The sequence below is a fragment of the Sphingomonas eleionomae genome (assembly GCF_049889035.1).
In the GTDB taxonomy this organism is placed as follows: domain Bacteria; phylum Pseudomonadota; class Alphaproteobacteria; order Sphingomonadales; family Sphingomonadaceae; genus Sphingomonas.
Genome location: NZ_JBLTWP010000004.1, coordinates 222,079 through 275,188 on the forward strand (window position 1 = coordinate 222,079; position 53,110 = coordinate 275,188).

Sequence of the window (53,110 nt, forward strand, 5' to 3'; positions counted from 1 at the left end):
TGTCGCAATGGGAGGGGCTGGCCCGCCGTGTTGCCGATGCCGGCATCCCCTTCGGTATCGAACCCCATGTCCGTTTCCGCGGCCAGCCGGGAGAGCAGGCGACCATGTTTTTCCGCGACCCCAGTGGCAATGCGCTTGAGTTCAAGGCATTTGCCGATGATTCGATGTTGTTCGCCCGATGAGCGCGCCGATCGAGGTCGATCTGCCGCACCAGCTCGGCCGCACGGGTGCGCGCGAGCGGATCGGCAAGGGGATCAACAAGCTGGCCGAATGGATCCCCGGCGGCAGCATCCATGATCCGCAATGGGATGGCGACCGGCTGGCCTTTGCGGTGATTGCGCTGGGCCAGCGGGTCGAGGCGATTGTCGATGTCGCCGACGATCATGTCCACCTGACGCTCGACCTGCCGCCGATGCTGGCGCTGGCGGCCGGGCGCATCCGCGACAAGCTGGAACGCGACGGCCCGAAACTGTTGACCTGATGCAACCATCGGCGCGATGCTGCGCTTCATGGCGATGAAGCGGCATCGACTGATAAAAAGCCGGACGGTGCGTATGGTGGCCGGGGTGATCGGCGTGGCCGTCCTGATGGGCATATTGGCCGGTTCGTGGATCGCCAGCGACCTGCGAGACATTGCCCGCCCGCCGCGTTTTGCATCCCAGCCCGCGCTGGCGGATCTCGGCACCGCTGAAGCAGAGGAGGCGCGGTATCGCCGCGCCGTGGCGGACGGCACGCTGATTGACCGGCGGCAGACGCAGGGCTGGACCGGCCTGCGCCCCGTCGTCCGCGAACCGGCGATGCAGCCCGCCTTTACCCGCGCCGATTACGAGGCCGAACCGGCCCGCTGAGCCTGAACCAGCAACCAGCTGCGGATGGCGCTGGCCAGATTGGGGGGAACGTCCGCCACGATCCGGGCCGCATCGATGGCCGCGATCAGCGCGGACAGCGGCAGGGCGCGGGCGGTTGCCTCTGCCTCCAGCGCGGCCCAGAATACCGGTTCCAGACTGATCGAGGTTTCGTGCCCGGCAATGGTGACGCTGCGCTTCACAGGCCCGGCAAAGCCCCCGGCTGGCGGCGCAACGCCGATGCTCATTCGCTGTCGAACAGGCTGGCCAGCTGTTCCACCATCGTGCCCGCCAACTGATCCGCATCCATGATCGTGACCGCGCGGGCATACCAGCGGGTGACGTCATGGCCGATGCCGATCGCCACCAGTTCCACAGGAGAGCGCCCCTCGATCCATCCGATCACCTGTCGCAGATGCCGGTCGAGATAGGAGCCGCTGTTCACCGACAGGGTGGAATCATCCACGGGCGCGCCATCGGAGATTACCATCAGGATCTTGCGATCCTCCGCCCGCGCGATCAGCCGGCCGTGCGCCCAGAGCAGCGCCTCGCCATCGATATTTTCCTTGAGCAGCCCTTCGCGCATCATCAGACCGAGCGATTTCTTGGCCCGGCGCCACGGCTCGTCCGCCTGTTTATAGACGATGTGGCGCAGATCGTTCAGGCGACCCGGCTGAGGCGGGCGACCGGCGGCCAGCCATGCCTCACGGCTCTGTCCGCCCTTCCACGCGCGCGTGGTGAAGCCCAGGATTTCGACTTTTACCCCGACGCGTTCCAGCGTGCGGGCCAGGATGTCCGCGCTGATCGCGGCAATGCTGATCGGGCGGCCGCGCATCGACCCCGAATTGTCGATCAGCAGGGTGACGACCGTATCCTTGAAATCGGTGTCCCGCTCCACCTTGTAACTGAGCGATTGCATCGGATTGACGATCACGCGGGCAAGGCGCGCGGCGTCGAGCAGCCCTTCTTCCTGATCGAAATCCCAGCTGCGCGCCTGTTGCGCCATCAGGCGGCGTTGCAGGCGGTTCGCCAGTTTCGTCACCGCACCCTGCAGGTGCGCCAGCTGCTGGTCCAGATAGGCGCGCAGCCGGGTCAGCTCTTCCTCGTCGCACAGTTCGGCTGCGGTCACGACCTCGTCATGCGCGGTCGAAAATGCCTTGTATTCGAATTGCGGGGGCAGGTCGGCCAGTGGGCGGTTCGGGCGCACGGGCAGGATGCCGTCCTGTCCCTCGTCCCCCGGCTCGCCGTCCATGTCGTCGAGCCCATCCTGCTCCTGCTGCTGGGTCTCGCCGTCCTGGCTGTCGTCCTGAGCCTGTTCGCCGCGCGCCTCGAACTCGCCCTGGCCGTCGGCGCCGCTTTCGCTGTCCTGTTCGGCGTCGTCAGTATCGTCCTCGCCGTCCTGCGTCCCTTCATCATCCGACCCGCCGGCTTCCTCGTCATCCGGGGTGATCTCGCCCTCGATCAGGTCGAGATCCTCAAGCAATCGGGTGGTCAGCGTCTGGAATGCCTGCTGATTGTCGAGCGCAAGGGCGAGCGCGTCCAGATCGGCCCCGGCGCGATCCTCGATCCAGTCGGACACAAGCGCCATCTGCACCGACAGGCTGGCCGGCGGTGCCTTTCCGGTCAGGCGTTCGCGGATCATCAGCTGGACGGCGGTGGACAGCGGCACCTCGTCCCGGTTGCGCGCCCGCGCGATCGGATCGGAGCGCAGCCGCATCATCAGCGCGTGATCCAGATTGTCCGCAATGCCCGCATAGCCTCGTGCGCCCAGCGCCTCGATCCGGGCGGTTTCGGCGGCGTCGAACACGGCGCGGGCGACGGGATCAGCGGGCGCACCGCGCCGGTGCAGGCCGGTGTCGTGCAGTTTCAGCCGTAGCGAAAAGCTGTCGGCAAAGCCGCGCGCCTCGGCCACCTGATCCGCAGGCAGGGTGCGCGAGGGCATGGGAACGCGCAGCGTCCGCCCGGACTGGGCCGGCGCGTCGGGGGTAAAGGCCAGTTCGACCTCCGCATCGTCGGACAATGCGCGGCAGGCACCGCCCAAAACGTGCTTGAACCGGTCGAGGGGTGAGTCACTGGCCATTCCTGCCTTGTTGTGTCTCACCCGCGCCGATGCAAGGGGCATCGCCCCGACGATGATGCTTGGCATCCTGTCATCGGACAGCTATCCCGGAATTTCGAAAAACAGGTATGGAAAGGATGCGGCCATGGATGTGACGTCACTGTTCCGGCTGGATGGCCGGGTCGCGCTGGTGACGGGCGGATCGCGCGGCATCGGGCGGATGATCGCAGCCGGGTTCGTCGCATCGGGCGCGCGCGTCTATGTTTCGTCCCGCAAGGCAGAGGCGTGCGAGGAGACGGCGGCGGAGCTGGGGCCGGATTGCATCGCGCTGCCCGGTGACGTTTCGACGGTCGAGGGTTGCCGCAGGCTGGCGGCGATGCTGGCAGAGCGTGAGGGCGGGCTGGACATTCTGGTCAACAATGCCGGTGCCGCCTGGGGCGAGCCGTTCGAACAGTTCCCCGAAAAGGGTTGGGACAAGGTGATGGACCTCAATGTCAAATCGCCCTTTTTCCTGACCCAGGCGCTGCAACCGCTGCTCAAGGCGTCGGGCAGCGCGGCGCGCCCGGCAAAGGTGATCAACATCACTTCCATCGACGGGATCCGGCTCAACCCTTGGGAAACCTACAGCTATCAGGCGTCGAAGGCGGCGCTGATCCAGTTGACCAAGCGGATGGCCGCGCGGCTGATCCGCGACGGCATCAACGTCACCTCCATCGCCCCCGGCGCCTTTGCCAGCGACATGAACAAGGCGGCGCGCGATCATGCGGATGCGGTAGCCCGGGTGATCCCGGCGGGCCGGATCGGCATTGCGGAGGATATGGCGGCGACGGCCATCTATCTGGCGGGACGGGGCGGCGACTATGTGGTGGGCGAAACCATCGCGGTCGATGGCGGGCTGGTCCATGCCAGCCTTGGCGGCAGTCTGGACGGCTGACGCGGCTAGACCACGCCCAGCGTCCAGCCTTCGGTCGCGGCAATGCGCGGGGTCAGTCCCGCCGGATGCCACAGGTCAGGATCGCCGGCCAGCGCACGCAGCCACGCTGCCGTCATCAGCACATCCGTCTGATGATCGCTGAGCGCGTCGTCGCCCGTCCAGTGCCGTGACCCGAACACCGCCAGCGCGTCATTCAAGGCTTGGGTATGGCGCAGCTTTGACAGCCCCTTGCGCAGGCCGGCGGCACGGGCGGCAATGCTGGTATAGATTTCGGTGACGGCCGGGCCGCTATCGGGCAGCGGATCGATCGGCCAGACGGGAATGTCGCTGCCCAGATGGTGGAGCAGGCGCATCCCGGCAAAGCTTGCCTTGGCAACCTGAGCCGCGCCGATGGCATCATAGACCGTCGATGGCTTGCCCCCGCCGCTGGCGCGATAGCGTTGTTCGCACTGGCGGAAATGCATGAAGCGCGCCTTGGCCCCGTCCGCTGCGCCAAGATAGAAATGCGCACCCCGATGCCGTTCCAGGAAACTGGCCGCGCCCAGATCGGCGTCATCGCATTGCCGGTCCAGCCATGCCCAGAAGGGGCGGGCGGTGGCGGGCGCGTCCAGCCCCGGCAGATAGGCGCCGCGTTCGATCAGTGGCGGCGCGAAGCTGAAGTCGAACCCGATCAGCGTGTCGGTGCCGGCCTGCGCCTGTACCCAGCGGAGCACTTCCATCCGCGACCAGGCGCCGCCGGGCGGATCGATCAGTGTCGGGGCTGCATCGCCCGCCTCTGCCACCGCGATGGCGATGCCCCGGTGCCGGTGCCCCTTTGCCCCGGACCAGTCGATCGCGGCAAAACGGGTGAAGCGCCGCGCCCTCATTCCCCGCGCACTGCGCCGCGCCGTTCGTCCCACCAGGCCATGCGTTCGGCGATGCGCTTTTCGGTGCCGCGATCCGTGGGGATGTAGAACCGCTGCGGCTGCATTTCGGCCGGCCAGTAATTGTCCCCGGAAAAGCCGCCTTCGGCATCGTGATCGTAGCGATAGCCCTTGCCATAGCCGATGTCCTTCATCAGCCGGGTCGGCGCGTTCAGGATGTTTTGCGGGGGCATCAGGCTGCCCGTTTCCTTTGCGCTGCGCCACGCTGCCTTTTGCGCGACATAGGCGGCGTTCGATTTGGGCGCGGTGGCGCAATAAAGGCACGCCTGCACGATCGCCAGTTCGCCCTCCGGCGAGCCGAGAAAGTCATAGGCGTCCTTGGCCGCCAGGCACTGCACCAGCGCCTGCGGATCGGCGAGGCCGATATCCTCGCTGGCAAAGCGGGTCAGACGGCGCAGGACATAGAGCGGCTCTTCCCCCGCGGTCAGCATCCGGGCGAGATAATAGAGCGCAGCTTGCGGGTCCGATCCGCGCAGCGATTTGTGCAGCGCGGAGATGAGGTTGTAATGCCCCTCCCGATCCTTGTCATACACCGCTACGCGGCGCTGCAGGAACTGGCCTAGCCCGGCCGGGTCGAGCGGCGCATCGAAGTGGACGGAGAACAATGTTTCCGCCTGATTGAGCAGGAAGCGGCCATCGCCATCGGCGCTGGCGATCAGCGCGGCGCGGGCATCGGCGTCGAGCGGCAGGGGGCGTTCCATGATCGCCTCTGCCCGGTCCAGCAACAGGCCGAGCGCGGCGGCATCCAGCCGGTGCAGGATCAACACCTGCGCCCGGGAAAGCAGCGCCGCGTTCAGTTCGAACGACGGGTTTTCGGTCGTCGCGCCGACCAAAGTAACGGTGCCATCCTCGACATAGGGCAAGAAACCGTCCTGTTGCGCGCGGTTGAACCGGTGGATTTCGTCCACGAACAGGAGCGTGCGCTGACCCAGCCGGGCATGGTCGCGCGCCTCGGCAAACACGCGTTTCAGGTCGGCGACGCCCGAGAACACCGCCGAGATAGCAGCATAGCGAAGGCCGACCGACCCGGCGAGCAGCCGGGCGATGGTCGTCTTGCCCGTGCCCGGCGGCCCCCACAGGATCATGCTGGACAGCTTGCCCGCCGCGACCATCCGGCCGATCGCGCCCTCGGGGCCGGTCAGGTGATCCTGACCCACCACCTCGTCCAGCGCGCGGGGGCGCAGCCGGTCGGCCAGCGGCGCATCGGGGGCGGGCGTGTCTGCCGCGGGCTGGTCAGGATCGGCGAAAAGATCGGCCATGGGAGAACAGATAGGGACTGTGCCGCCGCTTGCCCATCCTGTCATCGGCGGGATGGGGTTGATGCTTCGACAAGTTCAGCATGAGCGGGTGAGGGCGTGTCAGCCTGTCCCCGCTCATCCCGAGCCTGTCGAAGGATGCCGCCAATTCATCCATCCGCGAGCAGCGTGAGATAGGCGTCGAGCACCGCCTGGTTCGCGGTGTCCCAGACAAAGCGCTGGGCGGCGCGGTGCCCGGCCTGACCCGACGAGCGGCGCAGCGCGGGATCCTCCACCAGTTTCTGGATCGCGTCGGCATAGGCGCGCACATCGGTGGGCGGGACCAGGAATCCGGTTACCCCTTCCTCGACCAGATCGACCGCACCCGTTGCCCGCGCGGCGACGACGGGGACGCCCGCCGCCATCGCCTCTGTCGTCACATTGCCAAAGGTTTCGGTGACGGACGGCATGAAGAACACGTCCATGCCCGCCACCGCGCGGCCCAGATCGTCGCCCGATTGGAATCCTGTGAACACCGCCTCCGGCACCCGTTCGGCAAACCAGGGGCGGGCCGGCCCTTCGCCGATCACCAGCACCTTGTGCGGTACGCCGCGCGCCTTCAGCTCCGCGATCACATCGGCAAAGATGCCCAGCCCCTTTTCAAGGACCAGCCGGCCCAGAAAGCTGACTGCCACCTCATCGTCGCCGATGCCGAGCGAGCGGCGCCAGGCCAGATCGCGGCGGCCCGGATTGAACCGGTCGTGATTGATCCCCCGCGACCAGATGCCGATGGGCGTCGTGACGCCCCAGTCGCGCAGAACGTCGCCCATGCTGGGGCTGGGCACCATGACCCGGTCGACCCGGTTGTAAAAGCGCGTGGACAGGTTGATCGCCAGCGGCTCCAGAAAGCCGATGCCGTAATATTGGGCATAGGTTTCGAAGCGGGTGTGGAGCGAGGCAAGTGTCGGTATCCTGCGCCGCCGCGCCCAGGTGACGGCGCGATGCCCGCTGACATCCGGGGCGGACACATGGACGATGTTCGGGGCATAGGCCTTGAGGTCCGCCCGCACCGACAGGGGCAGGCCCATGCCCAGCCGATATTCGTCCCGCCCGCCGGGCAGCGCCAGGGCGGGGATATCGACCAGTTCGCCCGTCGCCGGAAAGGCCGGTTCGGGCACGGTGGGCGAATAGACGCGCAGCGTGACGCCGCGTTCCAGCAGATATCCGGCAAGCAGGTTCAGCGCCTGGTTCGCGCCATCGCGGACGTAATTATAGTTGCCGCTGAACAGGGCGATCCGCAGGTCGGTTGGCTTCATGGCGCGGGGCGATACCGCAACTCGTCGCACATGGGAACGCTTTGGCCGGTCGGTGCGTCCTTTGCGCAGGACAGCGATGGAGCGACAGGATGGCAAACAGCTTCAAAAAGGGTCAGGCCGTGTCCTGGTCGTGGGGCAAGGGCACCGCCGAGGGCAAGGTGGCGGAACGGTTCGAGCGGCGCGTCCAGCGCACGATCAAGGGGAGCAGGATCGTCAAGAACGGGACCAAGGATAATCCCGCCTATCTGGTCGAACAGGCCGATGGCGGCAGCGCGCTGAAGCGCGGGAGCGAGCTGACCGCCGGATGATTCGGCGGCGAAAGGTTGCGAAGGTGATGCCACGTCCCCTGCGGAATCGCATTCCGGATGGGGACTTGCAGCGGCGATCGTGCGGACAGGGGCAGGGCGATGGGTGGGGCGGACCATCCCGCCAGCCCAGCAGCGCAATCCGCCTGCAGGACACCAGCGGCCAAAAGATATTCCCTTTTTGTTCCGCCAATGCTAACCCGCTCGTCATGGCCCGGCCAAAGAAACGATATGTCTGTCAGCAATGCGGTTCGGTCACGTCGCAGTGGCAGGGGCAGTGCGGCGATTGCGGCGAGTGGAACAGCCTGGTCGAAGAGGCGGGCGCGGTCGTCACGCCGTTTCAGGCCAAACACAACCTGCAATCCGGCGGCCGCGCGATCGTCCTGTCCGGGCTGGACAGCGATGTTGCGCTGCCCGACCGGATGGCGACGGGCATTGCCGAGCTGGACCGGGCGCTGGGCGGCGGGTTTGTGGAGGGGTCGGCAACGCTGATCGGCGGCGATCCCGGCATCGGCAAATCGACCCTGTTGCTGCAGGCGGCGGCCAGTCTTGCGCTGGCGGGCAAGCAGGTCGCCTATGTCTCTGGCGAGGAGGCGGCGGATCAGGTGCGGCTGCGCGCCCGGCGGCTGGGGCTGGGCAAGGCGCCGGTGCAGCTGGCCAGCGCGACATCGGTGCGCGACATCCTGACCACGTTCGGGGACAGGGGAGAGGCGCCCGACCTGCTGATCATCGATTCCATCCAGACGATGCACAGCGACCTGATCGAAGGAGCGCCGGGCACCGTCAGCCAGGTGCGCGCCGCGTCGCAGGAACTGATCCGCTTTGCCAAGGAACGCGGCACCGCCGTGGTGCTGGTCGGCCATGTCACCAAGGACGGATCGATCGCGGGCCCCCGCGTGCTGGAGCATATGGTCGACACCGTCCTCAGTTTCGAGGGCGAGCGCAGCCATCAGTTCCGCATCCTGCGCGCGGTGAAGAACCGGTTCGGCGGCACGGACGAGATCGGCGTGTTTGCCATGGCGGGCGAAGGGCTGACCGAGGTGGCCAATCCGTCCACCCTGTTCCTGACCGACCGGGCCGAAAGCGTGACCGGATCGGTGGTGTTCCCCGCACTGGAGGGGACGCGGCCCGTGCTGGTCGAGGTGCAGGCGCTGGTCGTGCGACTGGCCAGCGGGGCGACGCCGCGCCGGGCCGTGGTCGGATGGGACAGCGGGCGGCTGGCCATGATCCTGGCCGTGCTGGAGGCGCGGTGCGGCCTGAGTTTCTCGACGTGCGAAGTCTATCTGAACATTGCGGGCGGATACCGGGTTCAGGACCCGGCGGCGGACCTGGCGGTGGCCGCCGCACTGATCTCTGCACTGGCCGAACGGCCATTGCCGTCGGACGGGATTGCGTTCGGCGAAATCGCGCTGTCGGGCGAGGTGCGGCCCGTGGCCCATGCGGGCCTGCGGATGAAGGAAGCGGCGAAGCTGGGCTTCAACCGCGCACTTGGCCCCGGAGCGCAGCCGGCCGACAAAAGCCCGATGCGCCTGTCGGGCTTTGCCACGCTAAAGGCGTTCGTCGACCATCTGCTGGCGCGGGGCGGGTAGGCAGCCCGGCATCGCTCATGCCGGGTGTATCGCGGCATCGGCGCGAGAAGTTGGGCGGGGCGGCGTCCTTCGACAGGCTCAGGACGAGCGGGGTGTCATGCGCAGGTCATGCGCAAGCCAGCACCGGTTGCTGGCACGTTGCCTGCGGATCAGCCGCTCGCCGAAGGGGCTGACGGGATGTGCAGAACCGTCCTCCCCCTGGCGGGGGAGGATCAAGGGAGGACGCATTCAACTTTGCTCCCATGTCTCGACTTCGCTTCGGGCAAGGGGCTAGGGGTGGCGTGCCGCCCAAGGGCGGATATCGAGGGATTTGGAATGGAACTGACCGCGCTGGACATCATCGTGCTGCTGACCGTTGGCGGATCGGCGGTGATGGGCCTGTGGCGCGGGTTCGTGACCGAAGTGTTGTCGCTGATGGCGTTCCTGTTCGTGATCGTCGCGCTGCGCTTTGGCCATACTCCGCTGACCGCGGCGCTGGCCGATCCGGTTGGCACCGATGCGGGCGCAGCCGTGCTGGCGTTCGCGATCATCTCCGGCACCACCTATGTTGCCGGACGGCTGGTCGCCAATGCCATCGGGTCGCGCACGCGCAATTCGGTGCTTGGCCCGATCGACCGGGCGTTGGGGTTCGGATTTGGCGGGATCAAGGGGCTGATCGTCGCCAGCCTGGGCTTTCTGCTGATCGTGCTGGTGATCGATACGGTCAGCGGCGGGCCGACGCGCCGCCCGCCCTGGATGACGGACAGCACCAGCTATTCCCTGCTCAACGCCACCAGCGCGGGCATCGCGGAGTTTGTCGACAAGCGGCGGCGGGGCGAGCCGGTGTTCCCTGAAAGTCCGCAGCCGCGGGATTGAGACGGTCCCTGCCAAGCGGTGACCGCGTCATTGCGAGCGCAGCGGGTGCCGGGCGGTCACCCGCCCGCGCGGGAAAAACGTCCTCTCCCCCCTCGCGCTTCGGGCCGATCCAGCCTATCTGTCGGCTATGGCGGGGCAGCTTTACAACACCGAGATTTTGCGGCTGGCGGCATCGACCGCCGGGCTGAAGCGGCTGGATGCCCCGATGGCAACCGTCGAGCGGCGCTCGCCCATCTGTGGCAGCCGGGTCACCGCCGATGTGGTGCTGGACGATGATGGGCGGCTGAGCGAGCTTGGCCTGATGGTCCGCGCCTGTGCGCTGGGGCAGGCATCGGCCGCGCTGTTTGCCGAATCCGCGCGGGGGCGGACGCTGGCCGAGATTGCCGATGCCCGCGATGCGCTGACCCGCTGGCTTGCGGGCGAGGGTGCGGTGCCGGACTGGCCCGGCCTTGCGATCTTTGAACCCGCAATCCCCCACGCCGCCCGCCACGCCTCCATCCGACTGCCGTTCGAGGCGGCGGCCGATGCCATGGCTGACGCGCGCACGCGGCGGGCCGCCTGATGGAGGCGCATCACGGCCTGTCGATGACGCGGGAGTTTGCCCCGCTGCTGGGCTTTGCGCTGGTGTTCGTCCTGTTGTTCCGCAAGCTTGGCCTGGGTGCGACGCTGGGCTTCCTGGTTGCGGGTGCGGTTGTCGGGCCGGAAGTGCTGGGCATCGTTGGTGATGCGGAAAACAAGCTGGTCATTGCCGAGCTTGGCATCACGCTGCTGCTGTTCCTGGTCGGCCTGGAGCTGAGCCCGGCGCGGCTATGGGCGATGAAGCGCGACATTTTCGGATTCGGCCTGGCGCAGGTGGCGCTGTGCGGCGTCGCGCTGACCGTGCTGATCGCCTATTATGCCAATTTCAGCTGGCCCGCCGCGCTGGCGCTGGGCCTGCCGCTGGCGCTGTCGTCCACCGCGCAGGTGCTGCCGATGCTGCAATCGGCCGGGCGGTTGCGCACCCCGTTCGGCGAGCGAGCCTTTTCCGTCCTGCTGTTTCAGGACCTGTCCATCGTTCCGCTGATCACCATCGTCGCGGCGCTGTCGCGCAATCCGGCGGATGCGGCGGGGCCGCCGGGATGGCAGCTGGCGCTCTATACCGTGCTGGCGGTGACCGGCCTGGTCCTGGCCGGGCGGTTCGTGCTGCGGCCGCTGTTCAAGCTGATCGGCAATCTGGGCGAGCGCGAGATGTTCGTGTTTGCCGGGCTATTCACCGTGCTGGCCAGCGCGGCGATCATGGAGGCGATCGGCCTGTCCACCGCGCTGGGGGCGTTCATCGCGGGCGTGATGCTGGCCGACAGCCCGTTCCGGCACGAGCTGGAGGCGGATGTGGAGCCGTTCCGCTCGATCCTGCTCGGCCTGTTCTTTCTTGCCGTGGGCATGATGCTCGATCTGGGCGCGATTGCGGAGCGGCCGGTGTTCGTCCTGTCGATGGCGCTGATGCTGATCGCGACCAAGGCGGCGGTCATCACCGGACTGGCGATGCTGTTCGGCACCGCGTGGCGACCCGCACTGGCGCTTGGCCTGTTGCTCAGCCAGGGCGGCGAATTCGGGTTCGTCCTGTTCGCCCAGGCGCAAGGCGCGCTGCTGATCGCACCGGAAGCAGCCAGCGTGTTCGGCGCGATCATCACGATCAGCATGGCGACCACGCCGTTCCTGATGATGTTCACCCGGCGATTCCGGGCCGAACCGGCGGGCGAGGGGGCAGAGGTGCGCGACGCGCCCCGCCATGACGGGGCCAGCGCGATCGTCGTCGGCTATGGCCGGTTCGGGCAGACGGTGGCGCAGATGCTGATCGGTCAGGGGATTGCCGTCACGCTGATCGACCGCGATGTTCAGATGATCGACGTGGCCGGCACCTTTGGCATGAAGGTCTATTATGGCGACGGACTGCGCATCGACCTGCTGCGGCGCGCGGGGGCGGAGGATGCGGAGCTGATCCTGCTGTGCCCCGACGGCAACGAGGTCGATGCTGAAAAGCTGAGCCAGATTCACGAGGCGTTTCCCGACGCCATGGTCTTTGTCCGCGCCTATGATCGTCGGTCGGTGATGAAGATGCACGGCGCGCCGGTGCAGGGCATCGTGCGCGAGGTGATGGAAAGCGCCGTCGTGATGGCGCGAAAGGCGATGGCGTCGGTGGGCGTCGATCCGGGCGAGATCGACCGCACCGAACAGGAATATCGCGACCGCGACCTCAAGCGGCTGAAGCTGCAGAAGGAATCCGGCGACCTGTACGCCGCGCGCGAGGTGATGTTCAGCCAGAACAGCAAGGGCGGCAACGTGTCCGTCCATTCCGAAGAAGCGGTGGCCAAGTGAAGAACCGGCCGTTCCACGAACGGCTCGGCTTTGCCGTTTCCGGCATCCGGTTCGGCTGGACCCGAGAACGCAGTTTCCGCGTCCAGACGGTGCTGGCTGTAGTGGCGGTGCTTGCCCTGTTGCTGCTGAGGCCGGCTGCGATCTGGTGGGGGCTGGTCGCGCTGACCATTGCGCTGGTGCTGGCGCTGGAACTGGTCAATTCGGCGGTCGAGGCGCTGGTCGACCTTCTGCATCCGGCCATTCACCCCGAGGTGAAGGCGATCAAGGACATGATGGCCGGCGCTGTGCTGATGATCAGCATCTCGGCACTGGGCGTTGGCGGGGCATTGCTGTTCGACCGTTTCATGCCGTCCGGAGTATTGCCATGAACGCGCTGTTGACTGTTGCTGCCCTGTCCGGGGCCATGGCCGTGGCGGCCGGGGCGTTCGGGGCGCATGGGGCGAGCGGACAGGCGCAGGAGTGGCTGAAGACCGGGGGGATGTATCAGCTGATCCACGCCGTCGCCGCCATCGCCGCGATGCAGACGGGCGCGCGGGGGCCGGGATGGGCGTTCGTCATCGGCGGGATGATCTTTGCGGTGACGCTTTACCTGATGGCGCTGGGTGGCCCACGTTGGCTGGGCGCGATCACGCCAATCGGCGGCGCGGTGATGATCGCGGGCTGGCTGTGGTGGGCCTGGACCGGGATGCGCGGGTAGCGCGACCCCTTTTTCGTCATTCCGGACACGCCTTGCTGTCCGGGATCCAGTGCGCCGCAAATGGCTGTCTCAGGATGGATTCCGGACCATTCGATTGCGTGGGCCGCGTGACCAAATTTCAGGGTGGAGCGGATATCCGGGTTCGGGCTGCCGGATTGAGGGATGCACTGTCGCAAGGTGGGTGGTTACTTGTCATCCCCGGTACGGAGGAGGGAGTGGCTGCTGGCCAGTCTTTTTCGCCGCAGCCAAAGTCCCGCGCCAATAAGCAGAGCAGCAATGGAAAGCACGTTCCACGGCTCCCAAACGTTTGCAAACCCGTGCAGAAGCCATGCCAGCGGCACACTACTCAGCGCGAAGGTCGCCAAGCCAAAAGCCGTCCACTCCCATTCACGCCGAGGAACGTGGCGGCCGTAAACATCTCGAAAGCGGCTCATACGTCTAACGTGCATGAACAGAGCAACGTCCGCAACAGGATCGAAAGCGGAGCGGCAGCTTTCGGGAAGTTAACGCCATTGGCTGCCCTGCCGACGACGTTGGGATTAATCCATGCCGCCTGGTCAAATCTGCAATCTATGGGTCAGTCGTCAGGCTTGTCCCCGCTTGCCGTCGCGGCGGCAGCGGTCGGAACAATAGACGACATTGTCCCAGTCCCGCTCCCACTTCTTGCGCCAGGCAAAGGGGCGGTTGCACACCGGACAGGTCTTTTCCGGCAGATGCTGTTTTTTCACCCCGCGGGGAATGTCACGCCCTCCAGCGTCCGGGGTTGCGCGTCGAGGAACGCCGCGACGTCGCCCAACTCGACCGTCTTGTCGAGGTAGGTTTGCCCGATGCCCCGCGCCAGCAGGAAGGGCAGGGTGCCACCCGCCATCTTCTTGTCGTGCAGCATATGGCCGACCAGCGTTTCGCCATCGGCATGGACATGGGCGGCGGCAAGGCCATCCGGCAGGCCGCTGGCGCGCAGATGCGCCGCGACACGGGCGGCATCGTCAGGCGAACACAGCCCCTTTGACGCGGAATAGGCAAAGGCGAGCGCCATGCCGGCAGCCACCCCCTCGCCATGCAGCAGCCGGTCGGAAAAGCCCGTCTCCGCCTCCAGCGCATGGCCGAAGGTGTGGCCAAGGTTGAGCAGCGCGCGGGTGCCCGTCGTCTCCCGTTCGTCCGCGCCGACGATCCGCGCCTTGGCCCTGACCGACCGGGCGATGGCATATTGGCGGGCGACCGGATCACCATCGAGCAGCGCCGCGCCATGTTCTTCGCACCAGGCAAAGAAATCGGGATCGTCGATCAGGCCGTATTTGATGACCTCTGCATAACCGGCGCGCAGTTCGCGGGCGGGCAGGCTGTCCAGCACATCGGGATCGATCAGCACCAGCGCCGGTTGATGGAATGCGCCGATCAGGTTCTTGCCCGCGCGCGTGTTGATCGCGGTCTTGCCGCCCACGCTGCTATCCACCTGAGCCAGCAGGGTCGTCGGTACCTGGATGAAGTTGCAGCCGCGTTTCAGGATCGAACAGGCAAAGCCGACCAGATCGCCGATCACGCCGCCGCCCAGCGCGATGACATGGTCGCTGCGTTCCACGCCCATGTCGAGCAGCCGGTCGGTCAGCACCTCCAGCGTATCCCAGCTTTTGGTCCGCTCGCCGGGGGCCAGCACGATGCGTTCGCTGGCGATGCCCGCCGCCGCCAGCGATTCGCCCAGCCGTTCGGCATGGATCGCGACATTGGCATCGGTGACGATCGGCATCGGCCGCCCGCGCGCCAGCGGGGCCAGCGCCTCGCCCGCCCGGTCGATCAGGCCGCGTTCGATCCGCACATCGTAACTGCGATCGCCCAGGGAAACGGGAATGGTCGTCATCGGCGAATCGCCTCCAGGATTTTCTGAACCGTCACGTCGTGCGGGGCCTGTTGGCTGATGACGCGAACGGGTGCCAGCGCATAGACTGGGTTTCGCACGGCGGCCAGATCGCGCAGTACCGTGCCGGAATCGCGGCCGCGCAGCAGGGGCCGGTGATCGCGTTTGCGCACGCGTTCGACCAGCACGTCGATATCCGCGTCAAGCCAGACGGCCAGCGCCTGATCCAGGATCAGGGCGCGGGTATCGTCCTGCATGAACGCGCCGCCGCCCGTGGCGATGACGCGCGGGCGGCCGTCGATCAGCCGGGCGATGACGCGGCGTTCGCCATCGCGGAACTGCGGTTCGCCATAGCGTTCGAAGATTTCGGCGATGGTCATGCCGGCGGCCTGTTCGATTTCGTCATCCGCATCGACAAAGGGCAGGTGCAGGCGCGCGGCCAGCCGCTTTCCGATCGTCGATTTGCCCACGCCCATCAGGCCGACCAGCACGATCGGCTTTCCGGTCCAGCGGGAATCGGTGGGGCGTGGCTCAAACATTGCGGCGGGGGCTATACATTGAGGGCGCCTGTCGGGCAAAAGGCCCGCGACCACCCCGACGACAATAGAGGATCCGACCCCCGATCATGGCTCGCCGTAATGCGTTTTCCAGTCCTTCCCGCCGTCGCGCCGGGCCGATGCGCCCGCTGGTGATTGCCATCATCGTCCTGGTGCTGCTGGTCGGCGGCATCTTCTTCCTTGCCAGCCGCTCCACCGAAAAGGCTCCGGTCCGGGTGGAAAAGGAAGTGTCGCTTGAAAATCTGGCGCAATAGCACCGCCCTATCCCTGATCGCGGTCGCGCTGGCGGCGGCGGGCATGGCGATCCCGGCGCTGGGCCAGGATGCGCCGGAAAGCCTGTTGCCGCCCGGATTTGGTGACCCGGCCCCGACACCGGCCCCGACCCCGCGCCCGGCACAGCCCCGCCCGGACGCACCCCGCACGCCGCCGCCAAGCGCCAGCCCGGCCCCGACCCCCGCGCCCGGCGTCGCTGCGGCGGACGATTCCCTGTCACCCGAGGCGACCCCGACACCGGGTGAGGCGCCCAGTGCGACGCCGGCGCCCGCCCTGGCGCTGTATGCGCTGCCCGATTATGCCCGCCGTGGCACCGCACAGATCGGCGTGGCCGATGCCGCCAGCCTGTCCGGCCCGATTTACGGCAATGCGAACGGCCCGCTGATCCAGATGCTGATGCGGCGGATGAACGCGCCCATCGCCTCCCGCTGGCTGTCGATCACGCTGCGCCGCGTATTGCTGGCCCCCACCGATACGCCGCGCGACCTGAATGGCGCGGACTTCGCGGCGGAGCGGGCCTGGCTGCTGATCCGCATGGGCGAGGCCAATGCCGCCCGTGCGCTGGTGCAGTCCGTCGATGGCGAGAATTATACGCCCAAGCTGGATCAGGTGGCGATGCAGGCGATGCTGGCCGCCGCCGATCCGGGCGGGGTCTGTCCGCTGGCCGGCACGGCCGGGCAGCGATCGCGCGAACGCGGCTGGGTGCTGGCTCAGGCATGGTGCACCGCGCTGGAAGGGAAGGCCGCCGATGCAGGGCGCATGATCGATGCCGCCCGGCGTGGCGGGATCGCGCGGGGCATCGACCTGGCGCTGGCCGAGAAGATGCTGAGCCGGGGCGCGCAGGGTCGCCGCGACGTGACGATCGACTGGGACGAGGCGGATCGCCTGTCCAGCTGGCGCTATGGCCTGGCAACCGCGCTGGGCGAGGCATTGCCCGAAAGGCTCCTGACCAGTGCGTCGCCCCAGCTGTTGCTGTGGCAGGCACAGGCGCCGCAATTGGCCCCTGTCGACCGGCTGACCGCGGCAGAGGCGGCGGCGGCGGCGGGCGTCCTGTCCTCGGCCGCCTATGCCGACCTGTACGGCGCGATCGACGAAAGCGGCGTGGACGCACCGGCGGCTGTTGCGGTGGCATCCGATCTGCGCACGGCCAATGTCGGCCCGACGCGCCAGAGCCGTATGGAAGTGTTGCGCCGGTTGTGGGACGAACCGACCACACCGGTCGGCCGGTATGCCCGGCTGGTGCTGACGGCAAAGGCGGCGGGCGGCATCGGCCCCGATCCCGCCATTGCCGGGGATGCCGACCGCCTGATCGCGGCGATGCTGAGCGCGGGCCATGACCTGCGCGCCGTCCGCTGGCGATCGGTGGCGACGCCGGGCAGCGATGGCTGGGCGATGCTGGCGCTGGCCGACCCGGCGGGCCGGACGTTGAGCCGCGATGCTGCCGCCAGCTATCAGGGACAGGGACGAAAGGCGGAGCTGTTCGTCGCCGCCCTGGCCGGACTGGGGCGGCTGGCCCCCGCCGACGCCGAATCGCTGGCGGCGGATAATAATGTCCCGATCGGCGCACAGAATCGCTGGACCCGCGCGATTCAGGCGGCGGCCAATGCGCGGCAGGCGGGGACCGTGGTCGTGCTGGCGGGGATCGGGATGCAGACGACCGACTGGCGCGGCGTGCCGGCCCATCACCTGTTCCACATCCTTGCCGCGCTGCGTGCCGTGGGGATGGATGCCGAAGCCCGGATGATCGCGGCCGAGGCGATCGCACGCGGATGAGCGGGGGCGGGGACGCCGCGCTGATCGGCCGGTTCCTCGAAATGATGGCGGCAGAGGCGGGCGCGGCGCGCAACACGCTGATGGCCTATGCAACCGATCTTCGCCTGGCGTCGGCGGCGCTGGGCGGGCGGCTGGTCGATGCCGATGCGGCGGCGCTGACGCAGCTGGCCGATGGCTGGGCCGACCTGTCCGGGGCGACGGTCGCGCGAAAGGCGGCGACGCTGCGCCGGTTTTACGGGTTTCTGCTGGATGAAGGGATGCGGGCCGACGATCCGGCGGCCGCTCTGCCCCGGCCCGGCATCCGGCGACCATTGCCCAAAACCCTGTCGGTCGCGGATGTCGACCGGTTGTTCGCGGCGATTGCCGGGCGGACGGCGCGCGTGCCGCCGGTGCCCGCTGACCTGCGCCTGTCCGCGCTGGTCGAATTGTTGTACGGATCGGGCCTGCGCGCGACAGAGCTGGTGTCCCTGCCCCGCAATGCGGTGGCGCCGGATCGTCCGTTCCTGATCCTGCGCGGCAAGGGCGGGCGGGAGCGGATGGTGCCGATTTCGGACCGTGCGCGTGCCGCCGTCGCGGTCTGGCGCGATCACGTGCCGGTGGATGCCCAATGGCTGTTCCCCGGCGGCAAGGGGCATCTGTCGCGCGTCCGACTGTATCAGCTGATCCGCGCCATCGGGGCAGAGGCGGGCATTCCGCCCGACCGGATCAGCCCGCACGTCCTGCGCCACGCCTTTGCCACCCACCTGCTGGAAGGGGGCGCTGACCTGCGCGCGTTGCAGGCAATGCTGGGTCACGCCGATATCGCCACCACCGAAATCTATACCCATGTCGATGCCAGCCGGCTGGTCGCGCTGGTCAATGCGCGCCATCCCCTCGTTGACGCGGGCCGTGTGCGGCCCTAACCGGGCCGGCAGCCATGACCACCATGTTCCTAGATTTCGAAAAGCCCATCGCCGAGCTGCAGGCCCGGATTGACGAGCTGCGCGACACGGCCGCCGATGGCGCGGTGGATATCAACGCCGATATCGCCCGGTTGCAGGCCAAATCCGACCGGCTGCTCAAGGACACCTATGCCCGGCTGACCCCGTGGCAGAAGACGCAGGTCGCCCGGCATCAGGATCGGCCGCACTTCACCCATTATGTCGCGGGCCTGTTCGAGGATTTCGTGCCGCTGGCCGGGGACCGTGCCTTTGCCGACGATCAGGCGATCCTGGGCGGGTTCGCCCGGTTTCGCGGTCGCCGCGTCATGGTGATCGGCCATGAAAAGGGCGACGATACCGCCAGCCGCCTCAAGCACAATTTCGGGATGGGCAAGCCAGAGGGCTATCGCAAGGCGATTCGCCTGATGGACCTGGCCGGACGGTTCGGGCTGCCGGTCGTCACGCTGGTCGACACGTCGGGCGCATTTCCCGGCATCCAGGCCGAAGAGCGCGGGCAGGCCGAAGCGATTGCCCGTTCGACCGAGGCGATGCTGAACCTGGGTGTGCCAGTGATCGCGTCGATCCTGGGCGAGGGCGGATCGGGCGGCGCCATCGCGCTGGCCGCGGGCAACCGCGTGCTGATGATGGAACACGCCGTCTATTCGGTGATCTCACCCGAAGGCTGCGCATCGATCCTGTGGCGGACCGCCGACCGCGCGGCCGATGCAGCCGAGGCGATGAAAGTGACGGCACAGGACCTGAAGGCGCTGGGCGTCATCGACCGGATCGTGGCCGAGCCGCTGGGCGGCGCGCATCGCGACCGGGATGCCGCGATTGCCGCGCTGGGCGATGCGATCGAACGCGAGCTGGCGGCGATCGAGGGCGACGCGCCGGAGGCGCTGCGCAAGGCGCGCAGGGTGAAGTTCCTGTCGATGGGGCGGCTGTAACGCCGGACGCACTGGACCGGCATCCTTCGACAGGCTCAGGATGAGCGAAGCAGCTTAAAACAGCAGGTTTGTAGCCGGGCGGCATTGCGGTTTCGTCCCTGGCTGATCGCGAGCCAATCGGGCCACGCTTGAACCAAGCACGAAAAAGGCCGGGCGGTTCGTGCCGCCCGGCCCATTCTCCTCTCCAAACCAGTTCGGTCGGCCGTAATCAGCCCGACGTCTGCAGGTTCACGGCGGCCATCTTGCCCCGCCGATCAACCTCTAGTTCGAATTCCAGACGATCGCCTTCGTTCAGCGTCGCCATGCCGGCACGCTCGACGGCCGAGATATGAACGAACGCATCCGGCTGTCCGTCGTCGCGCTGAATGAAGCCGAAGCCCTTCATTGCGTTGAAGAACTTGACCGTACCCGTTGCCTTTTCGCCGGTCAGCTGACGCTGCGGCGCGCCGAAGCCGCCACCAGCGCGCGGAGCGGCGTCGCGGTCACGCGGCGGGCCGCGATCGGTGACGGGCATCGGCTCGCCGTCGATCTTGAGATCGGTGGCCGAAATCTTGCCGCCACGGTCGACCAGGGTGAAGCCAAGCGGCTGACCCTCGGCCAGGCCGGACAGGCCCGCCTGCTCGACGGCGGAGATGTGGACGAACACGTCTTCACCGCCATCGTCACGGACGATGAAGCCGAAGCCCTTTTGTCCGTTGAAGAACTTTACGATGCCGGTGCCTTCGCCGACAACCTGGGGAGGCATGCCGCGGCCACCGCCGCCGCCACCACCACGGAAGCCGCCACCGCCGCCGCCACCGAATCGGTCGCCGCCGCCGAAGCCGCCGCCGCCACCGCCGAAGCGATCACCGCCGCCAAAGCCGCCACCACCGAATCGATCACCGCCGCCGAAGCCGCCGCCGAACCGGTCGCCGCCGCCAAAACCGCCCTCATCGCCAAAAGAATCGCGCTTGTCTCTGCCGCGCCCGCCGCGTTCACCCCGGCGCCCTCGATCAAAACCCATTGCCCTGTTCGTCTTCCGTGCTCGGCCTCATTTCCGTCAACAAACCCGGGCGTCGGACGAGAAACGCGGGGGTTCGGGCGCGAAACCAAATTGCGCCGCTAGCCTGTGCATAACCCATTACGGCCCGTGCGGCGAATGAAATCGTCGCAACGCATTCGGTTATTGCTTAGGCGTGGCGCTTGCGCGACAGGGTGAGCCGAACAGGGAGCATCGAATGTCCGAAATCGCCACGCTGATTACCGACCCCGCCGCATGGGCTGCGCTTGTCACGCTGGTTGTTCTGGAAGTCGTTCTGGGGATCGACAATCTGATCTTCATTTCGATTCTTTCGAACAAGTTGCCAGTGCATCAGCAACAAAAGGCGCGGCGTATCGGCATTGGTCTGGCGCTGGTCATGCGATTGGCGTTTCTTTCGATGATCGCGTTCATCGTTTCGCTGACGACCCCGGTGTTCGATCTGGGGCTGGTCGGGCCGCTGGATGAACATGGCGCGCCGGCGTTCGAGACTGCCTTTTCATGGCGCGACCTGATCCTGATTGCAGGCGGCCTGTTCCTGGTATGGAAGGCGACGAAGGAGGTGCATCACACCATGGATCCCGAACCGTCCGGCTCTGCGCTGGACAAGAAGGGGCCGGCATCGCTGGGTTTTGGGGCCGCGATTGCGCAGATCGTCGCGCTCGACATGGTGTTTTCCATCGATTCGATCCTGACCGCAGTCGGCATGACGGAACATGTGCCGATCATGATGACCGCCGTGATCATCACCGTTGCCGTGATGCTGGTGGCGGCCGATCCGCTGGCCAAATTCATCAACGCCAACCCGACCGTCGTCATGCTGGCGCTGGGGTTCCTGCTGATGATCGGTGCGGTGCTGATCGCTGATGGGTTCGGCGTGCACGTGCCCAAGGGATATATCTATGCCGCAATGGCGTTTTCGGCGGGTGTCGAAACGCTCAACATCCTGGCCCGCCGATCCCGCGCCCGAAAGGAAGCGGCTGGCGAGCGCCATTGAGCCCCGGCACGTTTAGGATTAGGCCCGCGCCATGACCGTATATTTCCACGAAGAAGACCTGCCCGCCGACGTGCTGCGTCCCGGTGCCGTTGCCGTCGATACCGAGACCATGGGCCTGATCACGCCGCGCGACCGGCTGTGCGTCGTCCAGATCAGCGACGGGTCCGGCGACGAGCATCTGGTCCGGTTCAATCCGGGCAGCGATTATGCCGCGCCGAACCTGAAGGCCGTGCTGGCCGATCCGGAACGGGTGAAGCTGTATCATTTCGCCCGGTTCGATCTGGCCGCGATCCAGCATTATCTGGGCGTGGTCGCCGCGCCCGTTTACTGCACCAAGACGGCATCGCGGCTGGTGCGAACCTATACCGACCGGCACGGCCTCAAGGAGCTGGTGCGCGAATTGCTTGGCGCGGAGCTTTCCAAGGTGCAGCAATCGTCCGACTGGGGCGGCCCGGTGCTGAGCGAGGCGCAACGCGATTATGCGGCATCCGACGTGCGCTATCTTCACGCGCTGAAGGCGGAGCTTGACGTCCGACTGGCGCGCGAGGGGCGCACCGCGCTGGCCCAAGCCTGTTTCGAGTTCCTGCCGCACCGCGCGGCGCTGGACCTGGCCGGCTGGCCAGAGGTCGATATCTTTGCCCATGTCTGAAGCCATCGTCCCGGCAGCGGACGCCCGCATCGCGCGCAGCCGGTGGGCGTTGCCGGGCGGGCGCCATGACCGGGTCGTTGGCATGTTGCAGACGGTGCTGCCGATCGGCATCGGCGTGCTGGCGGCGTTTCTGGTGATGGCCCCGCTGACGATGGGCGGCGATGTCAGCTTCATCCTGGACAAGAACAAGGTGGATGTCGCGCCCGAGCGGCTGCGCATCGAGCGCGCCCAGTATCGCGGTGCCGACAAGGGCGGGCGCAGTTTCCAGATCACGGCCGGTTCCGCCGTCCAGAAAAGCGCATCCGAACCCATTGTGCGGATGGACGATCTGGCCGCGCGCATCGACCTGCAGGACGGGCCGGCGGCACTGACTGCGCAGAGCGGCCGGTATGACATTGATCAGCAAAAAGTGGCGATCGACGGCCCGATCCAGTTTCGCGCCGCCAATGGCTATTCGCTGGATACCCGCGATGCGATCGTGGACCTGCGCACCCGCAAGATGCAGAGCGGCGGCGCGGTGACCGGCACGACGCGCATGGGCAATTTCAGCGCAAACCGCCTGGACGCCGATCTGGAAGCGCGAACGGTGACGCTGCGCGGCAATGCGCGCTTGCGTATTGATCCGACACGCACGAAATAGCGCGTCATGATCCGCGCCATCCCGATCCTGTCCGCCGCCGCCATGCTGGGTGCGGCCCTGCTGGTGATTTCCCCGGCCGAGGGGCAGGTGCGGCACAATTCGAACGCGCCGATCGATTTCAATGCCGCGCTGATCGAATTGCAGGACAAGGCGAACCGCGCCGTCCTGTCCGGCGGGGTGACGATCCGGCAGGCGACGATGCAGCTGAACGCCGACCGGGTGACGGTTGCCTATACCGGACAGGTGATTGGCGGATCGCCACAGGTATCCCGGCTGGATGCGGCAGGCGGGGTGACGGTGACGCGGCCCGACCAGACGGCGCGGGCGCAGTTCGCGGTCTATGACCTCAATGCCCGGCGGATCACCATGGTCGGCAATGTCCGCCTGACCCAGGGGACCAACACGCTGAACGGCGGCCGGCTGACCATCGATCTGGACACCGGCCGTGCGGTCATCGACGGGCGGCCGTCGGGCAGCAGCAAGGCGCCGGGCACCACGACCACATCGGGTGGCCGCGTGTCGGGCCGTTTCTCGGTCCCCGACCGCAAATAGCGGACTGCCCGCGCGGATGCGGGGCGGCAGACACACTGATTTCAGGGACCTTCGCATGGCTGCGTGCCATCCCCCCTTGGCAGGAACCGGCAAATCATGCAGGATTCCTGCCAATTCGACAAAGCGCGGGCTGAACCGCGCCAGCGCAGGACGGACGAACGCATGAACGACATAGTCGCGCCGGTTGCGGCCGATGTCTCCTCGCAACAGGCGGAGCAGATCGTGGACGATGGTCTGTCCGTCGTTTCGATCGCCAAGGCGTATGACAAGCGCAGCGTCCTGTCCGATGTGTCGCTGAACGTCGGCAAGGGCGAGGTGATCGGCCTGCTCGGTCCCAATGGCGCGGGCAAGACGACGTGCTTTTATTCGGTGATGGGCCTGGTGAAGCCGGATGCCGGGCGCATCCTGCTGGACGGCACGGATATCACCGGCCTGCCTATGTATCGCCGCGCGGTGCTTGGCCTGGGCTATCTGCCTCAGGAAACGTCGATTTTTCGCGGCCTGTCGGTGGAAAAGAACATCCTTGCCGTGCTGGAACTGGCCGAGCCGGACAAGGACCGGCGTCAGGCGCGGCTGGACCAGTTGCTGGACGAATTCGGGCTGACCCGGCTGCGCGCCAGCCCGTCCATGGCGCTGTCCGGCGGGGAGCGGCGGCGGGCGGAAATCGCGCGCGCGCTGGCGGCCAATCCGACGATCATGCTGCTGGACGAGCCGTTTGCCGGCATCGACCCCATCTCGATCGCGGACATCCGCGATCTGGTCAAGGACCTGAAGACGCGCGGCATCGGCGTGCTGATCACTGATCACAACGTGCGCGAGACGCTGGAAATCGTCGATCGCGGCTACATCATCTATGACGGCCGCGTGCTGTTCAGCGGATCGCCCGCAGAACTGGTCGCGGATGCCAATGTCCGCCGCCTGTATCTGGGCGAGGGTTTTTCGTTGTGAATGTGTTTGCCGGAGGGCGGCGCCAGCCCGCTCCCCCACCCGGCCACCCATCGGCAGGATATTCTGAAATGGGTGGCCGGGTGGGGGAGCGGGCCGGCGCCGTGTCCAGCTAGAATGTCGCTCGCGCCGCGCCTCGACCTGCGCCAGACGCAATCGCTGGTGATGACGCCGCAGCTGCAGCAGGCGATCCGCCTGCTGGCGCTGTCCAATCTGGAGATCGAGGGGTTCATTGCCGAGGAGCTGGAAAAGAACCCGCTGCTCGACGCGCAGTCAGGCGATGATGATGGCTCGTCGGGTGGCCAGATCGAGCTGCCGCCCGAACTGATCGTCGATCCGGCCGAACCGCGCGACGGCCCGGCCGATGCCAGCGAACTGCTAGCCAGCGGGGGCGGCGCGGACGAGGCGGCGCTGGACGTCGATTTCACGGCCGAGACGTTTCACCACGACAGCGCGTCGGATTCCATCGGCGGGCTGGACGGCGGCCTGTCGGTATCCGGCGTCAGCGGCGCGGGGCCGGAGGACGGGCCGGACCTGGATGCGATTGCCGGTGCCGATATCTCGCTGTCCGATCACCTGTTGTCCCAGGCGGGGCAGTCGGTGTCGGGCGCGGACCTGTTCATCGCCGCGCATCTGATCGATCAGATCGACGAGTGCGGATACCTGACCGTATCGCTGCTGGACGTGGCCAACCGGCTGGGCGTACCGCTGGTCCGGGTGGAGGCGGTACTCGCCATCATCCAGACGTTCGATCCGTCGGGCGTGGGCGCGCGCAATCTGGCCGAATGTCTGGCGATCCAGGCGCGGGAGGCGGACCGTTATGATCCGTGCATGGCGCGGCTGATCGACAATCTGGACCTGCTGGCGCGCGGGCAGATCGCCCAGCTGAAGCGGATGTGCGGCGTCGATGACGAGGACATGGCCGACATGATCCGCGAATTGCGCGGGTATGACCCAAAGCCCGGCTGTCGATACAGCGGGGAATCGGCACAGGCGGTGACGCCCGACGTGTACGTTTCCCGCCGGGGGGCCGGATGGGCGGTCGAGATCAATTCGGCGACGCTGCCTCGGCTGCTGGTCAATCGCAGCTATTATGCCGAATTGTCGGGCAGCGCGGGCAAGGACAAGGCGGGCAGGGCGTGGCTGTCGGATTGCCTGGCCAGCGCCAACTGGCTGGTCAAGGCGCTGGATCAGCGGCAGCGGACGATCATCAAGGTGGCGACCGAGATCGTGAAGCAGCAGGAGGCGTTTTTCCTGCACGGCGTCGCGCATCTGCGCCCGCTGACGCTGGCGCGGGTGGCCGAAGCGATCGAGATGCATGAATCGACCGTCAGCCGCGTGACGAGCAACAAATATCTGAGCTGTGCCCGGGGCCTGTTCGAGCTCAAATATTTCTTCACCAGCGCGATCCAGTCGGCGGACGGCGGCGACGCCGTTTCGGCCGAGGCGGTGAAGGCCGCGATCCGCACGCTGATCCAGGCGGAGGACCCGAAAAAGATCCTGTCCGACGACACGCTGGTCGAGATGCTGAACGCCAAGGGGTTCGACATCGCGCGGCGCACCGTCGCCAAGTATCGCGAGGCGATGGGCATCGGCAGTTCGGTCCAGCGGCGGCGGCAAAAGGCGCTGGGGGGATAGCGTGCTGCTGACGGGCGGCAGGCTCATGCTTCGACAGGGTCAGCATGAGCGGGCCGGGGTGGCCGCACCAAGCATTTCCTCCACCCAGGCGGGCACCAGTTCGCCGGCGGGCCCCATGCGGCTTTCGTGGAAGAAGATGCTGCCCGCCGAGGGATCGAGGTTCATTTCCAGCGTGCGGGCGCCGACATAGCGCGCGGTCTGGACAAAGCCCGCAGCCGGATAGACCGCGCCGGAAGTGCCGATGGAAACGAACAGATCGGCATCGCGGATCGCGGTTTCGATTGCGTCCATCCGGTAGGGGATTTCGCCGAAGAACACGATGTCGGGACGGAGCGCCGGTGCTGTGCAGGCGGGGCATGGCGTACCCGGCGGCAGGTCGCCATGATGCGGCTGGCGATGATCGCAGGCGGCGCACAGGGCGGATTTCAGCTCGCCATGCATATGGATCAGGCGGCGGGATCCGGCCCGTTCGTGCAGATCGTCGACATTCTGGGTGACAAGCAGCAGGTCGCCGGGCCATTCGGCGTCGAGCCGGGCAAGCGCGTGGTGGGCCGCGTTCGGTTCGACGGTAGCCAGCGCGGCGCGGCGCAGATCATAGAACCGGTGGACGAGATCGGGGTCTGCGGCCAGCGCGTGTGGTGTGCAGACATCCTCGACCCGGTGCCCCTCCCACAAGCCGCCGGGGCCGCGAAAGGTGGCGATCCCGCTTTCGGCGGAGATGCCAGCCCCGGTCAGGATGACGATGGATCGGAGGTCGCTTGTCATGGCCGACGGCTGACAGTTTTGACACATTGAACGGGTTTTGCACGCAGGACGACTGTCAAGCGTGAGGGTTTCGCTGCGGTGCGACTGGCGGGGCGGGGGGCGGAGCGCGGCAGGGGCATGGACGCAGTTAAGCAGGCCAAATCCAACATTGCGAGCGTCCCCTGCACCCGACCCGTCAGATCGCGTTGAGGGGGATGCGCAGATAGACCTGACCCGTGGGCGAGGGCGGCGGCATGGCACCAGCGCGAATGTTCACTTGCAGGGAAGGCAGGATCAGGCGCGGGGCGTCGAGCCGGGCGTCGCGGGCGGTGCGCATGGCGACAAAGTCCGCCTCGCCGACCCCGTCATGGACATGGATGTTATGCGCGCGCTGATCGCCGACCGTCGTTTCAAACGCATGGTCGGTACGCGAGGGCGGCAGATAGTCATGGCCGACGAACATCCGGGTTTCGGGGGGCAGGGCGAGCAGCCGCCGGATCGAGCGATACAGCATCGCCGCATCGCCGCCGGGAAAGTCCGCGCGGGCGGTGCCATAGTCCGGCATGAACAGCGTGTCGCCGACGAACAGCGCATCGCCGACATGATAGCTGACACAGGCGGGGGTGTGGCCCGGCGTATGGATCACATGGATGGTCAGATCGCCGAGCGGCAGGGTGTCGCCATCGCCGACCAGCCGGTCGAAGGCGCTGCCGTCCGGGGTCACATCGTCCGCGTCGAACAGCGGGGCGAAAATCTGCTGCACGTCAGCGATATGGCCACCAATGACGATGGGCGCGCCGGTGCGTCCGCGCAGCCAGTGCGCCGCCGAGAGGTGATCGGCATGGGCGTGCGTTTCGAGCAGCCACTGCACCGTCAGGCCATGGTCGCGGACATGAGCGAGCAGCGCATCGGCGCTGGCCGTCGCGGTGCGGCCATTGTTGGGCGTGAAATCCAGCACGGGGTCGATGATCGCGGCCATGCGGGTTGCGGGATCGTGCACGACATAGCTGACCGTGTTGGTGGCGGCATCGAAAAAGCCGTGGACGATGGGGGGCATGAGCAGTCTCCTTGGTCATCATATTAGGGATTGCTAAATTAGAATCAAGTGATATCTCTCGGCCATGCTTGACCTGACCCGTTTCGACCGCGCCCTGTTTGAAGCCAGCGCTTCGCGTGCCGCGGCGCTACTCCGCCTGCTCGCCAATGAACGGCGGCTGATGGTGCTGTGCCAGCTGGCCGATGGCGGCGAATTGCCGGTGAGCGAATTGCAGCGCCGCGTCGGCATCAGCCAGTCGGCGCTGTCCCAGCATCTGGCGATGCTGCGCGAGGACGGGGTGCTGGCCACGCGGCGAGAGGGACAGGTGATCCATTACCGGATCGCCGATCCCGCCGCGCTGAAGGTGATGGGCACGCTGGCCGAGATCTATTGTCCCCCCGACCCGGAGTGCGTGTGATGACCCTGATTTCCCTGAGCCCCGAACAGGCCCGTGCCCGGATGGATGCCGGGCAGGCCGTGCTGATCGACATTCGGGAAGCGGACGAGTTTGCCCGCCGCCATGTGCCGGGTGCGCTGTCGCGGCCATTGTCCGCCGGACAATTCGCCGCACCGGCCGGGGCAGAGGCGATCTTTACCTGTCGGACGGGCATGCGGACGGCAGGGGCGTGCAACCGGCTGGCCGCCGCGGTGCCGGGCAATGCCTATGTGCTGGCGGGCGGCGTCGATGCGTGGGAACAGGCCGGACTGCCGGTTGTCACCGATGCGAAGGCACCGCTGGAGATCATGCGGCAGGTGCAGATCGCGGCAGGATCGCTGGTCCTGATCGGTGTCCTGCTGGGCCTGCTCGTGGCGCCGGGATGGTTCGGGCTGGCGGCGTTTGTCGGCGCTGGCCTGACCTTTGCGGGTGTTACCGGCTTTTGCGGCATGGCACGCCTGATGATGCTGGCCCCGTGGAACCGCCGGACGGCCTGATGCGATGGATGCGCCCGAAACCCTGATGCTGGCGGCGCTGGGCGGGGCGCTGGTCGGCCTGTTGCTGACGCTGTTCGGCGGGGGCGGGTCGGTGCTGGCGACGCCGTGGCTGATCTATGTCGTGGGCGTTGCCGACACGCATCTGGCGATCGGCACATCGGCAGCGGCGGTGGCGGTGAATGCTGCCGTCGGCCTGACGGCACAGGCACGGTCGGGGACAGTGAAATGGCCGTGCGCCAGCGTGTTTGCTGTGGCGGGGCTGGCGGGTGCGATGATCGGTGCGGAAATCGGCAAGCGCACCGATGGCGCGGCGCTGCTCAACTGGTTTGCGCTGGCGATGATCGCGATTGCGGTGTCGATGATGATCCCGCGCAGGAGCGAGGGCGATCCGGCCGTGCACCTGTCCCCTGCCATGGTGCCGAAACTGGCGCTGGCGGGGCTGGGCGCGGGGCTGGCCGCCGGGTTTTTCGGCATCGGGGGCGGGTTCCTGATCGCGCCGGGCCTGATGGCGGCGACGGGCATGACGATCGCCAATGCCGCGGCATCCAGCCTGGTGTCGGTGACCCTGTTCGGCGGCGCGACCAGCGCCAGCTATGCCCTGTCCGGGTCGGTCGACTGGGCGCTGTTCGGCGCGCTGGTGGCGGGCGGGGCGCTGGGTACCGTGGCGGCGATGCCGATGGTGCGGTGGCTGGCGGCCCGTGCAGGTGTGGCGCGGCGGCTGTTCGCGCTGATGATCATGGCGGTGGCGGGCGCGATCCTGATCGGCTGAGCGGGGCGGGCTGTGCCCGCCGACTGGCTCAGGACGCACGGGGGGCAAACCGGCCAATATTTCCGCCCATCGTCATGCCGGAGTTGTTCCGGCATCCAGCGCGCAGCATCAGGCGGAATAGCGAGGAATGGACTGGACCCCGGCACAAGGCCGGGGTGACGGGCGGGAACATCCGGTCTTGGGTCGTTCTTTCCCCGCTGCTATGTCGCCCCCGATCGCAGCAGATAGGGACGTGCATGACCGGCATCGGCATTTTCGGAGCGGACGGGCGCATGGGGCTGGCCATCGCGGCGGTGGCGGAGCGCATGGGCGTGGCCATTGCGGGCCGCGGCGATGCGGGCAGCGACCCGGTGGCGGTGGCGGCGGTGGCGGACGTGCTCATCGATTTTTCGGTCCCCGCCGCGCTTGAGGCCAATCTGCGGGCGGCGCAGGGTGCGGGCAAGCCGATCCTGATCGGCACAACCGGGCTGGACGAGGCGCATCATGCGATGATCGACGCCGCCGCGGCCGAGATTGCGGTGCTGCAGACGGGCAATACCTCGCTGGGCGTCACGCTGCTGACCGATCTGGTGCGGCAGGCGGCGGCGCGGCTGGGCGAGGGATGGGATATCGAGATCGTCGAGGCGCATCACAGCGCCAAGCGCGACGCGCCGTCGGGCACCGCACTGATGCTGGGCGAGGCGGCGGCCGAGGGGCGCGGGACGACGGTGGCGGCAGCGGGCGTGATGGGCCGCATGGGAATGACCGGCGCGCGGGAGGCGGGGACGATCGGTTTTGCCAGCGTGCGCGGCGGATCGATCCCGGGCGACCACAGCGTCATCATCGCCGGGCCGGACGAGGTGATCGAGCTGAACCACCGTGCCTATGACCGCACGATCTTTGCGCGCGGGGCCGTGCGCGGGGCGGTGTGGCTGACGGGCAAGGCGGCCGGGCGGTACACGATGCAGGACGTGCTGGCGCGTTGAAGAAAGCGGACGTCATCGCGTTTTACGAGGTGCTGGCGGCGGCGAATCCGGCGCCGGAAACCGAGCTTGCCTATGGCAATCATTTCCAGCTGCTTGTCGCGGTCGTCCTGTCGGCGCAGTCGACGGATGTGGGGGTAAACAAGGCGACGCGGCGATTGTTCGCCGAGGTGCATACGCCCGAGCAGATGGTCGCGCTGGGCGAGGATGGGCTGAAGCAGCATATCAAGACCATCGGCCTGTTCAATGCCAAGGCGAAGAATGTCATCGCCCTGTCCGAAGCGCTGATCCGCGATCATGGCAGCGAGGTGCCGAATGACCGTGATGCGCTGGAGGCGTTGCCTGGCGTGGGGCGCAAGACGGCGAATGTCGTGATGAACTGTGCGTTCGGCGCCGAGACGTTCGCGGTGGATACGCATATCTTTCGCGTGGGCAACCGAACCGGCCTGGCCAAGGGCAAGACGGTGCTGGCGGTGGAAAAGAAGCTGGACAAGGCAACGCCCGCGCCGTTCCGACTGCACGCCCATCACTGGCTGATCCTGCATGGCCGCTATGTCTGCAAGGCGAGAACGCCCGAATGCTGGCGATGCGACGTTGCGGCATTCTGTGCGTTCAAGCCCAAAACGCCGCCGCCAGCGGCAAAGCGCAGGACGACGGCAAAGGAGGGCTGAACGATGCGTGCCATCATTCCGATCGCACTGATGCTGACCACCGCCGGATGCGCCACCGCGCGCGATCAGGCCGGTGCGGAACAGCAGGCGGCCGATGTCCGCCCCGCCGCGACCCCGACGGGCGATCCGGTCAACTGCATCTCGACCATCCGCCTGCGCCAGTCGCACGTCCGGTCCGACCGGGTGATCGATTTCGAGATGCTGGGCGGCAAGATGTATCGAAACACCTTGCCCAACCGCTGTCCGTTGCTGGGATCGGAGCGGCGCTTTTCCTATGAGACGCGGATCAACCAGCTGTGTTCGGTGGACATCATCCGCGTGCTGAGCGTGCAGGCGGCCGGGTTGCAGCCGCTGGGCGCGTGCGGCCTGGGCCAGTTCCAGCCTGTGAAGCTGGAAGGACAAAGCCGCTAAAACAGGCTGGCGCGGCGCGGAATGCTCTGCTAACCGGCCTGTCCACGCACCCATAGCTCAGCTGGATAGAGCGCTGCCCTCCGAAGGCAGAGGCCAGAGGTTCGAATCCTCTTGGGTGCGCCATTACTTCCGATCAGACGGGCGGCAGGCCCAGTTTCTCCAGCACACCGCGCAGATGGGCCAGCGCCTCTGGCGTGGGGCCGGGATAGGGGCCGGTGGTCGGCGTGTTGCCCAGATAGCCGATCTGTTGCCAGCCCTCTTCGGTCGAATAATAGGCGAGCAGTGCGATCGAGCGCACCCGGTCGAAGAACCGTGCCGCCTGTTCCAGCCCGGGCTTTACCCGGCCGCGAAAGGCGATGTCGTCGCAGATCGCGGCGCGCTGGGCATTGGTGACGGCGGCAAAGGGCTTGCCGAAGCGGGCGGTGCTTTCGGCATCGATCCAGGCAAGGCCGGGGACGATCAGCGACCGGTCGCCCTGCTGAGCCGGATAGGGCGCGCTGATCCATTCATCGACGAACGCCGGGACGCCGAGCGCGGAGGCGGCGCTGGCGCCGATGGCGGGTTCGGCAGGCAGCATCATGTCGACCAGCGCGGTCGTCGCCGCGCGTTCCGCCGCCGTCATGGTGAGCGGCCACGGCACCTTGGGATCCAGCAGGTCGGGATCGCCGCCATAACCGGGCGCGGTGATCGGGGGCAGGGCGTCCGAAGGCCATTTCACCCCCTGAAGCCCCATGCCGTTGGCGGCGGCGGGCAGGCTGGCCATCGCTGCCGCGAGCCAGGCGATCGTCGTGCGGCGATCCATCACGGGTCCGGTCATCACAATTCCCCCTGACGCAGGCGCGTGGCGACATGATCGGCGGTGCGCATGGAGAGTGCCATGATCGTCAGCGTCGGATTCTTGTGCGCCTTTGACGCAAAGACCGATCCGTCCGCCAGATAGAGATTGTCGACATCCCAGCAGCGGCCATAGCTGTCAGTCACCGACGTGCGGCGATCGCTGCCCATGCGGGCGGTGCCGACTTCGTGAATGATCTCTCCGCCCTTTGCCAGGCTGCGGTCGACTGGCCCCGCGTCGTGCAGCCGGCCGCCCATGGCAGTGACCAGATCGCCGACCGCCTGTCGGAAATGCTGCACCATGTTGCGCTCCTGATCGGTCTGGCCGAAATGGAATTTCAGCACCGGGATGCCGAACTTGTCCTTGGCCACCGGATCGATTTCGCACCAGCTTTGCGCGTTGGGGATCATTTCGCCGCGCAGGGCAAAACCGATGCCGGTGCCGTAATAGCGCCAGGCGTCGCGGCGGAGCGACGGGCCATAGCCGTCCAGGCTCATCATCCCCGGTTCGCCGAACCCGCCATATAGTTCAATATGATAGCCGCGCGCGAAATTGAGCTTGCCCGCCTTCTGCTCCTGATACTGCCAGAAGGGGACATAGACATGGAGGCCCATGGCCCCGTCCTCGTTATAGCGGGGCCGCCCCTCCAGCGCGGGAAAGCTGGCCGACAGGTTCGATCCGACCGTGTCCATCAGGTTTCGACCGACCTGGCCGCTGGAATTGGCCAGCCCCTCCGACCGGCCCGAAACCTTGGTATTGAGGAGGATGCGGGCGGTTTCGCCCGTGCTGGCGGACAGGATGACGACGCGGGCCTTTGCCTCGCGCTGGGCGCGGGTCTTGCGGTCGATATAGCGGACGCCCGATGCCTTGCCGGTGCGATCCACCATGACTTCAAAGACCATGGCGTCGGTCTGCACCGTCAGCTTGCCGGTGGCCCTGGCATAGGGGATCAGCGAGGTCGTCATCTGAAACGCCGCGCCGATGGCACAGCCGCGCCCGCAATCCGACGCCCAGTAACAGGGCTGGCGATCATCGACCTGCCGCGTCAGCACGGCGCGGCGGGCGGGAATGACGGGCATCCCGACCCTTGCCCCGCCGGATTTCAGGAACAGTTCCCATGCCCGCGGCTTTGGCGGATCGTGCAGCACACCCGGTCCGCTGTCCGGATGGTTTTCCAGCCCCGGATTGTCGCCATAGACGCCGACGACCGTTTCGGTTCGATCGTACCAGGGCGCCATTTCCTCGTAGGACACCGGCCAGTCCACCCCCAGCCCGTCGCGGCTGAACGGTTTGAAGTCATACGGCCCCATGCGGAAGGAATTGCGGCCCCAGTGATTGGTGCGGCCGCCCAGCATCCGGTTGCGCCACCACAGGAAATCGGTGCCCTCCGCCTTGGTATAGGGCTCGCCCGGAATGTCCCATCCACCATCGACGGCGGCCAGATAATAACCGAAATCCTTGTCCGGCGTGCCCACCCCGCGCAGCGGCGCATCGCGCGAGGGGCTGAGCATCGGAGCCTCGTTCGGGTCATAGTCCCGGCCAGCCTCCAGCATCAGGACGCGCGCACCGGCCCGGGTCAGCATCCATGCCGCCATGCCGCCGCCCGCACCCGATCCGACGACGATCGCGTCATAGCTTTCCTGCATGGCGTCCTTTCCCCCGGCATTGACCTGTGGCTGCTGATGACAGCCTTGTCAGGCATGGATCAGCCGAACAGCAGCGGCCGTCAACCCGGCTTGGCAGGGATCCGGCATGCCGATCGCACGAAAACGGACGCCACCGGATCGTCACGCGACAGGAACGATCCCCGGAGGCCGGTCGTGCATACCAATTCTTTTTTGCCGATCCGACGATAGCATTTGGCCCGCTGGACAGACCGCCCTAAAGCATATGTATTAGTACGGTGTGCGGCCGGGATGGTATGACAATGATGTCAACCATGGATATCGGCGATTTTGGCCAGGACGATGTGCCCGGTTTCCAGGATCGGGCGACGCGCCGGGCGGAATGAGGGAGAGAGGCATGGTTGATCGGCGATTGGTGTTGGGCGGGTTGATGGCATCGCTGGGTGCATCCGTCTTTGCGCCGCTGGCACGGGCGGAAGCGGCGGGCGTGCTGGTCGGCCACGCAATGCCCGACACCCCCGTCTTCAATGACGCGCAGCGCGCGCTGCTGGCCGAACTGGGCGAGCGGATCATTCCGACGACCGACACGCCGGGGGCAAAGGCCGCCGAAGTGCACGCCTATATCGAGCAGTTGCTGGCCGAATGGGCGATGCCGGACGAGGCAGGGCTGATCAAGGCGGGGCTGGATGCCGTCGATGCCAAGTCGCGTGCGGATTTCGGCAAGCCCGCCACGGCGATCGAGCCGGCGCAGCTCGACGGCCTGCTGACCCAGGCGATGAACGGCACGCTGGGCGACCGCGCCTTTTTCCCCGCGCTGAAGCAGATGGTGATTACGGGATATTACACGTCGGAAATCGGCGTCACCGTGGAGCGCAGCTATCTGCCGGTGCCGGGCAAGTATGACGGCGCCTATCCCTATGCCGAAGTCGGGCGCGTCTTTTCCGCCTGAACCATTTCCCCCGCGATGGCCAATGGCCCGCAAATGCAATTCATGAAGAAGGTTTGAGAGCAGATGGCGACGACGAACCGGTATGACGCGATCGTTGTGGGATCGGGTGTCAGTGGCGGATGGGCGGCCAAGGAGCTGACCGAAAAGGGGCTGAAGGTCCTGGTGCTCGATCGCGGCGTGATGGTGGAGCACGGCAATTACGATTATGACGGCAAGCCGCCGTTCGAGATTCCGGCCCGCGACCGGATGCCGGCCCGCGAGCTGAAGAGCGACTATTTCATCGCGCGGCACGGCTATGTCTCGCCGGGCATGAAGAAGCATTACAACAACGACCGGCTGAACCCCTATGCCTACGAGGACGGGGACAAGTTCTACTGGATCCGGCCGGGCGCGGTGGGCGGCAAGTCGCTGATCTGGGGCCGCTGGTCGTTCCGCTGGGCACCCATCGATTTCGAGGCGAACAAGCGCGACGGGCACGGGCTGGACTGGCCGATCCGGTACGAAGACCTTGAGCCGTGGTACAGCTATGTCGAGAAATATGCGGGCATTTCGGGTTCGCGCGAAAACCTGTCCTATCTGCCCGACAGCGAGTTTCAGCCGCCCATTCCGATGAACGTCGCCGAGACGTGGCTGAAGGGCAAGCTGGAGAGCGCCTATCCGGGCCGCAAGCTGATCAATTGCCGCGTGTCGAACATGACCGAGGACAAGCCCGATCAGGGCCGGACCAAGTGCCAGTTCCGCAATCAGTGCGGCCGCGGCTGTTCGTTTGGCGCGTATTTTTCCAGCCAGGCGGTGACGCTGCCGGCCGCGCAGGCGACCGGCCGGATGACGCTGCGGTCCGATGCGCTGGTCACCAACCTGATCTATGACGCCAAGAAGAAGCGGGCGACCGGCGTGCGGGTGGTCGATACGCAGACCGGCCAGGCGGAAATCATCAATGCCCGGCTGATCATGATGGCCGCGTCCACCGCCGCGACGGTGCAGATCCTGATGAATTCGCGCGCCGAGGGCAGCGAGCGGAGCCATTTCGATACCAGCGGCACGCTGGGCCGGTATCTGATGGACCATATCTTCCGCACCCATGCCTCTGGCGAGGTGCCGGGCAATCTGGACCTGATCGAATATGGCCGTCGCCCCGGCGGCGTCTATATCCCGCGCTTCCGCAACCTGGAGGGTGATGACGGCCTCGGCTTCCGCCGCGGCTATGGCTATCAGGGTTCGGCCAGCCGGTCGCCGCTGATGAAGCCGGGCTTTGGTGCGGACATGAAGCACGGGATGCGCGGCTATGGCCCGTGGATGTTCGGCATGACCGCGTTCGGCGAATGTCTGCCCTATGAAGACAATCGCATGACGTTGCACCCGACCAAGAAGGACCGGTTCGGGATGCCGCAGGTGCAGTTCAACGTCACGTTCCGCGAGAACGAGTTGAAGCTGATCGAGGATGCGCGTCAGCAGGGCGAGGCGATGCTGAAGGCGGCGGGCCTGATCAACGTCACCTCCGGCCGGCAGGAGCACGTGCCAGGCGACGGCATCCACGAAATGGGCGGGGCGCGCATGGGCGCCGATCCGCGCCAGTCGGTGACCGACAAGCACAGCCGCCTGCACGACGCGGAAAATGTCTATGTCGTCGACGGGTCGCAGATGACGTCGATTTCCTGCGTCAACCCGTCGCTGACCTTCATGGCGCTGTCCGCCCGCGCGTCGGACCATGCGGTCAAGGCGATCAAGGCCGGCCGCATCTGATGCCGGATGCGAACGCGTTCGACCCCGCCGTCGACGGCCGCCCGATAATCGGGCGGCGGCAGGCCATCGGGCTTGCCGGAGCGGCCGTGGCGGCGGGCATGGCGCCATCGATTGCGATGGCGGCGGCCCGCCCGGGCCTGTCCGGATGGGCCGTCAATGTCGATACCTGGTGGCGGGACCGCCCGTTGGAGCAGCGCATCGACGCGGCGGCCGCGATGGGATTCGACAAGATCGAGATCTGGGGCGTGGAAGCGCCCAAGCGCGACGCCGCAGCCATTGCGCGCCAGTGCCGCGATGCGGGCATTTCGATCGTCCAGTTCACCGCCGTGCCGCAGAAGATCGCCGATCCCGCCCAGACCGAGCGGCAGTTTCTGGACGCGGTGAAGCAGACGCTGGATTTCGGCGTGACGCTCAATTCCCGGATGGCCACTGTGGTCGGGCATCAGGCGATCGAGGGCGTCCGCTATGCCGATGCCCTCGCCCGGTATCAGGACCGGCTGGCGCTGGCTGCGCCCTTGGCGGAAAAGGCGGCGCTGACGCTGATCGTCGAACCGTTCAACCCGCGCGATCATCTGGGCTTTTTCCTGTACGGATCGGACGACGCGCTGAAGGTGATGCGCGGGATCAACAGCCCGGCGCTGAAACTGAACTGGGACCTGTTCCACATGCAGCGGGCCGAGGGCGACCTGATCGACCGGTTCCGCAAGGGGATCGACCAGATCGCATACGTCCAGATCGGCGATTCGCCCGCCCGCAACGAACCGGGGACGGGCGAGGTGGATTTCGGCCGCGTGCTGACCGCGGTGCGGCAGGCAGGCTATGCCGGGCCGATCGGCCTGGAATTTTTCCCCAGCAAGGGCAAGCCGGACCGGCAGCTGCGCAGCGAGCTGGAGGCACTGGCCCGGCAATTTGAACCGAATGGCAAGAAGGCAAAGACACGATGAAGGGTCCGGCGATTTTCCTGGCGCAGTTCATGTCGGACGAAGCGCCGTTCAACACGCTGGCCTCTGCTGCGAAATGGATGGCCGAGGCGGGTTATGTGGGCGTGCAGATCCCGACATGGGATCCGCGCTGCATCGACCTGGCCAAGGCAGCTGAGAGCCAGGATTATTGCGACGAGATCGCCGGTATCTGCCGCGAGGCGGGGGTGGAGATCACCGAGCTGTCCACGCATCTTCAGGGTCAGCTGGTCGCCGTTCACCCCGCTTATGACACCGCGTTCGACGGCTTTGCGCCGGAAGGCGTGCGCGGCAACCCGTCGGCGCGCCAGCAATGGGCGGTGGAGCAGCTTCATCTGGCGGCAAAGGCCAGCCGCCGCCTTGGCCTGAACGCCCATGCGACCTTTTCCGGGGCGCTGGCCTGGCCCTATCTCTATCCCTGGCCGCAGCGGCCGGCGGGGCTGGTCGAAGAGGCGTTCGGCGAGCTGGCCAAGCGGTGGCGGCCGATCCTGGATGCGTTCGATGAACAGGGCGTCGATGTCGCCTATGAAATCCATCCGGGCGAGGACCTGCACGACGGCGTGACCTATGAGCGGTTCCTGGCGCTGGTCGACAATCACCCGCGCGCCAACATCCTGTTCGACCCCAGCCATTATGTGCTGCAGGCGCTGGACTACCTGTCGTTCATCGACATTTATCACGAGCGCATCCGCATGTTCCATGTGAAGGATGCCGAGCTGAACCCCACCGGCCGGTCGGGCGTCTATGGCGGGTTTCAGGACTGGGTGGACCGGCCGGGCCGGTTCCGGTCGCTGGGCGACGGACAGGTCGATTTCGGGGGCATCTTCTCGAAACTGACGCAATATGGCTATCAGGGCTGGGCCGTTCTGGAATGGGAATGCTGTCTGAAGCACCCGGAGGACGGGGCGCGGGAAGGCGCACCATTCATCGCCGCGCACATGATCCGGCGGCCGGAACGCGCATTCGACGATTTCGCGGCGGGCAGCGATCCCGCCGTCAACCGCAAGCTGCTCGGCCTGGACGGCTGAACAAGGGGCGGGCCGCACAATGGACAAGACGATGATGGGGGAAGGTGCAGTGAGCGAAGGCGTATTTGATCGGTCGCGGTTATTCTGGCTGAGCGTCATGGCGCTGTTTACCGCCGCTGCCGGACTGGCGCTGCGCGGGGCGATCGCCGGCGGGCTGAAGACGGAATGGATCGACCCCGTCGCCCCGTTGCAGGCGGGCGAGCTGATCGCGGGCGCGCTGGGCGCGGCGTTCCTGGGCTTTGCCATCACCCTGTTCGTCACCAGCGCGCTGCTCGACCAGATCGGGATGAAGCGGATGCTGCTGGGCAGCGGTCTGTGCTTCATCATCGGCACGGCGGCGATCGCACTGGCCGGCACCATCGCCAGCGGCATGACAATCTATTGGATCGTGTGGTTCGGGATGCTGGTCAGCGGCATCGGCTGGGGCCTGTGCGAGGCGGCTATCAACCCGCTGACCGCCCAAATCTATCCCGAAGAGGCGACCCACCGGCTGAACGTGCTGCACGCATGGTTCCCCGGCGGCATCATCATCGGCGGGCTGCTGGGCTTTTTCCTGGGCGATGCGCTGCCATGGCAGGCGATCATCGGTCTGACCATCATTCCGGCGATCATCACCGTGGCGATGGCGGCGACCACCCGATTCCCGCCGCCGCTGCGCGCGCAGAGCGGGGTGTCGTTCGGCGAGATGATGGGCGAGGTGTTCCGCCGCCCCAGCTTCTTCATCTGGTTCGGCGCCATGTTCCTGACCGCCGCGTCGGAGCTGGCTCCCGGTCAGTGGATCGACGTGGCGCTGACCAACCGGGTGGGGATGCGGGGCATCCTGCTCCTCGTGTACGTCAACGCGCTGATGTTCGTGTTCCGCCACTTTGCGGGCCGTCTGGCGAACAAGATTTCCAATCCCGGCCTGCTCTGGCTGTCCAGCCTGCTGGCCATGATCGGGCTGTATATGCTGTCGCTGGCCCAGTCGCCTGCGGCCGCGATTGCCGCATCGACCGTCTGGGGCCTGGGCGTCTGTGTGATGTGGCCGACCATGCTGGCGTCGGTGGCGGAACGCTATCCGCGCGGCGGCGCCTGGGCCATGGGTCTGGTCGGTTCGGCGGGGGCGCTGGCTAGCTATGTCGTGCTGCCGCGCCTGGGCGCCATGTATGACGAGGCGAAGATCAGCTTTGCCGGCGGGGCGGATGCCTATGCCGCGCTGGTCGGCGAGGCGAAGCTGGCGGTCGAGGATCTGGCGGCATCGGCATCGTTCCAGCGACTGGCGATCCTGCCGCTGATCCTGCTGGTCGTGTTCGGCATCGTGATCCTGCGCGAACGGGGCAAGACGCGCGCGCAGCTGGCGGGCGAGGCGGCGTGACCCTTAGCCGCCGGGCGATCCTGGCCACCGGACTGGGCGCGGCGGGTGCCGCCGCTGCCCTGCCCGTGGCGCAGGACAAGACGCCATCGGCGGCCAGGTTGGCGCTCAATTTTGCGCCGCATCAGGGCAGCTTTGCCAGCAGGGGCAGCCTGATCGATCAGATCGCCTTTGCCGCCGATCAGGGCTTTCGCGGCTGGGAGGATAACGAGGCAGGCAAGCGGCCCGTCGCCGAACAGGAGGCGATGGCCCGGGCACTGGCCCGGCACGGCATGACGATGGGCGTGTTCGTCGCATCGCTGCCGCAATGGTCGACATTCCAGCCGGTGCTGGGCGGCGAGGACGATGCGCCGCGTCAGGCGTTTCTGGCCGATATCCGTGCGGCGGTGGACGTGGCGAAGCGGCTGAACGCGAAATGGACGACGGTGGTGCCGGGGTTCGTGGACCCACGCGTGCCGATGGACATTCAGACCGCGCGGATCATCGAGGTGATGCGCCGCGCCGCCGACATCATGGCCCCGCACGGGATCGTGATGGTGATGGAGCCGCTGAACACCCGCACCGATCACCCGCGGGTGTTCCTGCAGACCATTGCGCAGGGCTATGCGCTGGCAACCGCGGTGAACAGCCCGTCGGTCAAGGTGCTGGCGGACCTATATCATGAGCAGATTCAGTCCGGGAACCTGATCCGCGCGCTGGAAGCGTGCTGGGACCAGATCGCCTATCTGCAATTCGGCGACAATCCGGGCCGCAAGGAACCGGGCACGGGCGAGATCAACTATGCCAATATCTGTGCCTGGCTGAAGGCGCGGAGCTATGCCGGCGTGATCGGCATGGAACATGGCAATTCGGTAGCCGGCCGTGCGGGCGAGGATCGGCTGATCGCCGCCTATCGCACGATCAACCCGGCCTGAGCGGGACGGACAAGGAGGAAGATGTGAAGCGTTGGACAATCGCGGCCGTCACGGCGTTGACGGTGACGGGGGCGGCCAGCCTGGCCGCGGCGCAGGACAAGCCCGGGTTCCGGGACACCCCGATGCTGCCCGGCGGCAAGTGGCACGTGCATGATCCCGATCGCCCCGCACCGACCGTGGTGACACCCGGCCCGGTGGTCGGGGCGCCGCCATCGGATGCGGTCGTGCTGTTCGATGGAAAGTCGACCGATGCGTGGACCACGACGGGCATCCCGTGGCTGGTCAAGGACGGGGCGCTGACCGTGCCGCCGCGCGTGGGGGGCAAGGACAGCACGCTGATCAGCAAGCAGGGGTTCGGCGACGTTCAGCTGCACCTGGAATTCCGTTCCCCCAACCCGCCCCAGCGCACGTCGCAGGACCGGGGCAATAGCGGCATATCGTTCATGCAGCGATATGAGGTGCAGGTGCTCGACGGTTATCAGAACCCGACCTATGCCGATGGCACGGTGGGGTCCATCTATGGCTGGAAACCGCCGCTGGTGAACCCGTCGCGCAAGCCGGGCGAATGGCAAAGTTACGACATCGTGTTCGAACGGCCGCGGTTTGATGCCGCGGGCAAGGTCGAACGGCCGGCCTATGTCACCGTGTTCCTGAACGGTGTGCTGGTACAGCATCGCCAGCGGATGCTGGGCACGACGGTGTGGCGCAAGGTCGCGACCTATGAGCCGCATGGCGATTCGCTGCCCATCCAGTTGCAGGATCATGATTCGCCGGTGTCGTTCCGCAACATCTGGGTCCGCCCGCTGAAGCTGGACGAGGCGGGCGAATGAGCGGCGCGACCCCAAGGCTGCGTTATGGCATGGTCGGTGGCGGCGAGGGCGCGTTCATCGGCGCGGTCCACCGCATCGCCGCCGCGATGGACGGCGAATGGGACCTGGTCGCCGGGGCGTTCAGCAGCGATGCCGCCCGCAACACCCGCTCGGCAGCGGCCGTCCATGTGGCCCCGGACCGCGCCTATCCCACGCTGGACGCGATGCTGGCGGGCGAGCAGGCGCTGCCGCCCGAACAGCGGATGCAGGCGCTGGCCATCGTGACGCCCAACCATCTGCACAAGCCGGCGGCCATTGCCGCGCTGGATGCGGGGTTTCACGTCTTTTCCGAAAAGCCGATGGCGCTCGACCTGGCCGAGGCGCTGGAGATCGAGGCGGCGGTTGCCCGGTCCGGGCGGCTCTATGGCCTGGCCTTTACCTATAGCGGCTATCCGCTGGTGGCCGAGGCGCGGGCGCGGATCGCACGCGGCGAACTGGGCCGCATCCGGCTGGTCGAGGTGGAATATCTGCAGGGCTGGCTGTCGACCGCGATCGATGCGGACGGACAGAAACAGGCCGAGTGGCGCACCGATCCCGCCCGTGCGGGGCTTGGCGGCTGTATCGGGGATATCGGCACCCACGCGTTTCAGCTGGCCGAGCATATCAGCGGTCTGTCGGTCGAGGCGGTGAGCGCGCAGTTGAGCATCCATGTGCCGGGCCGCAGGCTGGACGACGATGTCGCCGTGCTGATGCGGCTGGCGGGCGGGGCGACCGGCACGCTGCGCACCAGCCAGGTGGCGGCGGGCGAGGAAAACGGCCTGAAAATCCGCGTCTATGGCGAAAAGGGCGGGATGGAGTGGCGGCAGATGGAGCCGAACACGCTCGTCATCCGCTGGCACGACCGGCCGGTCGAGACGCTGCGCGCAGGCGGGCCGGGGCTGGACCCGCTGGCCATCGCGCGCCAGCGCACCCCATCCGGGCATCCGGAGGGGTATCTGGAGGCGTTCGCCAACCTGTATCGTGCGTTCGGCCGGTCGATCCATGCCGGGGCAAGCGCGACGCCGGCACCCGGATCGCCCGACTGGTTCCCCGGCATCACCGATGGCATCCGCACCATGACGTTCGTTCAGGCGGCGATCGCCAATTCGGCGGGCAATGACAAATGGACCGGGCTGGCCGATGTGGAGCGGCTGGCACGGCAGGGGGGACACTGATCCCCGCGGGCACCGGGATATTCAGGCGAGGGCAAGGCCCGCGTCCGTAACCCGGCGCAATGAAGACAAGGACTTGAGGCTGTACCCGCCGCACCGGGACAAGGTTGCGGAGGGCCAGCGCGAATGGAGGCAGACATGAAGAAGACCGTTCTTTCCGGGGCCGCGATCGCTGCGGCAATGACCATCGGCTTTACCGCCGCCAGCCAGGGCGGGGCGACGCAGGCGCAGCCGGGCCAGTCCGGCCAGACCGCGTTCGCCCAGTGCCGGGCGTGCCACACGGTGAACAAGGGCGGTGCCAACGGCGTCGGTCCCAATCTGAACGGTGTGGTCGGGCGCAAGGCGGCATCGGTCGCCGGGTTCAATTACAGCCCCGCGCTGAAGAAGTCGGGCATCACCTGGACCGAGGCAAAGCTGGACGCGTATCTGGCGAATCCTGCGGCGACCGTTCCGGGCACCAAGATGGTGATCCGCGTCAACGATGCGAACAAGCGCGCGGCGATCATCGCCTATCTGAAGGCCGAAGCCGCCAAGTGATCATTGATCCGCGCCGCCGGGCGGCCGGGTCCAACGGGAGGGACATATGAACACCACACGTCGTCAGATGCTGGCCGGGGCCGTCGCGGTCGGCGGGGCCGCCGCACTGGCCCCGGCCGCCTTTTCGCAGGCAACCGGAGGCGGCGCGATCAAGGGCGTCGGTCTGCAGCTTTACACCATCCGCGCGGCATTCGAGAAGGATCCTGTGGCGGCGCTGGAGCGGGTTGCGGCCATCGGCTATCGCGAGATCGAATATGGCGGCGGCGGGTATGACAAGCTGGACCCGGCCATGCTGCGCAAGACGCAGGACCGGCTGGGCCTGACCGCGCCGTCGCTGCATGTCGGTTATCAGCAGATCGTCGAACAGCCCGATCAGGTGATCGAGCGCGCCCGCGTGCTGGGCGCATCCGTCATCGTCGTCCCCTATGCCGAAGCGCCGCTGCGCGGGGCAGAGGCATGGCGCGGCCTGATCACCGGCCTGAACCGTTTTGGCGAGCGGTCGAAAAAGGCGGGCATCCAGCTGGCCTATCACAACCATGATTTCGAATTCACGGTGAAGCATGACGGGCGCAGCCTGTATGACCTGATGATCGCCGGGCGCGACCCCGCGCTGCTGAAGTTCGAGCTGGACCTGTTCTGGACCATTGCCGCGGGCCAGGATGTCAATGCGCTGATCGACCGGCTGGCAGGGGACATCGTCGCCTATCACGTCAAGGATCGCACCAAGGACGGGGTGATGGTGAGCGTGGGTGCCGGCGTCATCGATTTTGCCGCGATCTTCAAGCGGAACGCCAAGGCGGGCGTGCGCCACCTGTTCGTCGAGAACGATTTTGCGGCGACCCCCTATCGCCCGGACGAGTTTCCCAGCATCGAGTTCAGCTATGCCACGATGAAGGCGCTGGGCTATTGATCCGGCTCAGCGGGCGGCCCCGAACGGTCGCCCGCTGTGTCGATGCCGTCCGCTTCGTCAGAAGGTGCGGATGCGGATGTTGCGGTACCACACGGCATCGCCGTGATCCTGCAGCGCGATCTTGCCCCGCGGTTCGCGCGCGAAATGCGGCATGGCGGCGAATTTCGATTCCGCGACCCTGCGGTTCCAGGCGGGATCGCCATAGCGGGTGGCGACGACCCGCTTTCCGTTGAGCCAGTGTTCGATCCGCCCGTCGCGGGACAGGATTCGCACCTTGTTCCACTGACCGACCGGCCGGGCGGCGGCCGCGGCGGGGACGATCAGGTCATAGAGCGCACCGGCGCGGTGCGAGGGCAGCTTGCCATCGGCATGGCGGGCATCGTCCAGCACCTGCATTTCCGGGCCGGTCAGATAGGTCTGATCCGTGTCGGCCAGTTCGCGCACGAAATAGAGGATGCCGCTGTTACCCCCGGCGGAAATCTTCCATTCCAGTTCCAGCTCGAAATCCCCGAAACTATCCGCGGTGACCAGATCGCCGCCGGCGCCATCGCGGCCAAGGGTGAATGCGCCGTCCTGAACCCGCCATTTCGTTGGCACCGGCGCGCCCTTGAACCCGGTCCAGCCGGCAAAGTCGCGGCCGTTCGACAGGCTGCGCCACGCCGACGGCGCGGCAGCCGTTGCCGGGGTACAGGCGATCAGGGCAGCGATCAGGGCCAGGCGCATCGTCACTCTCCTTGTTCGGTCCGGCGGACCGGTCAGGCAGCGACCATCGTTCCTGCCGATGGCTGCCCCGGATCGGCCAGCAGTCCGGCGCGTTTCGATACCACCAGTGGCACCAGCGCCTGACCGATCACGTTCACGGCGGTGCGGCCCATGTCAAGAATGGGATCGATGGCCAGCAGCAGGCCCACGCCCTCCAGCGGCAGGCCGAGGGTGGACAGGGTGAGGGTCAGCATCACCACCGCCCCCGTCAGCCCCGCCGTCGCCGCCGATCCCAGGACGGAGACGAGGACGATCAGCAGATACTGCTCGATCCCCAGCGCGATGCCATAGAATTGCGCGACAAAGATCGCGGCGATGGCGGGATAGATGGCGGCGCACCCATCCATCTTGGTGGTCGCGCCCAGCGGCACGGCAAAAGCCGCATAGGCCGGCGGGACGCCCAGCGCGCGTTCCGTCACCTCCTGTGTCACCGGCAAGGTGCCGATTGACGAGCGGGAGACAAAGGCCAGCTGTGCCGCAGGCCATACCCCGCGATAAAAGGCGATGGGCGACAGGCCATTGGTTTTCAGCACGACCGGATAGACGATGAACGCCACCGCCGCGAGGCCGAGATAGACGGCAAGCGCGAACCAGCCGAGCGAGGCCAGCGCGTCCCAGCCATAGCGCGCCACGGCATCGCCGATCAGCGCCGCAGTGCCAATGGGCGTCAGGCGGATAACCCAGAACAGCAGGCGGCGGACGATCGCCTGAAGCGAGGCGTTGAAGGCAAGGAACGGCTCGCCCGCCGGGCCGACGGCGACCGCTGCCGCGCCCAGTGCAACAGCAATCACGATCAGTTGCAGCACGTTGAAGCCGATCGCGGTGGTGGCGGCCCCATCCTTCAGACTGGTGGATGCAGTCAGGCCAAGGGCGTTGCCCGGCACGATCCCCTTCAGGAAATCGAGCCACGACCCGGTCGTCGTCGGCGCCTTTGCAGCCGCGATATCCACGCCCGCCCGCAGGCCAGGTTCAAGCACGATGCCCAGTGCAATGCCGATCAGCACCGCGGCAAAGGCCGTGATCGCGAACCAGCCGAGCGTCGCTGCGACCAGACGCCCGGCATTGTTCAGCGTCCGCAGCGCGGCGACCGACGCGATGATGGCCGTGACCACGATGGGCGGCACCAGCGCCTTCAGCAACTGAACAAAGATCGTGCCGATGGTGCGCATCGCTTCTGCCAGCGCATTCCCATCGCCCAGCCCGCGCGCGACAAATCCCAGCGCCAGGCCGATGGCCAGACCGATCAGCACCTGAAGCCCGAAATTGCCCCTCAACCCCGCCGCCGGGTTACCTTGTGCCATGCCGTCGGATCCTTAAAGTTCGCGGCGCAGCGACGCGCCCATCCGCTGAAACAACCGGGCGCTTTCCGGGGCGTCGGCCTGCCATTCGGGGTGCCATTGCACGGCCAGTACCTCTGCACCGCAGGGCCGGGCATGGAACGCCTCGATCAGGCCGTCCTCCGGGTCTGTCGCTTCGATGGCCAATCCTTCGCCCAGCCGGTCGATCCCCTGACGATGCACGGAATTGACCGTCAGCCGCCGCTGGCCGGTCAGCCCGGCAAGCACGCCGCCATCGGCCAGGTCGACGCTGTGCGCATGGTCGAACAACGCCTCGAACGCGCCATCGCGTTCCACCCCGTGATGGCGGCCCTCGCCCAGATCGAGGTGCAGCGACCCGCCGAACAGCACGTTCAGTTCCTGAAGCCCGCGACAGATGCCGAACACCGGCCGGGCCGTTTCGATCATCCGGGCGGCCAGGCGCATGGCCACTTCGTCCCGCTCGATATCCAGCCGCTCGGCACAGGCATCGCTGTTGATGCCATAGCGCGCCGGGGCGACATGGCTGCGTGATCCGGTGAGCAACAGCCCGTCGAGCCGCGCCGCGACCGACGCGATGTCCACTGCATCGGTAATGGCCGGGACCAGCAGCACGGTCACGTCGGACAGGCGGTGCAGCGGCTCGATAAAGCGGCTGGCGACCGACTGGATCGGCCGGTCGAACCGTTCGTTGCAGCACAGGACGCCGATGACCGGGCGTGGTTCCACATCATGCCGGGGCACCCGGTGCCAGGGCAGGCTCATGCGCGCGTGCCCTTCAGCGCGGCAGCGACATGGATCGCGGCTTCCCCGTCCAGCCGGACGGCGCCCGGCTGAACCACCACAGCGCCCGCCGGCACGTCCTCCAGCAGCCAGACATTGCCGCCGACCGTCGCGCCATCGCCGATGTGGATGCGGCCAAGCAGCGTGGCCCCGGCATAGATGACGACATCGTCCCCGATCACCGGGTGCCGGGCAAAGCGTTCGCGCGGGGTCAGGCCCGTTGCGGCCGCGGGGCTGCGCGCGCCCAGCGTGACGTGCTGATACAGCCGGACATTGGCCCCGATGACCGTCGTTTCGCCAATGACGACGCCAGTGCCATGGTCGATGAAGAACCGGGGGCCAATCGTCGCGCCGGGGTGGATATCGATGCCGGTACGGGCATTGGCCAGTTCCGAAATCACGCGCGCCACGATGACCGCGCCCAGATTGTACAGCGGATGGGCCAGCCGGTGATAGAGGATCGCGTGCGCGCCGGGATAGCTGATCAGGATTTCATCGACGCTGCGTGCCGCCGGATCGCCCGCGAACGCCGCCTCCACATCCGCGTCGATCGCCGCGCGCACATCGGGCAGATGCTCGGCGAAATGGGCGACGATCTGTTCCGCCTGATCCGGGTCAAAGGGGTGGGGCGTTTCGGCCTGCCAGTAATCCAGTTCGGCCGCGACCTGATCGGTCAGCAGCGCAAGGCCGCGACCCAGCTCTGCCGCGACCCAAGCGTCCTCGGTCGCCGGATCGCCCGAATAGCTGCCCAGACGGCGGGGAAACAGCGCGCCGGAAATGGTTTCGACGGCAAGCTGCACGTCACGCGGTTGTGGAAAGCGGCTGATCGCGCGGCGGCCACCCTGACGCACGCGCCACTGGTTGCGCGCATCGCGCAGCGCCGTGACCAGCGGTCCCAGCCGGTCGGCGCCCCATGCGCCCGGTTCGATCAGCCTGTGCACCGTCATCGGCATATCCCGCTGTTCCATCACAGCGTTCAATATCGACCGATTTGATGGGATATGCGACCAACATCTGGTTGGCACCGGCCAAATCCGGCTTGCCCATGGCGCGGCGAACGCGATGGCCGCGGCGCGGACACGTCAAAAAGGCCCGGCACGAGGCCGGGCCTTCAAAGGCAACGCCGGGAGCATTCTGGCGTTGTACAAAGCCCTGTTTCCCGGGATCGGCGGCGCGGATTCGGCCATGCCGCAAACCCCATGAACGGGACGGGCTTATTCGGTGATGTTGCCGCCGCTGTTGCCCAGCGCATCGATCGAGGCGCCGTTGTCGATGCTCAGCTCGTTGCCCAGCGATTCGTCCAGCACCACGTCGTTCGACACCAGATTGGCGTCGGCATCGGCCACGTTCGCTTCACCCCCGCCACAAGCGGCCAGCGTCAGCGAAAGCGCGGCGGCAGCGGCAAACCCGAACTTCTTGATCATGTCATTCCCCATCAAAATTGGCGGCAGCGCGCGCGGCGAGAACCCCCCGCTACGCCCCAATGCCGTGAGTGATGGCATATTCCCATCGAGTCAATAGGAATTTAATGCAAACGATCGGCACCGGGCGGCTGCGCCCGGCCGGCGGAGGATGGCCGGTGTCAATGTCGTGATTGGGTCGAGGTGGCGGAGACGGAGGGATTCGAACCCTCGATACGGTTTCCCGTATGACGCTTTAGCAAAGCGTTGGTTTCAGCCACTCACCCACGTCTCCGGATGCGCCGAGCGCTGGGCTATAGCGACGGGCAGGGGGTTGATCAACCGGGGGATTTCATTGTCGGTCCGGCCGGTCGTTTCGCGGGCAATCCGGTCATCCGGCGCAAAATCGATTCGGGTCGTCGTCTGTTCATTGCCGGGACAGGCGGCGCGGGCATAAGGTTAATGCTGGCCGACCCGGGGGTTTTGATATGAAGCGGTTTGTGTTGAGCATCATGCTGGCGATCGGCCTGGCGATGCCGGCTCTGTCCCATGCGCAGATCGCGACGGTGGACCCCAACACCGCGATGGATCAGGACCTGAACGGCACGCTGCCCCCCGCATCGCCGCCGCCGGTGACGACCACCAATCCGCCGCCGGTCCAGCCGACGACCCAGGACGGCGTTCCGACCGATGATCCCTATGCCACGGCCCGCAGCCCTTATGGCCAGCCCTATGGCGCGCAGAGCGGCACGGCGCCTGCGGGCACCACGACGGCGGACGCCGACACCACCAAGACCTATCGCGAACAGGACCTGATCGGCGCGGCCGAGGGCGTGTTCGGCAAGGGTGCCGAGGGCCTGGCCGGGATCATCGAAAACATCCTGAAGGATCAGGGCGAGCCCAGCGCCTATATCGCCGGGCGGGAGGCGGGCGGCGCGTTTGTCGTCGGCCTGCGCTATGGTTCGGGCACGATGAGCCACAAGCAACTGGGACAGGCGCCGGTTTACTGGACCGGGCCGTCGGTGGGCTTCGATATTGGCGGCGATGCGGCCAAGGTGTTCGTGCTCGTCTATAACCTGGCCGAACAGCAGCAGCTGTATAAGCGATTCCCCGCCGCAGAGGGCCGCGTCTATTTCGTCGGCGGCTTTTCGGCGAGTTATCTGCGGCGCGGGGATACGGTGCTGATCCCCATTCGGCTGGGCGTCGGATGGCGGCTGGGCGCGAATGTCGGCTATATGCGGTTCAGCGAAAAGCAGCGCTGGCTGCCGTTCTGACCGATGGCCGGTCGGCGACGTCCGACCGCCCGCCATCGGTCCGGCCAGCGGCGCGACTGCGCCGTCTGACGGCGCGGGCTTTGCCCGTGCCGGGGCGCGTCCTTCGACAGGCCGAGGACGAGCGGGCGTTGCCGGACAAGGGTAGCCGCGCTTACCCGACCAGTCGCCAGCCGAGCGTTTCGCCTGCGTGGAACGGCACCACGCTGGTACCGGCCGCCGGGATGGATGCGGCCACCGTTTCGCCGCCGCGGGTTAGCGTGATCGTGTCCTCGTTCACCGGCAGGCGGTAAAAAGCGGGGCCGTTCAGCGAGGCGAATGCCCCCAGCCGGTCGAGCGCGCCTTCCTCGTCGAACACCTGCGCATAGCTTTCGATGGCATAGGGCGCGTTGAAGATGCCGGCACAGCCACAGGCGGTTTCCTTGCGCTCCAACGCGTGGGGTGCGCTGTCTGTGCCGAGGAAAAAGCTGGCCGAGCCGGAGGTGGCGGCGCGGCGCAGCGCCAGCCGGTGCTTTTCGCGCTTTACCACGGGCAGGCAATAGGCGTGCGGGCGGATGCCGCCATCGAAGATCGCGTTGCGATTGAGGTGCAGATGCTGCGGCGTGATGGTTGCGGCGATGTTGTCGCCGGCGCTTTCCACGAACTGCACCGCATCCTCGGTCGTGATGTGTTCGAACACGATGCGCAGGCCCGGAAAGTCGCGGACGATGCCGGACAGGATGCGGTCGATAAACACCGCCTCCCGGTCAAAGATGTCGACATGATGGTCGGTCACCTCGCCATGAATGAGCAGCGGCATTTCCGCCGCCTCCATCGCCGCCAGCACGCCGCGGATGTTCGCGATATCGGTAACGCCGTGCGAGGAATTGGTCGTCGCATGGGCCGGATAGAGCTTGCACGCGGCAAAGGATCCCCGCCGGAAACCCTCGACAATCGCAGCGCCATCCGCCCCGTCGGTCAGATAGCAGGTCATCAGCGGCGTGAAGCTTATCCCCGGCGGCACCGCGGCAAGGATGCGGTCGCGATAGGCATCGGCCTGATCCGCGCTGGTGATCGGCGGGGCGAGATTGGGCATCACGATCGCGCGGGCGAACTGGCGGGCGGTGTACTGCGCCACGGCCTGCAGCATGGCGCCATCGCGCAGGTGGACGTGCCAGTCGTCGGGGCGGCGGATCGTGAGCGTATCGGTCATGCCATCGCCTTTAGGCGGAAAGCGGCGCTAGCGAAACACCCCGCTGCGGGGCTGGCGCGCCCGATGCGGTGGCCTATATCGGCGCGATGGACACTTTCCCGACCGAACTGGCCGACCGTGCCGTCATTGCGATGCGCGGCCCGGATGCGCGCCCCTTCCTCCAAGGGCTGGTGACGAACGATGTCCTGTCGGTCGGGCCGGGGCGGCCGGTCTGGGCCGGGCTGCTGACGCCGCAGGGCAAGGCGCTGTTTGAATTCATCGTGTGGGATGATGGCGCGGACCTGCTGATCGATTGCGAGGCGGGCGAGGCCGACGCGCTGATCCGGCGGCTGTCCCTGTATCGCCTGCGCCGTGCCGTCACGATCGAGCGGACGCAGATTGCAGTGCACTGGTCGCCCGATGATGCCGCGCGGGGCGTGGCCGATCCGCGCCTGGCGACGCTGGGGCATCGCTGGCTGGGCGAACCGGGCGGCGGGGATGCGTCGGCCGCGTGGCGGGCACACCGGCTGGCGTTGGGCGTGACGGAGGGTGCGGGCGAACTGGGCCAGGACAAGACGCTGTGGCTAGAATGCAATGCCCGCGAGCTGAACGGGGTCAGTTTCACCAAAGGCTGTTATGTCGGCCAGGAGAACACGGCGCGGATGCACCACCGGTCAAAGGTGAACCGCCGCCTGATGGTCGCCCCGCTGGGCGAGGCGGGGGAGCGGACGCGGGCCGTCTATCCTGACCTTGGCCTGATGGTCGAGCATCGCCGGGTGGAGGCACCGGGCGATGCGATGGTGCCGGAATGGCTTGCTCCGGCGCTGGCGGACTGACGCGCGATCAGGCCAGCGCCCGCGCCTTTGCCAGTCGTTCGATCGCCGCATCCAGTGTCGCGTCGGATTTGGCGAAGCACAGCCGGACATGGGTGGTTACGGGATCAGCGGCGAAAAAGGCGGACAGCGGGATGCTGGCGACGCCCGCATGGTCGATCGCCCATTCGCTGAATTCTACATCGCCCATCGCAATGCCGCTGGCCGGCAGATCGACCGACAGGAAATAGGTGCCGGCGCTGGGCGTTGTGATGAACCCGGCCTGTGCCAGCCCCGATGCAAGCCGGTCGCGCGACCGCTGAAGATCCGTTGCCATGCCCTCGATCCAGCCGCGTTCATGGGTCAGGCCATGGGCCACGCCCCATTGCAGCGCGGGCGGCGTGGTAAAGGTGATGAACTGATGCGCCTTGGCCAGCACCGACGACAGGGCGGGCGCGGCGCACAGCCAGCCGACCTTCCATCCCGTCAGCGCGAACAGCTTTCCCGCCGATCCGATCTTGACCGTCCGCTCGCGCATACCCGCCTCTGTCATCAGCGGGCGATGGCGGCGGCCGTCAAAGGTCACGCCCTCCCACACCTCGTCGCAGATGGCGATGACGTCGTGCTCAACGCACCACCGCGCGATCATCGCGCGGGTGGCATCGTCCATCATCGCGCCGGTCGGATTGACGGGATCGTTGAGCAGGATGAAGCGCGGCCGGTCGGCGACCGCGTCCAGCATCTCCCGCGTCAGCCGCCAGTCGGGCGGGGCAAGCGTGATCAGCCGCGCATCGCCGCCCGCCCGCTGAACCAGCGGCAGATAGGCGTCATAAAGCGGCTGGACGAGCACGACCTGATCGCCGGGCGACACCAGCGCCAGGATCGCGGCGGCCAGCGCCTCTGTTGCGCCGGAGGTGACGATAACTTCCTGTGCCGCAATATCGGTGCCCTGCGTGTCGTTGTACCATCCTGCCACCGCATCGCGCAGCACGGGCAGGCCGGGCATCGGGGGATACTGGTTCGACTGGCCGGTCAGCGCGGCGGCGGCGGCGGCGATGACGGCGGGGCAGCCATCCTCTTCCGGAAATCCCTGACCCAGATTGATGGCGCGGGTTTCGCGTGCCCGGGCGGACATCGCCTCGAATATGGTGGTGTCGAGCGAGGCAAAGACGGGGTTCAAGCAGCAGGTTCCCGGTGATTTGACGGATAGGACAGCGTTGCCTGCTTCGCCCCTTCCCCGCAAGGGGGCGCGGCGGAAGGGCGGGTGGTCGGGTGATGCTTGTGGCTGAACGGGCTTGCGCCTAAATGCCCGGGGATGAGCATG

Annotated in this window: 60 protein-coding genes and 2 tRNA genes (2 of these 62 running past the window's edge); 41 read left to right on the top strand and 21 right to left on the bottom strand. The window is 66.9% G+C overall.

The features are described 5' to 3' along the window. The 3 genes from ACNI3Q_RS12255 to ACNI3Q_RS12265 form a co-directional block, all read left to right on the top strand. A protein-coding gene (locus tag ACNI3Q_RS12255) for a VOC family protein (RefSeq protein WP_426277065.1) crosses the window boundary here: on the top strand, positions 1 to 182 show its 3' end. 241 nt of this gene lie to the left of the window's left edge; the window shows 182 of its 423 coding nt (coding positions 242–423); its start codon lies beyond the left edge, outside the window; the stop codon is at positions 180 to 182. Further along, a complete protein-coding gene (locus ACNI3Q_RS12260) occupies positions 179 to 481 on the top strand; it encodes a polyhydroxyalkanoic acid system family protein (protein WP_426277067.1) in 303 nt (100 codons plus the stop codon). Before ACNI3Q_RS12255 ends, ACNI3Q_RS12260 begins: the two co-directional genes overlap by 4 nt. Before the next feature lie 67 nt (positions 482 to 548). After that, positions 549 to 848, top strand: a complete 300-nt coding sequence (locus tag ACNI3Q_RS12265) for a hypothetical protein (RefSeq protein WP_426277069.1) — start codon at positions 549 to 551, stop codon at positions 846 to 848. On the opposite strand, the gene ACNI3Q_RS12270 is transcribed toward ACNI3Q_RS12265, so the two are convergent. Both ACNI3Q_RS12270 and cobT read right to left on the bottom strand, forming a co-directional pair. Then, complete coding sequence (locus ACNI3Q_RS12270) at positions 824 to 1,093, bottom strand: ribbon-helix-helix domain-containing protein (protein WP_426277071.1); 270 nt, start codon at positions 1,091 to 1,093, stop codon at positions 824 to 826. The two genes, ACNI3Q_RS12265 and ACNI3Q_RS12270, sit on opposite strands and share 25 nt — an antisense overlap. After that, on the bottom strand, positions 1,090 to 2,925 hold the full coding sequence (gene cobT, locus ACNI3Q_RS12275) for a cobaltochelatase subunit CobT (protein ID WP_426277073.1): 1,836 nt from the start codon (positions 2,923 to 2,925) through the stop codon (positions 1,090 to 1,092). The genes ACNI3Q_RS12270 and cobT overlap by 4 nt, the downstream gene beginning before the upstream one ends. Positions 2,926 to 3,049: 124 nt before the next feature. On the opposite strand from cobT, the gene ACNI3Q_RS12280 reads away from it, so the two are divergent. Further along, a complete protein-coding gene (locus ACNI3Q_RS12280; protein ID WP_426277075.1) occupies positions 3,050 to 3,838 on the top strand; it encodes an SDR family oxidoreductase in 789 nt (262 codons plus the stop codon). A 5-nt stretch (positions 3,839 to 3,843) separates the two neighbouring features. Here the strand turns inward: ACNI3Q_RS12280 and ACNI3Q_RS12285 are convergent, their stop codons facing one another. From ACNI3Q_RS12285 to ACNI3Q_RS12295, 3 genes are all read right to left on the bottom strand, one after another. Further along, on the bottom strand, positions 3,844 to 4,704 hold the full coding sequence (locus ACNI3Q_RS12285; RefSeq protein ID WP_426277077.1) for a hypothetical protein: 861 nt from the start codon (positions 4,702 to 4,704) through the stop codon (positions 3,844 to 3,846). Continuing rightward, positions 4,701 to 6,020 (bottom strand): replication-associated recombination protein A, encoded by a 1,320-nt coding sequence (locus tag ACNI3Q_RS12290; RefSeq protein ID WP_426277079.1) that lies wholly within the window; start codon positions 6,018 to 6,020, stop codon positions 4,701 to 4,703. Before ACNI3Q_RS12290 ends, ACNI3Q_RS12285 begins: the two co-directional genes overlap by 4 nt. Positions 6,021 to 6,166: 146 nt before the next feature. Next, on the bottom strand, positions 6,167 to 7,312 hold the full coding sequence (locus ACNI3Q_RS12295) for a glycosyltransferase family 4 protein (RefSeq protein WP_426277081.1): 1,146 nt from the start codon (positions 7,310 to 7,312) through the stop codon (positions 6,167 to 6,169). An 89-nt stretch (positions 7,313 to 7,401) separates the two neighbouring features. Here ACNI3Q_RS12295 and ACNI3Q_RS12300 point away from each other — a divergent pair, with 89 nt between their 5' ends. The 7 genes from ACNI3Q_RS12300 (at position 7,402) to ACNI3Q_RS12330 (ending at position 13,113) form a co-directional block, all read left to right on the top strand. Then, the gene (locus ACNI3Q_RS12300) at positions 7,402 to 7,620 is read left to right on the top strand and encodes a hypervirulence associated TUDOR domain-containing protein (RefSeq protein ID WP_426277083.1); all 219 of its coding nucleotides are present in this window, start codon (positions 7,402 to 7,404) and stop codon (positions 7,618 to 7,620) included. Between the two features lie 206 nt (positions 7,621 to 7,826). Then, positions 7,827 to 9,206 (top strand): DNA repair protein RadA, encoded by a 1,380-nt coding sequence (gene radA / locus ACNI3Q_RS12305; protein WP_426277084.1) that lies wholly within the window; start codon positions 7,827 to 7,829, stop codon positions 9,204 to 9,206. A 315-nt stretch (positions 9,207 to 9,521) separates the two neighbouring features. Continuing rightward, positions 9,522 to 10,061, top strand: coding sequence for a CvpA family protein (locus tag ACNI3Q_RS12310; protein ID WP_426277086.1), 540 nt, complete (start codon positions 9,522 to 9,524; stop codon positions 10,059 to 10,061). 127 nt (positions 10,062 to 10,188) lie between these two features. Next, a complete protein-coding gene (locus ACNI3Q_RS12315; protein WP_426277088.1) occupies positions 10,189 to 10,623 on the top strand; it encodes an iron-sulfur cluster assembly scaffold protein in 435 nt (144 codons plus the stop codon). Further along, positions 10,623 to 12,416 (top strand): cation:proton antiporter domain-containing protein, encoded by a 1,794-nt coding sequence (locus tag ACNI3Q_RS12320; RefSeq protein WP_426277090.1) that lies wholly within the window; start codon positions 10,623 to 10,625, stop codon positions 12,414 to 12,416. The genes ACNI3Q_RS12315 and ACNI3Q_RS12320 overlap by 1 nt, the downstream gene beginning before the upstream one ends. Continuing rightward, positions 12,413 to 12,784: a diacylglycerol kinase gene (locus ACNI3Q_RS12325; RefSeq protein WP_426277092.1), complete on the top strand. Its 372-nt coding sequence runs from the start codon at positions 12,413 to 12,415 to the stop codon at positions 12,782 to 12,784. The genes ACNI3Q_RS12320 and ACNI3Q_RS12325 overlap by 4 nt, the downstream gene beginning before the upstream one ends. Further along, positions 12,781 to 13,113, top strand: coding sequence for a DUF423 domain-containing protein (locus ACNI3Q_RS12330; RefSeq protein WP_426277094.1), 333 nt, complete (start codon positions 12,781 to 12,783; stop codon positions 13,111 to 13,113). The genes ACNI3Q_RS12325 and ACNI3Q_RS12330 overlap by 4 nt, the downstream gene beginning before the upstream one ends. A 584-nt stretch (positions 13,114 to 13,697) precedes the next feature. Here ACNI3Q_RS12330 and ACNI3Q_RS12335 read toward each other — a convergent pair. From ACNI3Q_RS12335 to ACNI3Q_RS12345, 3 genes are read right to left on the bottom strand one after another with little or no spacing between them, the layout of a single operon-like run. Continuing rightward, the gene (locus ACNI3Q_RS12335) at positions 13,698 to 13,853 is read right to left on the bottom strand and encodes a DUF2256 domain-containing protein (RefSeq protein ID WP_426277587.1); all 156 of its coding nucleotides are present in this window, start codon (positions 13,851 to 13,853) and stop codon (positions 13,698 to 13,700) included. Further along, positions 13,838 to 14,968 carry a 3-dehydroquinate synthase gene (aroB, locus tag ACNI3Q_RS12340; RefSeq protein ID WP_426277096.1) on the bottom strand — a complete coding sequence of 377 codons (1,131 nt, stop codon included), beginning with the start codon at positions 14,966 to 14,968 and terminating at the stop codon, positions 13,838 to 13,840. Before aroB ends, ACNI3Q_RS12335 begins: the two co-directional genes overlap by 16 nt. Beyond that, positions 14,965 to 15,504, bottom strand: coding sequence for a shikimate kinase (locus ACNI3Q_RS12345; protein ID WP_426277098.1), 540 nt, complete (start codon positions 15,502 to 15,504; stop codon positions 14,965 to 14,967). Before ACNI3Q_RS12345 ends, aroB begins: the two co-directional genes overlap by 4 nt. 86 nt (positions 15,505 to 15,590) lie before the next feature. On the opposite strand from ACNI3Q_RS12345, the gene ACNI3Q_RS12350 reads away from it, so the two are divergent. From ACNI3Q_RS12350 to ACNI3Q_RS12365, 4 genes are read left to right on the top strand one after another with little or no spacing between them, the layout of a single operon-like run. Next, the gene (locus tag ACNI3Q_RS12350) at positions 15,591 to 15,776 is read left to right on the top strand and encodes a hypothetical protein (protein WP_260020221.1); all 186 of its coding nucleotides are present in this window, start codon (positions 15,591 to 15,593) and stop codon (positions 15,774 to 15,776) included. Next, complete coding sequence (locus ACNI3Q_RS12355) at positions 15,757 to 17,568, top strand: hypothetical protein (RefSeq protein WP_426277100.1); 1,812 nt, start codon at positions 15,757 to 15,759, stop codon at positions 17,566 to 17,568. The genes ACNI3Q_RS12350 and ACNI3Q_RS12355 overlap by 20 nt, the downstream gene beginning before the upstream one ends. Then, positions 17,565 to 18,470 carry a tyrosine-type recombinase/integrase gene (locus ACNI3Q_RS12360; RefSeq protein WP_426277102.1) on the top strand — a complete coding sequence of 302 codons (906 nt, stop codon included), beginning with the start codon at positions 17,565 to 17,567 and terminating at the stop codon, positions 18,468 to 18,470. Before ACNI3Q_RS12355 ends, ACNI3Q_RS12360 begins: the two co-directional genes overlap by 4 nt. Positions 18,471 to 18,484: 14 nt before the next feature. Next, positions 18,485 to 19,435, top strand: a complete 951-nt coding sequence (locus ACNI3Q_RS12365) for an acetyl-CoA carboxylase carboxyltransferase subunit alpha (RefSeq protein ID WP_426277104.1) — start codon at positions 18,485 to 18,487, stop codon at positions 19,433 to 19,435. A 208-nt stretch (positions 19,436 to 19,643) separates the two neighbouring features. Here the strand turns inward: ACNI3Q_RS12365 and ACNI3Q_RS12370 are convergent, their stop codons facing one another. Next, complete coding sequence (locus ACNI3Q_RS12370) at positions 19,644 to 20,438, bottom strand: cold-shock protein (RefSeq protein WP_279338674.1); 795 nt, start codon at positions 20,436 to 20,438, stop codon at positions 19,644 to 19,646. 214 nt (positions 20,439 to 20,652) lie between these two features. On the opposite strand from ACNI3Q_RS12370, the gene ACNI3Q_RS12375 reads away from it, so the two are divergent. From ACNI3Q_RS12375 to rpoN, 6 genes are all read left to right on the top strand, one after another. Continuing rightward, on the top strand, positions 20,653 to 21,450 hold the full coding sequence (locus ACNI3Q_RS12375) for a TerC family protein (protein WP_426277106.1): 798 nt from the start codon (positions 20,653 to 20,655) through the stop codon (positions 21,448 to 21,450). A gap of 31 nt (positions 21,451 to 21,481) precedes the next feature. Next, positions 21,482 to 22,099 carry a ribonuclease D gene (locus ACNI3Q_RS12380; RefSeq protein WP_426277108.1) on the top strand — a complete coding sequence of 206 codons (618 nt, stop codon included), beginning with the start codon at positions 21,482 to 21,484 and terminating at the stop codon, positions 22,097 to 22,099. Beyond that, entirely contained in the window at positions 22,092 to 22,739 is a 648-nt protein-coding gene (gene lptC / locus ACNI3Q_RS12385; RefSeq protein ID WP_426277110.1) for an LPS export ABC transporter periplasmic protein LptC, read from the top strand. The genes ACNI3Q_RS12380 and lptC overlap by 8 nt, the downstream gene beginning before the upstream one ends. A 6-nt stretch (positions 22,740 to 22,745) precedes the next feature. Beyond that, the gene (locus ACNI3Q_RS12390) at positions 22,746 to 23,291 is read left to right on the top strand and encodes an LptA/OstA family protein (protein ID WP_426277112.1); all 546 of its coding nucleotides are present in this window, start codon (positions 22,746 to 22,748) and stop codon (positions 23,289 to 23,291) included. A gap of 162 nt (positions 23,292 to 23,453) precedes the next feature. Then, entirely contained in the window at positions 23,454 to 24,239 is a 786-nt protein-coding gene (gene lptB / locus ACNI3Q_RS12395) for an LPS export ABC transporter ATP-binding protein (protein ID WP_426277114.1), read from the top strand. A 114-nt stretch (positions 24,240 to 24,353) separates the two neighbouring features. Beyond that, a complete protein-coding gene (rpoN, locus tag ACNI3Q_RS12400; RefSeq protein ID WP_426277116.1) occupies positions 24,354 to 25,874 on the top strand; it encodes an RNA polymerase factor sigma-54 in 1,521 nt (506 codons plus the stop codon). A gap of 39 nt (positions 25,875 to 25,913) precedes the next feature. Here the strand turns inward: rpoN and ACNI3Q_RS12405 are convergent, their stop codons facing one another. Together ACNI3Q_RS12405 and ACNI3Q_RS12410 are read right to left on the bottom strand one after the other, a co-directional pair. Beyond that, complete coding sequence (locus ACNI3Q_RS12405; RefSeq protein ID WP_426277118.1) at positions 25,914 to 26,639, bottom strand: NAD-dependent deacylase; 726 nt, start codon at positions 26,637 to 26,639, stop codon at positions 25,914 to 25,916. Positions 26,640 to 26,814: 175 nt separating this feature from the next. Further along, complete coding sequence (locus ACNI3Q_RS12410) at positions 26,815 to 27,675, bottom strand: MBL fold metallo-hydrolase (RefSeq protein ID WP_426277120.1); 861 nt, start codon at positions 27,673 to 27,675, stop codon at positions 26,815 to 26,817. Positions 27,676 to 27,739: 64 nt separating this feature from the next. On the opposite strand from ACNI3Q_RS12410, the gene ACNI3Q_RS12415 reads away from it, so the two are divergent. From ACNI3Q_RS12415 to ACNI3Q_RS12445, 7 genes are all read left to right on the top strand, one after another. Continuing rightward, positions 27,740 to 28,072, top strand: a complete 333-nt coding sequence (locus ACNI3Q_RS12415; protein ID WP_426277122.1) for an ArsR/SmtB family transcription factor — start codon at positions 27,740 to 27,742, stop codon at positions 28,070 to 28,072. Next, positions 28,072 to 28,587 (top strand): rhodanese family protein, encoded by a 516-nt coding sequence (locus tag ACNI3Q_RS12420; protein WP_426277124.1) that lies wholly within the window; start codon positions 28,072 to 28,074, stop codon positions 28,585 to 28,587. Before ACNI3Q_RS12415 ends, ACNI3Q_RS12420 begins: the two co-directional genes overlap by 1 nt. A 4-nt stretch (positions 28,588 to 28,591) precedes the next feature. Beyond that, on the top strand, positions 28,592 to 29,356 hold the full coding sequence (locus ACNI3Q_RS12425) for a sulfite exporter TauE/SafE family protein (protein WP_426277126.1): 765 nt from the start codon (positions 28,592 to 28,594) through the stop codon (positions 29,354 to 29,356). A 236-nt stretch (positions 29,357 to 29,592) separates the two neighbouring features. Next, entirely contained in the window at positions 29,593 to 30,321 is a 729-nt protein-coding gene (gene dapB / locus ACNI3Q_RS12430) for a 4-hydroxy-tetrahydrodipicolinate reductase (RefSeq protein WP_426277128.1), read from the top strand. Then, positions 30,318 to 30,989, top strand: a complete 672-nt coding sequence (nth, locus tag ACNI3Q_RS12435; RefSeq protein WP_426277130.1) for an endonuclease III — start codon at positions 30,318 to 30,320, stop codon at positions 30,987 to 30,989. Before dapB ends, nth begins: the two co-directional genes overlap by 4 nt. Positions 30,990 to 30,992: 3 nt before the next feature. After that, positions 30,993 to 31,400 (top strand): hypothetical protein, encoded by a 408-nt coding sequence (locus ACNI3Q_RS12440; RefSeq protein ID WP_426277132.1) that lies wholly within the window; start codon positions 30,993 to 30,995, stop codon positions 31,398 to 31,400. A gap of 46 nt (positions 31,401 to 31,446) precedes the next feature. Further along, a tRNA-Arg gene (locus ACNI3Q_RS12445) sits at positions 31,447 to 31,523 on the top strand. A 10-nt stretch (positions 31,524 to 31,533) separates the two neighbouring features. Here ACNI3Q_RS12445 and ACNI3Q_RS12450 read toward each other — a convergent pair. After that, a complete protein-coding gene (locus ACNI3Q_RS12450) occupies positions 31,534 to 32,217 on the bottom strand; it encodes a gluconate 2-dehydrogenase subunit 3 family protein (RefSeq protein WP_426277134.1) in 684 nt (227 codons plus the stop codon). Beyond that, positions 32,217 to 33,881: a GMC oxidoreductase gene (locus tag ACNI3Q_RS12455; RefSeq protein WP_426277136.1), complete on the bottom strand. Its 1,665-nt coding sequence runs from the start codon at positions 33,879 to 33,881 to the stop codon at positions 32,217 to 32,219. Before ACNI3Q_RS12455 ends, ACNI3Q_RS12450 begins: the two co-directional genes overlap by 1 nt. Positions 33,882 to 34,257: 376 nt before the next feature. Between ACNI3Q_RS12455 and ACNI3Q_RS12460 the strand changes: the two genes are divergently transcribed. The 10 genes from ACNI3Q_RS12460 (at position 34,258) to ACNI3Q_RS12505 (ending at position 44,271) form a co-directional block, all read left to right on the top strand. Then, positions 34,258 to 34,809 (top strand): gluconate 2-dehydrogenase subunit 3 family protein, encoded by a 552-nt coding sequence (locus ACNI3Q_RS12460; protein WP_426277138.1) that lies wholly within the window; start codon positions 34,258 to 34,260, stop codon positions 34,807 to 34,809. A 63-nt stretch (positions 34,810 to 34,872) separates the two neighbouring features. Then, positions 34,873 to 36,552, top strand: a complete 1,680-nt coding sequence (locus ACNI3Q_RS12465) for a GMC family oxidoreductase (RefSeq protein ID WP_426277140.1) — start codon at positions 34,873 to 34,875, stop codon at positions 36,550 to 36,552. After that, on the top strand, positions 36,552 to 37,496 hold the full coding sequence (locus tag ACNI3Q_RS12470) for a TIM barrel protein (RefSeq protein WP_426277142.1): 945 nt from the start codon (positions 36,552 to 36,554) through the stop codon (positions 37,494 to 37,496). Before ACNI3Q_RS12465 ends, ACNI3Q_RS12470 begins: the two co-directional genes overlap by 1 nt. Beyond that, a complete protein-coding gene (locus tag ACNI3Q_RS12475; protein WP_426277144.1) occupies positions 37,493 to 38,539 on the top strand; it encodes a sugar phosphate isomerase/epimerase family protein in 1,047 nt (348 codons plus the stop codon). Before ACNI3Q_RS12470 ends, ACNI3Q_RS12475 begins: the two co-directional genes overlap by 4 nt. Before the next feature lie 19 nt (positions 38,540 to 38,558). Continuing rightward, complete coding sequence (locus tag ACNI3Q_RS12480; protein WP_426277146.1) at positions 38,559 to 39,893, top strand: MFS transporter; 1,335 nt, start codon at positions 38,559 to 38,561, stop codon at positions 39,891 to 39,893. Then, entirely contained in the window at positions 39,890 to 40,804 is a 915-nt protein-coding gene (locus ACNI3Q_RS12485) for a hydroxypyruvate isomerase family protein (protein WP_426277148.1), read from the top strand. Before ACNI3Q_RS12480 ends, ACNI3Q_RS12485 begins: the two co-directional genes overlap by 4 nt. Positions 40,805 to 40,827: 23 nt before the next feature. After that, positions 40,828 to 41,634, top strand: coding sequence for a 3-keto-disaccharide hydrolase (locus ACNI3Q_RS12490; RefSeq protein ID WP_426277150.1), 807 nt, complete (start codon positions 40,828 to 40,830; stop codon positions 41,632 to 41,634). Further along, a complete protein-coding gene (locus ACNI3Q_RS12495; RefSeq protein WP_426277152.1) occupies positions 41,631 to 42,827 on the top strand; it encodes a Gfo/Idh/MocA family protein in 1,197 nt (398 codons plus the stop codon). Before ACNI3Q_RS12490 ends, ACNI3Q_RS12495 begins: the two co-directional genes overlap by 4 nt. Before the next feature lie 135 nt (positions 42,828 to 42,962). Further along, positions 42,963 to 43,361: a c-type cytochrome gene (locus tag ACNI3Q_RS12500; RefSeq protein ID WP_426277154.1), complete on the top strand. Its 399-nt coding sequence runs from the start codon at positions 42,963 to 42,965 to the stop codon at positions 43,359 to 43,361. Positions 43,362 to 43,407: 46 nt separating this feature from the next. After that, positions 43,408 to 44,271, top strand: coding sequence for a sugar phosphate isomerase/epimerase family protein (locus tag ACNI3Q_RS12505; protein WP_426277156.1), 864 nt, complete (start codon positions 43,408 to 43,410; stop codon positions 44,269 to 44,271). A 57-nt stretch (positions 44,272 to 44,328) separates the two neighbouring features. Here ACNI3Q_RS12505 and ACNI3Q_RS12510 read toward each other — a convergent pair whose 3' ends face one another. The 6 genes from ACNI3Q_RS12510 to ACNI3Q_RS12535 all read right to left on the bottom strand — a co-directional run bounded on the left by ACNI3Q_RS12510 (position 44,329) and on the right by ACNI3Q_RS12535 (position 48,827). Continuing rightward, positions 44,329 to 44,994, bottom strand: a complete 666-nt coding sequence (locus ACNI3Q_RS12510; RefSeq protein WP_426277157.1) for a 3-keto-disaccharide hydrolase — start codon at positions 44,992 to 44,994, stop codon at positions 44,329 to 44,331. A 32-nt stretch (positions 44,995 to 45,026) separates the two neighbouring features. Further along, positions 45,027 to 46,334, bottom strand: a complete 1,308-nt coding sequence (locus ACNI3Q_RS12515; RefSeq protein ID WP_426277158.1) for a dicarboxylate/amino acid:cation symporter — start codon at positions 46,332 to 46,334, stop codon at positions 45,027 to 45,029. Positions 46,335 to 46,346: 12 nt separating this feature from the next. Then, positions 46,347 to 47,114 carry a gamma-glutamyl-gamma-aminobutyrate hydrolase family protein gene (locus tag ACNI3Q_RS12520; RefSeq protein ID WP_426277159.1) on the bottom strand — a complete coding sequence of 256 codons (768 nt, stop codon included), beginning with the start codon at positions 47,112 to 47,114 and terminating at the stop codon, positions 46,347 to 46,349. After that, on the bottom strand, positions 47,111 to 48,079 hold the full coding sequence (epsC, locus tag ACNI3Q_RS12525) for a serine O-acetyltransferase EpsC (protein WP_426277589.1): 969 nt from the start codon (positions 48,077 to 48,079) through the stop codon (positions 47,111 to 47,113). The genes ACNI3Q_RS12520 and epsC overlap by 4 nt, the downstream gene beginning before the upstream one ends. A gap of 267 nt (positions 48,080 to 48,346) precedes the next feature. After that, entirely contained in the window at positions 48,347 to 48,556 is a 210-nt protein-coding gene (locus tag ACNI3Q_RS12530) for a hypothetical protein (RefSeq protein WP_426277160.1), read from the bottom strand. Between the two features lie 181 nt (positions 48,557 to 48,737). Next, positions 48,738 to 48,827 (bottom strand) — tRNA-Ser (locus ACNI3Q_RS12535). A gap of 193 nt (positions 48,828 to 49,020) precedes the next feature. Here ACNI3Q_RS12535 and ACNI3Q_RS12540 point away from each other — a divergent pair. Beyond that, complete coding sequence (locus ACNI3Q_RS12540) at positions 49,021 to 49,806, top strand: DUF1134 domain-containing protein (RefSeq protein WP_426277161.1); 786 nt, start codon at positions 49,021 to 49,023, stop codon at positions 49,804 to 49,806. A gap of 151 nt (positions 49,807 to 49,957) precedes the next feature. Here ACNI3Q_RS12540 and pyrC read toward each other — a convergent pair whose 3' ends face one another. Beyond that, a complete protein-coding gene (gene pyrC, locus ACNI3Q_RS12545) occupies positions 49,958 to 50,995 on the bottom strand; it encodes a dihydroorotase (protein WP_426277162.1) in 1,038 nt (345 codons plus the stop codon). 86 nt (positions 50,996 to 51,081) lie between these two features. Here pyrC and ygfZ point away from each other — a divergent pair, with 86 nt between their 5' ends. Further along, positions 51,082 to 51,810: a CAF17-like 4Fe-4S cluster assembly/insertion protein YgfZ gene (ygfZ, locus tag ACNI3Q_RS12550; protein ID WP_426277163.1), complete on the top strand. Its 729-nt coding sequence runs from the start codon at positions 51,082 to 51,084 to the stop codon at positions 51,808 to 51,810. A gap of 7 nt (positions 51,811 to 51,817) precedes the next feature. Here the strand turns inward: ygfZ and ACNI3Q_RS12555 are convergent, their stop codons facing one another. Beyond that, positions 51,818 to 52,966: an aminotransferase gene (locus tag ACNI3Q_RS12555; RefSeq protein ID WP_426277165.1), complete on the bottom strand. Its 1,149-nt coding sequence runs from the start codon at positions 52,964 to 52,966 to the stop codon at positions 51,818 to 51,820. A gap of 135 nt (positions 52,967 to 53,101) precedes the next feature. On the opposite strand from ACNI3Q_RS12555, the gene mtnB reads away from it, so the two are divergent. Beyond that, positions 53,102 to 53,110 carry the beginning of a methylthioribulose 1-phosphate dehydratase gene (mtnB, locus tag ACNI3Q_RS12560; protein ID WP_426277167.1) on the top strand. It continues 630 nt past the right edge of the window, so only the first 9 of its 639 coding nucleotides appear in the window; it begins with the start codon at positions 53,102 to 53,104; the stop codon falls past the right edge of the window.

What these genes read in the sequence shown, in the direction of transcription:
- ACNI3Q_RS12495 (WP_426277152.1), top strand. Translation starts at nt 41,631, where the DNA reads ATGAGCGGCGCGACCCCAAGGCTGCGTTATGGCATGGTCGGTGGCGGC.
- epsC (WP_426277589.1), bottom strand. Translation starts at nt 48,079, where the DNA reads ATGACGGTGCACAGGCTGATCGAACCGGGCGCATGGGGCGCCGACCGG.
- ACNI3Q_RS12350 (WP_260020221.1), top strand. Translation starts at nt 15,591, where the DNA reads ATGGCTCGCCGTAATGCGTTTTCCAGTCCTTCCCGCCGTCGCGCCGGG.
- cobT (WP_426277073.1), bottom strand. Translation starts at nt 2,925, where the DNA reads ATGGCCAGTGACTCACCCCTCGACCGGTTCAAGCACGTTTTGGGCGGT.
- ACNI3Q_RS12420 (WP_426277124.1), top strand. Translation starts at nt 28,072, where the DNA reads ATGACCCTGATTTCCCTGAGCCCCGAACAGGCCCGTGCCCGGATGGAT.
- ACNI3Q_RS12380 (WP_426277108.1), top strand. Translation starts at nt 21,482, where the DNA reads ATGACCGTATATTTCCACGAAGAAGACCTGCCCGCCGACGTGCTGCGT.
- ACNI3Q_RS12345 (WP_426277098.1), bottom strand. Translation starts at nt 15,504, where the DNA reads ATGTTTGAGCCACGCCCCACCGATTCCCGCTGGACCGGAAAGCCGATC.
- radA (WP_426277084.1), top strand. Translation starts at nt 7,827, where the DNA reads ATGGCCCGGCCAAAGAAACGATATGTCTGTCAGCAATGCGGTTCGGTC.
- ygfZ (WP_426277163.1), top strand. Translation starts at nt 51,082, where the DNA reads ATGGACACTTTCCCGACCGAACTGGCCGACCGTGCCGTCATTGCGATG.
- ACNI3Q_RS12530 (WP_426277160.1), bottom strand. Translation starts at nt 48,556, where the DNA reads ATGATCAAGAAGTTCGGGTTTGCCGCTGCCGCCGCGCTTTCGCTGACG.
- ACNI3Q_RS12270 (WP_426277071.1), bottom strand. Translation starts at nt 1,093, where the DNA reads ATGAGCATCGGCGTTGCGCCGCCAGCCGGGGGCTTTGCCGGGCCTGTG.
- ACNI3Q_RS12465 (WP_426277140.1), top strand. Translation starts at nt 34,873, where the DNA reads ATGGCGACGACGAACCGGTATGACGCGATCGTTGTGGGATCGGGTGTC.
- ACNI3Q_RS12510 (WP_426277157.1), bottom strand. Translation starts at nt 44,994, where the DNA reads ATGCGCCTGGCCCTGATCGCTGCCCTGATCGCCTGTACCCCGGCAACG.
- dapB (WP_426277128.1), top strand. Translation starts at nt 29,593, where the DNA reads ATGACCGGCATCGGCATTTTCGGAGCGGACGGGCGCATGGGGCTGGCC.
- ACNI3Q_RS12290 (WP_426277079.1), bottom strand. Translation starts at nt 6,020, where the DNA reads ATGGCCGATCTTTTCGCCGATCCTGACCAGCCCGCGGCAGACACGCCC.
- ACNI3Q_RS12540 (WP_426277161.1), top strand. Translation starts at nt 49,021, where the DNA reads ATGAAGCGGTTTGTGTTGAGCATCATGCTGGCGATCGGCCTGGCGATG.
- ACNI3Q_RS12470 (WP_426277142.1), top strand. Translation starts at nt 36,552, where the DNA reads ATGCCGGATGCGAACGCGTTCGACCCCGCCGTCGACGGCCGCCCGATA.
- ACNI3Q_RS12315 (WP_426277088.1), top strand. Translation starts at nt 10,189, where the DNA reads ATGGCGGGGCAGCTTTACAACACCGAGATTTTGCGGCTGGCGGCATCG.
- ACNI3Q_RS12500 (WP_426277154.1), top strand. Translation starts at nt 42,963, where the DNA reads ATGAAGAAGACCGTTCTTTCCGGGGCCGCGATCGCTGCGGCAATGACC.
- rpoN (WP_426277116.1), top strand. Translation starts at nt 24,354, where the DNA reads ATGTCGCTCGCGCCGCGCCTCGACCTGCGCCAGACGCAATCGCTGGTG.
- ACNI3Q_RS12415 (WP_426277122.1), top strand. Translation starts at nt 27,740, where the DNA reads ATGCTTGACCTGACCCGTTTCGACCGCGCCCTGTTTGAAGCCAGCGCT.
- ACNI3Q_RS12455 (WP_426277136.1), bottom strand. Translation starts at nt 33,881, where the DNA reads ATGCAGGAAAGCTATGACGCGATCGTCGTCGGATCGGGTGCGGGCGGC.
- ACNI3Q_RS12300 (WP_426277083.1), top strand. Translation starts at nt 7,402, where the DNA reads ATGGCAAACAGCTTCAAAAAGGGTCAGGCCGTGTCCTGGTCGTGGGGC.
- ACNI3Q_RS12520 (WP_426277159.1), bottom strand. Translation starts at nt 47,114, where the DNA reads ATGAGCCTGCCCTGGCACCGGGTGCCCCGGCATGATGTGGAACCACGC.
- ACNI3Q_RS12405 (WP_426277118.1), bottom strand. Translation starts at nt 26,639, where the DNA reads ATGACAAGCGACCTCCGATCCATCGTCATCCTGACCGGGGCTGGCATC.
- ACNI3Q_RS12410 (WP_426277120.1), bottom strand. Translation starts at nt 27,675, where the DNA reads ATGCCCCCCATCGTCCACGGCTTTTTCGATGCCGCCACCAACACGGTC.
- ACNI3Q_RS12260 (WP_426277067.1), top strand. Translation starts at nt 179, where the DNA reads ATGAGCGCGCCGATCGAGGTCGATCTGCCGCACCAGCTCGGCCGCACG.
- ACNI3Q_RS12365 (WP_426277104.1), top strand. Translation starts at nt 18,485, where the DNA reads ATGACCACCATGTTCCTAGATTTCGAAAAGCCCATCGCCGAGCTGCAG.
- ACNI3Q_RS12505 (WP_426277156.1), top strand. Translation starts at nt 43,408, where the DNA reads ATGAACACCACACGTCGTCAGATGCTGGCCGGGGCCGTCGCGGTCGGC.
- ACNI3Q_RS12425 (WP_426277126.1), top strand. Translation starts at nt 28,592, where the DNA reads ATGGATGCGCCCGAAACCCTGATGCTGGCGGCGCTGGGCGGGGCGCTG.
- ACNI3Q_RS12475 (WP_426277144.1), top strand. Translation starts at nt 37,493, where the DNA reads ATGAAGGGTCCGGCGATTTTCCTGGCGCAGTTCATGTCGGACGAAGCG.
- ACNI3Q_RS12320 (WP_426277090.1), top strand. Translation starts at nt 10,623, where the DNA reads ATGGAGGCGCATCACGGCCTGTCGATGACGCGGGAGTTTGCCCCGCTG.
- ACNI3Q_RS12330 (WP_426277094.1), top strand. Translation starts at nt 12,781, where the DNA reads ATGAACGCGCTGTTGACTGTTGCTGCCCTGTCCGGGGCCATGGCCGTG.
- ACNI3Q_RS12310 (WP_426277086.1), top strand. Translation starts at nt 9,522, where the DNA reads ATGGAACTGACCGCGCTGGACATCATCGTGCTGCTGACCGTTGGCGGA.
- ACNI3Q_RS12295 (WP_426277081.1), bottom strand. Translation starts at nt 7,312, where the DNA reads ATGAAGCCAACCGACCTGCGGATCGCCCTGTTCAGCGGCAACTATAAT.
- pyrC (WP_426277162.1), bottom strand. Translation starts at nt 50,995, where the DNA reads ATGACCGATACGCTCACGATCCGCCGCCCCGACGACTGGCACGTCCAC.
- lptC (WP_426277110.1), top strand. Translation starts at nt 22,092, where the DNA reads ATGTCTGAAGCCATCGTCCCGGCAGCGGACGCCCGCATCGCGCGCAGC.
- aroB (WP_426277096.1), bottom strand. Translation starts at nt 14,968, where the DNA reads ATGACGACCATTCCCGTTTCCCTGGGCGATCGCAGTTACGATGTGCGG.
- ACNI3Q_RS12390 (WP_426277112.1), top strand. Translation starts at nt 22,746, where the DNA reads ATGATCCGCGCCATCCCGATCCTGTCCGCCGCCGCCATGCTGGGTGCG.
- ACNI3Q_RS12480 (WP_426277146.1), top strand. Translation starts at nt 38,559, where the DNA reads ATGGACAAGACGATGATGGGGGAAGGTGCAGTGAGCGAAGGCGTATTT.
- ACNI3Q_RS12375 (WP_426277106.1), top strand. Translation starts at nt 20,653, where the DNA reads ATGTCCGAAATCGCCACGCTGATTACCGACCCCGCCGCATGGGCTGCG.
- ACNI3Q_RS12460 (WP_426277138.1), top strand. Translation starts at nt 34,258, where the DNA reads ATGGTTGATCGGCGATTGGTGTTGGGCGGGTTGATGGCATCGCTGGGT.
- ACNI3Q_RS12515 (WP_426277158.1), bottom strand. Translation starts at nt 46,334, where the DNA reads ATGGCACAAGGTAACCCGGCGGCGGGGTTGAGGGGCAATTTCGGGCTT.
- ACNI3Q_RS12280 (WP_426277075.1), top strand. Translation starts at nt 3,050, where the DNA reads ATGGATGTGACGTCACTGTTCCGGCTGGATGGCCGGGTCGCGCTGGTG.
- lptB (WP_426277114.1), top strand. Translation starts at nt 23,454, where the DNA reads ATGAACGACATAGTCGCGCCGGTTGCGGCCGATGTCTCCTCGCAACAG.
- ACNI3Q_RS12285 (WP_426277077.1), bottom strand. Translation starts at nt 4,704, where the DNA reads ATGAGGGCGCGGCGCTTCACCCGTTTTGCCGCGATCGACTGGTCCGGG.
- ACNI3Q_RS12370 (WP_279338674.1), bottom strand. Translation starts at nt 20,438, where the DNA reads ATGGGTTTTGATCGAGGGCGCCGGGGTGAACGCGGCGGGCGCGGCAGA.
- ACNI3Q_RS12450 (WP_426277134.1), bottom strand. Translation starts at nt 32,217, where the DNA reads ATGACCGGACCCGTGATGGATCGCCGCACGACGATCGCCTGGCTCGCG.
- ACNI3Q_RS12440 (WP_426277132.1), top strand. Translation starts at nt 30,993, where the DNA reads ATGCGTGCCATCATTCCGATCGCACTGATGCTGACCACCGCCGGATGC.
- ACNI3Q_RS12360 (WP_426277102.1), top strand. Translation starts at nt 17,565, where the DNA reads ATGAGCGGGGGCGGGGACGCCGCGCTGATCGGCCGGTTCCTCGAAATG.